Genomic DNA, 57,671 nt, shown 5'->3' with positions numbered 1-57,671 from the left:
TGATGAACGGCCTTTCATCGAAAAAAGCCTGTAAAAAAACAGGCTTTTCTGGTCATTTAGCTACAAAATACAGGTCCTTAGCGTAAATATTGCCCTTCGGATTATTGTCCGGAAACCCTTTCAGATGACTTTTTACCAGCCGTGTGTGGTTGTAATGGTAAATTGGCATGACAGGCGAATATTGATCGAGAATATGTTCTGCCTCGCGGTAAATACCATATCGTTTTGGCTCATCCGTAATATCAGCGGCCTGCTTAAGCAACGCATCAAATTCCTTGTTACAGAACCCGGTTTCGTTACTGACATGCCCGCAAGTGAAGCTGCTGAGAACAGAGGAGGGTTCTGCATAATCACCAAATGCATACGAGCGCGCAACGGCATAATCACCCGCCGCTTTTGCCGCCAGGTAAGCATTCCATTCCATGTTTTCCAGCTTTACGCTCACATCCAGAGACTTCCACATAGAGGCAATCGCCAGTGCCAGCTTTTTATGATTTTCACTGGTGTTGTAGGTCAGAGTGACATTCAACGGATGGCTCTTGCTGTAACCCGCCTTCGCCAGCAGCACTTTCGCTTCACCAATGCGCTCGTCATGAGCCTGCGACTTAAATGCCGGGGTGAAATTCTGATAGTTTGGAATGATATCGGGCACGACAGAGAAAGCCTCTGGCTCGCCCTGCCCCGTCACTTTTTGCACCAACACATCGCGGTCTATCGCCATACTCAGCGCACGGCGTACGTCAGCATTATCAAATGGAGGCTGCTGGGTATTAAAGGCATACACATAAGAGCCCAATAAACGCAGAGATTTAATCTCTTCCGGACTTTCCTTCAGCAATTTCTGATAATACTCAAGCTGAACACGGTTCGTCATATGCACTTCACCAGCCTGGTAGCGCATCAGCTCTGCGCTTTGTGACGACAACGCCAAATAGGTCACATCGTTAATGACCGTAGATGCATCATCCCTGTAATGCTGGTTACGTGTTACTTCGACCCTTTCGTTCGGCACCCATTCTTTCAGAACATAGGCACCATTTGAGACAAAATGATCGGCACGAGTCCATAAATCACCGTGTTGACTCACCACATGAGCCGGTACAGGAAAGAAGGTTTTGATGCTCATCAGGCTAAGGAAATACGGCGTCGGGCGGCTTAATGTCACCTGAAGCTGATGCAGGTTGAGCGCTTTCACTCCCAGCTCGGATGCCGGTTTTTCACCATTCAGTATTTCCTGGGCATAGGTAATGTTAGCGGTGACCAAATTGAATCCGGTATTGTTGCCTGTCGATTTATCAACCGCCCGACGCCACGCAAACACAAAATCCATGGCGGTCAATGGCTGACCATCAGACCATTTCAGGCCCTTACGCAAATTAAAAGTGTAGGTTTTTCCGTCGTCTGACACAGCCCAGCTTTCAGCTTGCCCAGCAGTGATTTCGCCCTGCAGATTTTCAATCAGCAGCCCTTCGAACAAGTCATTCACGATGACATCGCCCGGGCTGCCTGAACCAACAAACCCAGGATCTAATGTACTCGGCTCTGCGCCATTGGCTCGTACCAAGTGCTGCTCTTTGGCTAGAACAACCCCTTCAGGCACATTGGCGGCAATGGAATGTAGTGAAAATGCGGAAATGGCCAGCCCGATGCTGGCAGTGATAAATTTCTGATTCAATGCGAAATCCTTTTGTGGCATTACTATCTGGAACGAAATCTATACTAACAAGGAAATCAGTAAACGCTATGAGCAGCGTCAAGAAGACAAACTCAGTAACAATTTATGGAAAGACCCGCAGCGTATGCGGGTCTTGAATTAACGATTTGGGCAAATAAAAGAAAATCCGTTACTTGGGAATGTTGAAGTTTTTATCATTCATGCAGGTGAACGTATAAAAATCTGAGCGCTCATTAAAATGGCTGAATCCTCGTCCATGGCAATATGCACCGTTAATCTCATTCATAACTGTCAGCGTCTGCTGATTATTGACAGAAAAATAGCTGTCGTTTTCACACACTACGCGGATTTTTCCGTCATCACTCTGAGAAAACGCTTTCACTTTTGCACCGCATAAGGAATAGCTGACATCGACGAAATCATTGGCACGCTCATCGATTGATGCACTGCATCCTGCTAAAGCCAGACCAGATAATCCCACTACTAATGTTGTTAAGGCTTTCACAATCACCTCCTTACTTAATATTATATTTTGATTGTAGTGCGACCAGCATAAAAACGCATTAAAATCCTGCCACTAAATAAAAAATAAATCACATAGAATCATAAATTTAGTCAATCCTAATGTAGCGCTATCGCACTGGCGTTGCAGAGGTGAACTCTGCGATTACTCCATCGACAACAAGAAAACAGTCCATCCCTGCAGCTAATGCCGCCCGCCGTCCTAAATCGGTATCTTCAAAAACCACACACTGATGAGGTGCCAGCCCAATACGGTTAGCCGCTTCAAGGAAAGTATCGGGGTGAGGTTTATGGTTTAGGACATCGTCGGCAGTGACTAAGGCATCAAGTAAAGGCAAAATGTCGGTTATGGTCAGCAAGTTTTCTGCATTAACTTTGCGGCATCCGGTACCGACGGCCACTTTCTTTTGGTCTCGATACTGCAATAAAAGATTAACAGTGGCCGGAATGGTCTCTCCCTTTTGTTCCAGCGCTTCAAAAAAGCGCCATTTGGTATCAGCCACTTCCTGGATATCATGATCCGTCTGATATTTTTCATTCATCATTTGCGCGGTTTTGATTGTGGGTGATCCACCCAGACTCATAAGCCACTGCGGATCAAAGGGAATGTTGAACTGCTCGCAGGCATAGCGCCAGGCTGTTATATGGGCTGGCATTGAGTCTATCAGCGTGCCGTCCATGTCGAAAATTAATCCCTGATACCGTGACAAATCCATATCCACCTCCAAATCAGTACGTTTCACCATAGTGACGCAAGTGGTCAGTACAAATCCAGAGTGGATAACTTATATTCCGACACGGCTCAGACTGCTTACTCAATATCCATGACGGCCAGTCCCCATTTTTCGGCTATCCGGTCAAAAAATCCCTGCGTTTTCTTTAATTCTATCCATTGGTTAATGAAATTAATCCAGACTTGATCATCTCTTGGCATCAACATCGCTAAAGGTGTCGCCCGTCGCATCCCCTGAACGTTGGGAATGGTCAACTGTGGAAATCGGCTGATTAGCATTGCAGCCTCTATATTGGACGTCACAATGACATTGGCACGGTTTGCCAGTAACTCCTGATAAGATTTTCCGCTCTCAATGACCTGCTGCCTGGCCCTGGGAAAGAATTCTTTTACCATGGTTTCCTCAACAGCCCCCCGACGGGAAGCCACCGTTACCGATGAAGAGTTAAAATCGGCCCAATAGCGAAAGCGATTCTGGTTCGTTTTCTGCGTCACCGGCACAAACGCAAGGTAATAATAAGGCTGGCTGTAGCCGACTACCTTTGCCCTACTGATATTGAGCGCCGCACTGCCGGTCAAGTCGTATTTTTCCGTAACAATTCCGCTGACCAAGGCTTTCCAGTCCGTGGCCACGTATTCAACAGTCACACCGAGATCCTTGGCCAGCTCAGTCGTTATATCAATGTCGTATCCCTTGTAGAAATTTGTCGCAGGATCCCTCATGGTCATTGGCCCCCAGTCGCCGGTAGTTCCAACCCGGAGCACTCCCCTGTCCATGACTTTCTGTAATCGGCTCGATGCCGCATGAACCTGGCTGACACACACCAGAAACAGTGCTAAAGACAGCAGCAACCTAAAAGATAAGGTGAATCGCATCGGACACCTCCGGAAACAACAGAACACGCTTACTCAGCATTGAAATAAAGATAGCAGTGTCTGTGTGATCATTTTCATCTGAGGACAGAATAATTGTGTGTCAAAATTGAAAGTTTCTGTATTTTTTTGTGATTAACCAACAATGCCAATACGTTGTCTTATTTATGAGAAATTGTACGTAAAAAAACTGCATTGTTTCGCAATGCAGTAAACACAATGAAGGAATTCATACAGAAGTGTTTATATTTTCAGACACACTAATAAACACGCCAATAACAGGTTAATTGTGATTTAAGTTATGCTTCCTCATTCTGAATTCACCCGGTGAGCATCCCATGTGCTTTTTAAAAACACGGGAGAAATAAGACACATCCTTGAAGCCTGAAGAATTAGCGATCTGAGAAATTTTCTCGCGATCAGAGCTTAATAATCCACACGCCAGATCCAGCCGTTTCTTTATGATGTACTGTTTCAGCGTGACGCCCATAATGCTATGGAATAAACGAGAGAAATAGGTCGGTGAGTAATGGCAAGCACTCGCCAGTTCTTCCTCGCGCAGTGGAGAGCTCAGGTTTTCATCAATAATTTTCAGTGCTGGCCGGATTGAAAGCTCACGACTTTCGAAACCAGGCTCAGATTCATTTTCAATATTATGTGTATGCAGTCTGCTAAAACACTCCTCCAGCTCTTGCCTGCTGGCATTGGCAGCCAGCACATCTTCCCCACCGGCTCTTAATACATTAAGTGCCAGACTCCCATCCAGGTTATGGTATACGACAACAACCTTTGCGGCTGGGAAACGATTTTTCACTGCACGCAGCAGCTCAAATCCTTCCGATGTCGAATCAATCACTTCAAGAAAAATCAGCTCTTGCCCCGTCATTGATGACAATAACTCGTAAGGAGAAATCTCAATGACCTTGTGCGAAAGCTTCAAATTTTCTTTCGCTTCAACCTGCTTGTCATGATGACTGCTGCTAACCCAAATCACATATTCACCTTAAACTGCTAGTGTCATATTCCCATGCCCTTATGATCAAGTGCATGGATGGCGGTTGACACTCCTTGTCGATGAATAAAAATGTACTGATAAGAATTCGTATGAATATCAGGGCAAAAATGTATTTACTTATAATAATTAACGATCAATAAACTAAATAAATCCAGCCATCCATGTTTGTTTCAAATATAAGCAACAATGAATAAAAACTCTGCTACCTATAAGACTTCAATAAGTTGAACAAGTTCCAATGGCGATTTTGTGTGGTTTATTATTACTTAGGATTATATAGGTGCATTTTTTATCACAAAGAAATCTAACTTTTTGACATTCCATCTTTGTCGCAAAAAAAGTCTCTATGACAAAAATGTCTGACATAAAGGTGTATAAACATGGCCTTTTGACATCTAAAATACTGTTATTTCAGCCGTATGTTCTTCACTTTTATAGTATGAGCGACATCAATTACTTCACGGTACCCGATAACTGTTTATAGAGCTCAAAGCTGCTATCTTCCAGCCAGCACTCAACGATCAAGCCATCTTCTAGCCGGAACTGGATCATACCTGTCATTTGTATCGTCTGTTTTTTACCCGGTAAATTGAACCACCCGCCATGATATTGAGCCTGGCAGCGATATCTGACCACTGTCAGTGGCGGCTGGCTAATGACATCTGAGATCGAGAAAGCGACAGACTTAAATTTTTGCCGCCATAACAACAGATATGAAAGGTAGCTTTCATGAGACAGTGGGTGCCGGCGACCGCCCGGCAAGTGAAAAACAAAAGGATCAGAGACATACTCAGCGAGTCTGGAGCTACTCGCATTGGCCCAGATATCCAGGAACCAGGCATCAATCCAATCCTCCCTTGCCATGACAGATATCACCTCACTACTTCAGACACAAACAACCCCTGATACAAGAAAACAAGCCCATCTTCATTGCAAAGATGCAGCAACATTAACTTAACGCCAATTTATCCCAGGCCCTCATCAAATCCTATACCGGAATGTGAAACAAACAAATAACTTCGCTCAATGTCAAATTTATCAATTGCCTTGTATCTTATGAGCAATCATGGATATCTGATCTGCCATTTCTTGCGTTCTACATGGTATTAATCAGGCTAGTGTTTGTTGTCGTGGTATCGGCAGCATCGGATACAAATGGTTCGGCCTGCTTGAGATAGAAGCGAGCTTGCTCGTTGTTCCCAACCAGATAATAGTTATGCGCGATTGCGCCCAGCAACTCAATCAGGGCTGTTTTATCATGATATTTACTGGCCTGCCGCAACATAGACTGGAAAATCACTATGCTTGTTTCTGGCGTATTCGACGCCATGATTTGGGATAAATCAGGCCTTATCGTTTGTAGGGGCGTTGCGCAGAACGTATTACTGCTGGCTGCAAGCACAGTGCCGGAACCACATATCATAGACACAATAAACACAAACTGACGGATGAAAGACATCATAACCACTTGGCTCCCTATGCTGAATCAAAGCCATCATTACCATGTGTTATCACGCCATACGAAGACTTACCTCCCGGCATGGTAATAAACTCTCATCATTGCGTAATATCTTCACCTCGTTACCTGACATTTTGTCTGCCTGGTAACATTCTTCAGTTATCAATTGATGTCGAACTTGGGAAGCACTGCCTGATAAAACGATAAACTGGGAATATAAGTATGGTGACTTAATTTTTTGCCGACAGCGACAAATTCATAACCCAGTTCCTGAGAAGCTCTTTGATTCCACTCACCTTCCGCAAACACTATCCGTCGTTTAAATGTCATTCCCGTATCCTGCTTCGCTCTGAATGCAGCAAGCGCCATAATTTCCGTTCTGCTGGCAGCGTCTGACGACGAGGCAAAGGTCATTCTACTTGCATCTATTCCCGCCGCTTTCAATTTCAGACGGCTTACCGCCGCCCATCCGCCACTGGTGATCGCAACATGCGTATCGTCCCGGACAGCCATTTGCTCAAGAAACTCTCTGGCGCCTTTACTGAGCACAAACTCTTGAGGGACCGCATGCAGCCTGGCAGTAAGATTTTCCAGATACTTTTGCTCCACCTGACGGTGAACAATTGAGCGACTTGAAAGCACAGGATACTGATAAAGGATCTCATCTAACATTGCCGAATCCGTCACCACTCGCTCTTGATAGCGCGATTTATCCAAAGTGATGTGGAGAACGGCTTCGACGGCTTGCTGAAAACACATCATATCCATTTCCCTTGCATTCACCAAAGCACCATCCACATCCACTAACAACAGATTCATCCCTATACCTTCATTAATTTTTATCATCAGTGATAATGCCGTACAGAATGGAGATGTAAACAAAATGTTTCAATAAATGATTTGTTAAAAATGATCATTTTTTGCGTAATCTCAAAATCTTACCGCTCATTCCTATGCATCAAAATCTTTTGTTGTTCAGAAATTGATAACAAAACGCAACTTACCTCAAAAACTTAACACTGTGATTTCTTAGCGAATTTGCCGATTCTTTCCCACAATTACTCAGTTCGCTGAGTAAATCCGGTGAACAGCATGTGAGCATAAATGACTATAAAAGGAAAATGTGATGAAAACCTCAACTGACCGTCGGCGCTTTCTGCGCCTGACTATGGCAGGCATCATAGGCATCACACTGGGTGATCAGATCCTGCAGCGTAAAGCGCTGGCCAGTGAAGAACTGCCACATCTGGCAGAAGATGATGCTCAGGCAACTGCCTTGCAATACACACATAAGTCGCCTCATGAAGAGAATCATTGCGGTAACTGTATGCTGATACAAGGTGATGAAGGTGATGAATGGAGACCCTGCTCAATCTTCCCCGGTAAAGCGGTGAACGTAAATGGCTGGTGCTCTGCCTGGACGGCCAAACCTGCTTAATGGATGACATAGCCCGTAGTCACTGCGGGCTTTTTACCCTCAGAAAAACACGGAAACACTGCTTGCAGGTGATAAAGTTCGATAAGAATGGAGGCGCGTCCCGGAGTCGAACCGAGGTCCACGGATTTGCAATCCGCTGCATAGCCACTCTGCCAACGCGCCTTAATGGATCTTGTCTCAGAAGACGAAGCGCATTATCCAAATCCTGATGAGAAGTACAAGCCTTTTCTGACTGAAATCACTTAACTGATTACTTTTCCGGCCAACTGTCATTTTCAGCTAGAAGTCAGCTAAAAAACAGCCCAATTCTTCCGTTATGATTCACACGCTCAACCTGAGTGGCAAACGTCTGCTCAAGCCGTTCATTCGACATCACCTCTTCAGGTTTTCCCTTTGCAACACAACTTCCCCCTTTCAGCAGGATGACACTGTCTGCAAATTGCAGCGCCCGGTTCAGGTCATGGTTCGCCATAACGACAGCAATACCTTGTCCGGCCATAAAATGCAGCAGTCGGTATAAAGAGACTTCCTGCCCGATATCGAGCGCTGTTGCCGGTTCATCAAGCAATAGCAGACAACCATCCGGGTTCAGTCCCGGCCAGACCTGCAAACACGCAGCCGCTAATCTGACCCGCTGCCATTCGCCTCCGGACAGTTGCTGAATATGGCGATCCAGTTTGTCATCGATTGAAAGCCACTGACTGACAGCCTGAATAGCCTGGTTAACCTTCTCGACGTTTGCTTCCGGAATCGCGGATACCGCTAACTGCAAAAAATGATAAACACCAACGGCAAAACCCGGTTTATCCTGTTGCGACAAATAACTGCGGTAACGGGCCATGTCGCGAAGATCCATCTCCGACAGGCACTGCCCTGCCAGTGTTACCTTGCCTGCACCTTGAAACAGCCCGGACAGGCATTGAATAGCTGTACTTTTCCCGCTACCGTTAGGGCCAATCAGATGCACCACTTCACCTCGCTTTACCGAGAAACTGACCGGCAGTAATCGCCGGGCTAGCGCTATATTTTCAGCCTGTAATACACAAGCCAGATCTGAACGGATCACCATCAGCTTACTCCACTTGCGAACGCAACAGCATCCAGATAAACACAGGGGCGCCCAATGTCGTGGTCACAACGCCCACAGGCAATTCTGCAGCAGGCAAGAGTACCCGCGCCAATACATCCGCAACCGCCAGCAGTAACGCCCCGAAACAGGCAGAAAGCGGTAGCAGGTATCTATTCTCCGCCCCCAACGCCAAACGCAATAAGTGGGGAATCACCAGGCCGATAAAGCCAATCACACCTGCCATAGCGACTGATGTTCCCACTAACAGGGCGATAATCAATATCAATCGCCAACGCAGTGCAGCAACATCCAGCCCCAACTGTCGTGCATGGGTTTCACCCAGCATCAGGATATCCAGTTGCCGGCCACGGGAGCATAGCCAGATTAATGCGGGAAGCAGAATGATCAGCACGCTAAGCTGCGCCCAGGAAACACCGGCAACACTTCCCATCAGCCAGTACATCAGCTGTCTGAGATTCAGATCGTCACTGAAATAAAACGCCCAGGTCACAACCGCCCCGGACAAAATACCCAGTGCAACGCCTATGAGCAGTAAACGCGCGGTTGACACCCTTCGGATACGGGCAAGACCAACGAGCAGTAAAGTAAAGAGCAGTGCGCCCGCCATGGCAACCAACATCGTCAGCCAGGGACTCGGCACCGAGGGAAGAAAAAACAGTAAGAGAACAAGTGCCAGGCTAGCCCCACCCGAAATACCCAGCACACCGGGCTCCGCCAGCGGATTGCCCAATAACACCTGCAACACAGCACCAGAGGCTGCCAGCGCAGCCCCAATTGCCATGGCGGCCACTAACCTTGGCATTCTGAGCTGCCATAACAATTGCTTCTCAAGCTCGCCAAATGGCTGCCAGGGTTTCAGCCAGATTTCGCCCACCGACAATGAAAACAGACCGCAGCTGATGAGCAAAATCGCAACAAGCCAAAAGCTCACTTTCCATTTATGGCGACGCTGTTGAAGGATACGGTCTAAGTGCATGATGTCGTGTGTTTTCGTCAGTGGGAACCAAAGGGGAAACATACAGGGTCTTTGAAAAAATGAAAAGCAAGCCAGATAAATTGGCTTGCTTTCAAAAGTATTTACACTGCAGCTGCTGATTATCTGACTGTTTTCAGTCCGTCTGAGCTTTAGCGCTTAGAACTTAGCAACGACCTGATCAGTCAGATCAACGTCTGATTGCTTGACCAGCAAACAAGCCCGTTGTCCCAACGCCACATTGGGGTTAGGGAAAACGACAGACTCTCCCCCTTTGGCAGCCACGTATTCTTCACCGTTATCGCTCCCCAGCACCGCACCTTCTTCAAAGTAGGTAAAGTTAGCCTGATTTGCCGGAAAGGTGAAAGCGAACTGATCTGTATGCTTAGTAAGAGTACGGGTTACCCGATACACACACACTTGTTTGTCGCCCTGATAGTCTGGCAGTGATTGTTGTGAAACGAGTGCGAGCATCGCCTGATTAAAGGTATCTAGCCGCTCTAAGTCGTTCTCACCCAGCCGTGCTACCTTGCCCAGCTCCATCGTCAGTGCCTGCGCGCCATAGTTCTGAGCACTGTACCAGCTGAATGTTGGTGCCGCGGAACCAGAGAGCATCATTGCCTCGATCTCACCGTGATGCAGAAAATTAAACAGCGCTAAACCACGGGTTTTATGTTCACTAAAAGGGCTGACCGCAAAGGTGTAGTGCTGTGAGTCACGGATGGCACTATGCAGATCCAAATGCCAGCGTTCGGCATTCTTTAAAGGCGAGTTCTGGAAGAATGCATCAACTGAGCACTGAAGTAAGTTGGCGCGACTACAATCAACATTCTTTTCATCATTGATACCGCCAAATAGCCGATTCATATTCTCATCAATAAAGCGGGTATGTGCATTAATGGCTTCTGGGTGACCGATGATCAGCAGTAAACGATGTTCAGGCATTAGATCGCCAAGCAGGATTTTTTTCACTAACTGCTGTAGCAGTTCAATCGGGCCGGTTTCATCACCGTGTACCCCAGATGAAATGACGATGTCTTTACTGGCAGCGGATAATCCAGGCGGAATAACGGTTAAAACACCGCGCGCCGTTAACTGACACAATACACCATTTTCTAACTGCCATTCCCCCGCCTCAAACGGCAAAGATAAATCCAGAGTCGCAGAAAGAAACTCCCCGTTTTGCACTGCCTTTAACAAAGCCATTATACCTCCTCGTCCTTGTAACAGGCATGTTCTTACAGGCGAATTCATGATTGCACAAATAACAACCAATAAAGAACACTAAAAGATGAAAGAAAATCAGTGAAATAAACTGCTTTTACTATACATCCTGGCTACATAGTTTCAACACTATATTGATGACTGCAGGCAAGAATGAGACCAGGGTATGCACTTTTTAATGCTGATAATGAAAAACCCAAGTAAACAATTCGCTTACTTGGGTTTCTTGTAGGCTCAAACCACTTATTTTTCGATTTTGATATTCTCAACGCGTGCTTTAAGCTTCTGACCAGGGCGAAAGGTCACCACTCGCCGTGCCGAGATTGGAATATCTTCACCGGTTTTAGGATTTCGTCCAGGTCGCTCGTTTTTGTCGCGCAGATCAAAATTACCAAAACCGGATAATTTAACCTGTTCACCACACTCAAGTGCCTTTCTGATCTCCTCGAAGAAGACTTCCACCGTATCCTTGGCGTCCCGTTTGCTTAGTCCGACATTCTCAAACAGGTTCTCAGCCAACTCGGCTTTTGTGAGCGCCATAGATAACTCCCTCAAGACTATGTTGAACGAATAGTAAACATATCAGTTATGCTTACTGCGAATACTTCATGCGTAGCCAGGCTGCCCACCCATGCACTAAAGTGCATTAGTGCCTTCACATCAGCGGCTGACCTTAACTAGAGACAAGTTTATGCCAACTAGCTGATTTCCGCCAACTTTTTTAGGTAAACTTACCGTAAAATGATTGATTCTTATATTCCAGACAAGCATGCACACATGCACCTGGTTGTGCTTACGCTTGTCGATCAGCAACAATAAAAACCAAAATTAAAGTCAGTTGCAGTCAATAAAACCACAAAACTGAATTGCACAGAGAATTTTTACTATTTATCAAAATCTTAGCCCTAACTGAAAAAAAATCAAAAAAAAGCAGCCCTATCGGCTGCTTTTTCATCAATTATCAAATAATAACAGTGAGTTAATCGCGAAGCGCTGCACCAAACTGATCGCCCAGAACCGCAACAATCGACTCTACAGCACCATTAATATCCGTTTCTTCCAGTGTTCGGTCAGCAGATTGAAGGTGTAAAGCAATCGCCAGACTCTTCTGGCCATCCTCAACACCTTTACCTCGGTAAACATCGAACAGGTTCACATCAGTAAGTAGCTCGCCACCATGCGCCTGGCAAACCTGCAACACATCACCAGCAGCAACCTCTTCTGAAACCACTACCGCGATGTCACGACGGTTCGCCGGAAACTTAGACACGGCTTTAGCCTGAGGAATCGCACGACTTGCGATAGCATTCCACTCAACTTCAAACACAACGGTACGTCCGTTCAGGTCGAACTTGCGTTCCAGCTCAGGATGAACCGTGCCGATAAAGCCAACTTCCTTACCATCTGCGACGATAACCGCTGACTGTCCCGGATGAAGAGCCGGGTGTTTAGCTGGGGTAAATGTCAACGCAGTACCTTTGCCAGTCAGTTCCAGAACCGCTTCCAAATCACCTTTCAGATCGAAGAAATCAACGGTGTTTGTCGCGATATCCCAATGCTCTTCACTGCGTGCACCGGCAATCACACCAGCCAGCATGGTTTCCTGACGAATACCATTTTCAGCAGCTGCATCAGGAACAAAACGCATGCCAGATTCGAACAGACGCACACGAGGCTGCTGACGCTTCTGGTTGAAGGCAACTGTGTTCAGCAGACCCGGCCACAGGCTCAGGCGCATTGCCGACATTTCAGCAGAAATCGGATGCGGCAGAATGATCGCGTCCGCATCCGGCACGATCAGCTTCTGCTGTTCTGGCTCAACAAAGCTATAAGTAATCGCTTCATGATAACCACGGTCAACCAGCAGATCGCGAACACGTTTCAGTGGCAGGTTGGCTTCCTGGTGCAGGTTCATGCTCAACGCAGCAACCGGCGACTGTGCAGGAATATTGTTATAACCGTAAATACGGCCAACTTCTTCTACCAGATCTTCTTCGATGGCCAGGTCAAAACGCCAGCTTGGTGCAACTGCACGCCAGCCAGTGTCAGTAGGTTCGACCATACAGCCAAGGCGGCTCAGAATCTCAACGACGTCTTCATCAGAGACGAAGTGACCCAGCAGGTTGTCTAACTTACTGCGGCGCAGTACGATGCTGTTTTGCTGAGGCAGGTGTTGTTCAGATTCAGCTTCTACAATTGGCGCAACGTCACCACCGCAAATATCAACCAGCAAGGCAGTAGCACGTTCCATTGCTTTGGTTTGCAGGCCAGCATCCACGCCACGCTCAAAGCGATGAGACGAATCGGTATGCAAACCGTAGCTGCGAGCACGACCACGAATGGCATCCGGCATGAAAAACGCACACTCCAGAAGCACATCTTTGGTGTTTTCGCTGACACCTGAGTGCTCACCACCGAAGATTCCCGCCATAGCCAGTGCTTTTGACTGATCGGCAATCACCAGTGTGTCACTGTTCAGTTCCGCTTCAGTGCCGTCCAGCAGGGTCAGTTTCTCACCCTGCTCTGCCATACGAACAATAATGCCGCCGTCGATCTGGCTCAGATCGAACGCATGCATTGGCTGCCCCAGTTCCAGCATCACATAGTTGGTAATATCAACGATTGGGTCGATAGAGCGAACACCGCAACGACGCAGTTTTTCCTGCAGCCACAACGGAGATTCCGCTTTCACGTTCACATTGCGGACGATACGTCCCTGATAGCGCGGACACGCTTCCGGCGCTTTCACTTCGATAGAGATTTTATCGTCAATGGCCGGAGCAACAGCCTCAAAGGATGGCGGTGTCACTTCAGCACGGTTTAATACGCCAACTTCGCGCGCCAGGCCCGCAATGCTCAGGCAATCAGCACGGTTTGGTGTCAGATCGACATCAATGATGACATCGTTCAGGCTCAGGAATTCGCGGAAATCTGTACCAATCACAGCACTTTCCGGCAGTTCCATAATGCCATCTGAATCCACATCAATGCCTAACTCAGTGAAAGAACACAGCATGCCATGGGAAGGCTGACCACGTAGTTTGGCTTTTTTGATTTTAAAATCGCCAGGCAAAACAGCGCCCACAGTTGCCACAGCAACTTTCAGACCCTGACGACAATTTGGCGCACCGCAGACGATGTCCAGCAGCTCTTCTTCACCCACATCAACTTTGGTCACACGCAGTTTGTCTGCATCCGGGTGCTGACCGCATTCAACAACCTGACCGACTTTAACACCGCTAAAGCTGCCTGCGACAGGTTCAATACCGTCAACTTCCAGGCCCGCCATGGTGATCTGGTGAGCTAGTTCTTCGCTGTTGTTAGCAGGATTGACCCACTCGCGTAGCCAAGATTCAGAAAATTTCATAATTTGCTAGCCCCTAATGCTTACTTGAACTGTTTCAGGAAACGAAGATCGTTTTCGAAGAATGCACGCAGGTCATTCACGCCGTAACGCAGCATGGTCAGACGCTCGACACCCATACCAAATGCGAAACCTGAATATTTCTCAGGATCGATATTAACGGCACGCAGTACATTAGGGTGAACCATTCCGCAACCCAACACTTCCAGCCATTTCCCGCCTTTACGGCGTACATCCACTTCAGCTGAAGGCTCAGTAAACGGGAAGTATGAAGGACGGAAACGAATCTCCAGATCTTCTTCAAAGAAGTTATGCAAGAATTCGTGCAGGATGCCTTTCAGCTGTGCGAAGTTGACGTTTTCATCAACCAGCATACCTTCAACCTGATGGAACATTGGGGTATGGGTCTGATCGTAATCGTTACGGTACACACGGCCTGGCGCAATAAAACGCAGCGGCGGCTGGCTGGCTTCCATGGTACGAATCTGTACACCAGAAGTGTGCGTACGCAGCATCAGCTCAGGATTAAAGAAGAAAGTATCGTGATCGGTACGAGCCGGGTGATCTTTGGCAATGTTCAAAGCATCAAAGTTATGGAAACCGTCTTCGATCTCTGGGCCGGACTCAACGGTAAAGCCAAGTTCACCAAAGAAGCTTTCGATACGCTCAATAGTACGGGTTACCGGGTGCAGACCACCATTTTCAATACGACGGCCAGGCAAGGTCACGTCGATGGTTTCTGCGGCCAGCTTGGTTTCAAGCTCGGCACGTTGCAGTGCGTCTTTACGAGCGGCAATTGCCTGCTGAACAGCTTGCTTTGCCAGGTTAATCTGCTGCCCGGCTTCGCGACGCTCTTCAGGTGGCAACTTACCCAGGCTTTGCAGTTGAAGGGTCAGTTCACCCTTCTTACCCATATAATGGACACGGACTTCGTCCAGAGCAGCGACTGAGTCAGCCTGCTCAATTGCTGCCGTTGCGTTGGCAATAATCTCTTCTAGATGTTGCATCGTTTCCTCATCCACACACTGGTGGCGTCCTTCAGGGAGATAAATTCGCGTAACGATACATATTAAAGAAAGCTGGTGCTAAATCCAAACTCAATCGCCACTTAGCTGTGTATTTGCTAAAAAATTTTCCAGAAAAATAGTCCGGAACAAGGCAAGAAAGCATTTTTGCACCTTTCGGCCAGTAAGAAGGCTCAGGCTTACGCCGCTCACCTTGCAGGACGCTCAGAACACCCGTTACCGTAACTGCAGTCACTTAAGCTTTTGTAACGTACATTTTTTCGCGCAGTAATTGTCATATCACTCTGAAAATCGCTTTTTTCTTCTTTCTCTGATCTGCAAGAACAATATACCTCCATAAAATTATGTTTTTACTCAATATGTTTTCTGCACACTCAAAGGAACCATGATGAAAAAATGCACACCCGCTATATTATCACTACTGGTAATCAGCTCACTTGTTGTTGCTGACACACGTTTTTACCCCGCTACTCAGTCAAGCCCGATTGAAACATCCAAAACGCCCATGTTTATTGCTTTAGGGTTTGATGACAATGTTGAGGCTGAGGGGTTGAACTGGGTTAGTGAACTGCTCAGTCACAGTAAGAACCCACAAGGGCTTGATGCGTATGCCGCGACCACGCTGACGGCCAGTTTTTTCATGCACTGCCAGCCTGCCCGACAGCAACCTGAGATCATCGATCTATGGCGGAAACTGAACACTGACGGTCATGACATCGCAAGCCACACAGAAACCCACCCTGACGATAAGATAAACTACAACCCTTTTGAATCCTGGATGACGGCTGAGCAGTGGCAGCAGGAAGTGGCGCTTTGTAATGAGTTTCTGACGCAACCTGTCGAACAAGGCGGTGTCGGTGCCCCGGCGGTTGCCGGATTTCGGGCGCCCTTTTTAACATTCAACGACAACACGCTGGATGCCCTTACCACAAATGCCATCCAGTATGATGTCAGCTTCCCGGCGGGTATTACCACAGAGGAAAATGGCACCAACAACTACTGGCCACATACGCTCGATCAAGGTAGTCCGTCGCAATCAGTTGCACAGCAAGGCGGTTGGAAGCCGGCCGTGAAAAATATGCCAGGGCTCTGGGAAGTTCCGTTGCAAGCGCTGATAGTTCCAACAGATGAAGAGGCCGCAGAGTACGGACTCACCTATTCGCTCAACGACAAAATTGCCAGCCGTGTCCCTTACTATGACCCGTCAGCACGCAAGGCCGACAACTTCGACTGGAACCTCTATACCACGCCGGCCTGGGGCGGTTACGGACTGAACGCTGCCGATGTACTCACCTTGTACAAATACAATCTCGACCTGCATTTATCCGGCAATCGTGCGCCACTGGTATTGGGTCTACACTCTGCTTTTTACGGCAAAATAAATGGTGAAGAACATTTCGGGATGCCTGAAACCAGCGTCGCCGACCGGCAGGCGGTGCTGAAGCAATTCATTGAATACGCGTTGTCGAAACAGCAGGTGCGTTTTGTTTCGCATCGTCAGCTTGTCGAGTGGATGCAAAACCCTTCACCAGTTCTGACTTGTGAGCAGGCTATCTGGTCAGCACACACAACATACCGGTCAGGTGATATCGTTCAATTCAATGGGAAGTACTGGAAAGCAAAATGGTGGACCGTTCAAGAGATTCCCGGCAACACAGCCGACGGTCCGTGGCAAGCACAAACTGGCTGTAACGGTTAACTGACTCAAGTGATCCTGGGAAGGCTTGTTAATATTGAAACGAAAAAAAGGAGAGCCTAGGCTCTCCTTATTTCATCAAACTGAACTGAAATTACAGTGCAGCTTTCGCTTTTTCAACCAGAACGGTGAAAGTCGCTTTGTCGAAAACAGCGATATCAGCCAGGATCTTACGATCGATTTCGATAGATGCTTTCTTCAGACCATTGATGAAGGTGCTGTAGGTCATGTCGTTTTGACGTGCCGCAGCATTGATACGTGCAATCCACAGTTGACGGAAAGTACGTTTCTTGTTGCGACGGTCACGGTAAGCGTATTGACCGGCTTTAGTAACTGCTTGGAAAGCTACACGATATACACGTGAACGTGCACCGTAGTAACCTTTAGCTTGTTTAAGAACTTTTTTGTGACGTGCACGCGCTTGTACACCACGTTTTACGCGAGGCATAGGAAACTCCTAACTAAATAAATACGATAACTAAAAACGATTAAGCGAACGGAAGCATACGTGCTACTGCTGCTACTTCACATGCAGGAAGCAGAGAGTTTGGACGTAGCTGACGCTTGTTCTTAGTAGTACGCTTAGTCAGAATGTGACGCTTGGTCGCACGCTTGTACTTAAAACCACCAGCAGTTTTCTTGAAACGCTTAGCAGCACCTTTGTTGGATTTCATCTTAGGCATGATGAGACTCCGCATTGTTGATAGTTAATAACATAGTAATCAGGCGAACAAAAAGCGCTGCACTGAGCAGCGCTTTTGCTACTTGAAGGCCTGAATTACTTCTTCTTAGGGGCAAGCATCATGGTCATTTGGCGACCTTCGACACGGCTAGGGAAGCTCTCGACGACAGCGATGTCGACCAGTTCATCCTTAATACGGTTCAGAAGATCGATACCCAGACCTTGGTGGGCCATTTCACGACCGCGGAAACGCAGTGTGACTTTACCCTTGTTGCCCTCTTCTAAAAAGCGAATCAGGTTGCGCAGTTTTACCTGATAGTCGCCTTCATCTGTACCAGGACGGAATTTAACTTCCTTAACCTGGATTTGTTTTTGCTTTTTCTTTTGCTCTTTAGCAGCCTTGCTCTTTTCGAACAGGTACTTGCCATAGTCCATCACTCGACAGACTGGTGGCTCGGCATTAGGGCTGATTTCAACCAGATCGACACCAGCTTCATTCGCTGCACTAATTGCTTCTTCAATAGAAACAACACCGATAGACTCACCATCGATACCAGTTAAACGAACTTCGCGTACGCCACGGATTTCGCCATTGATACGGTGTGCGTTTTGCTTAACTGGTGCTTGAGTTCTTTTTCCGCCTTTAATACCTTATTCCTCCAAAACATTGAGCTTGCGACTGCTAATCTCTTGTTGCATGTACGCAACAAAGTCATCAATCTTAAATTTACCCAAATCGTTACCCTTGCGAGTACGGACCGCAACCTCACCTGCTTCGACTTCTTTGTCACCGCAGACAAGCATATACGGAACTCGCTTTAAAGTATGTTCGCGGATTTTAAAGCCAATTTTCTCATTTCTCAAGTCCGCGTTGACTCGGATTCCACTTTTTTGCAGTTTTTCTACAACTTCGCGAACATATTCTGACTGGCTGTCAGTAATATTCATGACAACTGCTTGTTGTGGCGCCAACCAGGTCGGGAAATAACCCGCGTATTCTTCGATGAGGATACCGATGAAACGTTCGAGGGAGCCAAGAATGGCGCGGTGAATCATAACTGGCGTGTGACGCTCATTATCTTCACCGACATAAGTCGCACCCAGACGCTCAGGCAGAGCAAAGTCTAGCTGAACTGTACCGCACTGCCAAGCACGATCTAAACAATCATGCAAAGTAAATTCAATTTTAGGGCCGTAGAACGCTCCCTCACCTTCCTGAATATCATAAGGAATGTTCATTGATTCCAGTGCGATTTTCAGGTCAGACTCGGCTTTATCCCACATTTCATCGGAACCCACACGCTTCTCAGGGCGTGTCGACAACTTCACCACAATATTGTTGAAGCCGAAGGTTTCATAGGTGTCGTAAACCATCTTAATACAAGAAGTGACTTCTTCCTGCACTTGGTTTTCCGTACAGAAAATGTGCGCATCATCCTGAGTAAAACCACGAACACGCATCAGACCATGCAGTGCGCCTGACGGTTCGTTTCGATGACAACTGCCGAACTCGGCCATACGTAATGGCAAATCACGGTATGATTTCAGACCCTGATTAAAGATCTGAACGTGCCCCGGACAGTTCATAGGCTTAATCGCATACTCACGCTTTTCAGATTCAGTCGTGAACATGTTTTCTGCGTACTTGTCCCAGTGACCAGAGCGTTCCCACAGAACGCGGTCCATCATCAGCGGACCTTTCACTTCCTGGTAATCATACTCAGTCAGCTTGTCACGGACGAAAACTTCCAGCTCACGGAACACAGTCCAGCCGTTGTGATGCCAGAACACCATACCCGGCGCTTCTTGCTGCATATGATACAGATCAAGCTGCTTACCCAGTTTACGGTGGTCACGCTTCGCCGCTTCTTCCAGACGCGTCAGGTGCGCTTTCAGTGCTTTCTTATCATGGAAGGCTGTGCCGTAAATACGCTGCAACATCTTGTTATCGCTGTTACCACGCCAGTAAGCGCCAGCCACATTCAGCAGTTTGAAATGCTGGCAGAAGCCCATGTTCGGCACGTGCGGGCCACGGCACATGTCGATGTATTCTTCGTGATGGTACAAACCCGGACGATCATCGCGAGAGACATTCTCATCCAGGATTTCCATTTTGTACGGTTCGCCGCGAGACTCAAAGGTATCACGTGCTTCCTGCCAGCTGACTTTCTTCTTGATAACGTCGTACTTGGTTTTCGCCAGCTCGACCATGCGCTTTTCGATCTTTTCCAGATCGTCAGCCGTCAATGGTTGCTCCAGATCGACGTCATAATAGAAACCGGAATCAATCGTCGGACCGATCGCCATTTTCACATCCGGGTACAATTGCTTGATCGCATGACCCAAAAGGTGAGCACAAGAGTGACGAACGATCTCCAGACCGTCTTCATCTTTTGCGGTGATGATTTCGAGTTTTGCGTCGTTTTCAATCACATCACAGGCATCAACGCGAACACCGTCAACACGACCGGCAATACAGGCTTTCGCCAGGCCAGGGCCGATAGACAGCGCCACATCGAGAGTTGAAACCGGGTTATCAAACTGACGCTGACTGCCGTCAGGAAGAGTAATTACAGGCATTCATTGATCCTTTGTTCAGTGGTGCCACATACCAAGTAGCACATGCAATTTCGTATTTTACCGCCTGCCAAGGTGCAGTACGGTGATGAGATAGTGTCTGTTTCGGTGTGAATTTTGGTACAAATCAAAATTGCTGACCCCAGACAGAAGGCGAATTGTAATGGATTGACTCACAAAACTAAAGATAGAAAAGCCAGTTACCTGTGAGCCACTTGCAAAATAAGGGAAAAGTTGCTTTCATTTGTATAGGCAATTTATAGTCATTAATGACGCAGAGACAACACCATGGCAAGCGCACCGCGTTATCAGCAAATCAAAGAGTATCTCGACCAGAAAATCCAGAGCCGTGAATGGCCACCCGGATATAAGATCCCCACCGAAATTGAGCTGTCAGAGCAGTTTGAAGTCAGTCGGATGACGGCCAATAAAGCTATCAAAGAACTGGTTAATGAAGGATTTCTGGAACGCACACCCCGTTTAGGCACTTTTGTCTGCAATAAAAAAGCCGAGTCTCCTTTGATGGAAATTCGGAACATTGCAACGGAAGTCACGAGCCGGGGCCATCAGTACTCCAGTAAAGTGATTACACAGCAACAGGTCAAAGCCCGTGATGAAATTGCATTACGCTTAGGCGTACGGCATGACACAACTGTGTATTTCACTCAAATCGTCCATTACGAAAATAAAGTGCCGATTCAACTGGAAGAACGCTGGGTGAATCCTCACTTTGCCCCCGATTATATCCAGCAGGATTTCACGACTCAGACACCCAATGAGTATCTGATGCAGACATGCCCGCTCAGTGATATTGAGCATACTGTCGAAGCCATTCTGCCTCCTTCACATATCAGCGAGTTACTTGAAATGGAGATCGAGTCGCCATGCTTATTGCTCAATCGCCGTACCTGGAGTAACACCAATCTCATCAGTACAGCTTTGCTGTACCACCCCGGCGATAAATACAAACTCAGCTCCAGAACCCGCGTCATTTAACCCTGGTTCGTCTTCAGGCACTTTAAGCCTCGTTGTTTTTTTAGCTATCATATTGATTAGCAAGCCTGATCACTCAGTGGTCAGGCTTTTGTATACTGCATCGTCTGCGCTTGGTACTTCCCTCTCCCGCTGCTAAATACGCTACTGTTAATAGAATCCTTCAACATTGATCACATTTTAATTACATCGCATCTTGAGTTTTATCTGAATTCGGACTTTAATTTGTATATACATATTAAGCAACCAGAGAGAAACTGCTCGCTATGGAACGTATTCTGACCAATCTCAAACTCGTCACCATGGAACCGGAACACGGTTATCAGATCATCGATAACGCCATGGTGATTATCCGTCAGGGTAAGATTAGCTACGCCGGTCCGCAGCAGGCAAACTGGCAGGACACAGTCGACAGCCAGGCAGACATTGTGGATTGCAAGCAGGCTATGGTCACGCCGGGTCTGATCGACTGCCATACTCATCTGGTGTTTGCGGGCAATCGTGCTAACGAATTTGAACAGCGTCTGAACGGTGTGCCTTACGAAGATATCGCCAAGGCCGGTGGTGGCATTTTGTCGACAGTCAGAGCCACGCGCGCAGCCACCGAAGATGAATTGTTTGCATTAGCTTCAGAGCGTCTGGCAGGCCTAAAGCGTGACGGTGTCACGACTATCGAAATAAAATCCGGCTATGGTCTGACTACCGAAGATGAGCTGAAAATGCTGCGGGTTGCCCGCCGTATTGGCGAGCAGGCCGATATCAAAGTTTCTACCACACTGCTGGCCGCACACGCATTGCCTCCTGAATATGCCGGACGCAGCGACGATTACATCACCCTGGTATGTGACGAAATTATCCCGGCAGCTGCAAAAGAGAATCTTGCAGATTCAGTAGACGTTTTCTGTGAAGGCATCGGTTTTTCAACCGCACAAAGTGCACGGGTTTTTGCCGCGGCCAAAGCCCATGGCCTGATGATTAAAGGCCATACAGAGCAGCTTTCAAATTTAGGTGGTAGTGCACTGGCAGCCAGTATGGGTGCAACATCTGTCGACCATATTGAATACCTGGACGAAGCCGGTGTTGAAGCACTGGCCGCCCACAACACAGTCGCGACCCTGTTGCCAGGCGCTTTCTATTTCCTGCGTGAAACCCAGCAGCCACCGATCACTCAGCTTCGTGAAAAAGGTGTGCCGATGGCGATTTCCACCGACTTTAACCCCGGCACCTCGCCGATTGCCTCACTGCGTACCATGATGAACATGGCTTGCACCTTCTTCCGCCTGACACCGGAAGAATGCCTGAGAGGTGTTACCGCGCATGCCGCACAAGCGCTGGGCCTGAGTGAGCAATGTGGTCAGATTCGCACAGGTATGGCCGCGGATCTGGCACTGTGGAACCTCGACTCGCCAGCAGAGCTGTCCTATCGCATGGGTGTGCCGGATTTAATCGCCCGGGTTGTGGATGGCAACGTCTTTTATCAACCTAAAAATCAGTAAACAGGAGGCTGTATGCCTATTGATATGAGTGTCTGGCAAGGACGCAGTGATCCTGAAGACGGTAACAAAGGCCTGCGCTGGCACCAGAAAGTGCAACCAGCCGACAATGCCAATGAAAGCGGCATCATGCTGCTCGGCTTCGCCTGTGATGAAGGTGTCTCTCGTAACAAAGGCCGTACCGGCGCTTATGATGCTCCGATCGCGATACGCCGCGCATTGGCCAATCTGGCCTGGCACCACGAAGAGCCCGTTTATGACGGCGGCAACATCAGCTGCGACGACAGCAATCTGGAACTGGCGCAATACCGGCTGGCAGAAGATGTAAGCCGCGCCCTGCGTCAGCGCCACAAAGTGATCGTATTTGGCGGCGGGCATGAAGTGGCCTGGGGATCGTTTCAGGGCATAGGCAATTATCTGGTGCAAAAGCAGCATGTTGCCGGCAACGAGAATGAAGCACAGCAACCGCCGCGTGTCGGCATCATCAACTTTGATGCTCACTTCGACCTGCGTAATCCGCCGGGTGGCAAGCAGTCGGAGAAAGGCAGCTCAGGCACCCCGTTCCATCAGGCTGCCCGTTTCTGCGAAATGCATAACTGGCCATTCAAATATGCCTGCCTGGGACTGGCGCGTACCAGTAACACCCAGGCGCTGTATGAAAAAGCCGACCGTTTAGGGGTGCTTTACAAAGATGACCATGAACTGGTTCATCACAAGATGGAACCGACACTGACAGAGCTGCAGCGATTTATTGATCAGTGTGATTACCTCTATCTGACCATTGATCTGGACGTTTTCCCGGCCTCCGTGGCACCGGGGGTCAGTGCCCCGGCTGCGCGCGGTGTGCCATTAGACATCGTTGAAATGCTGCTGGAACCGATATTAAAAGCCAGAACGCCGAAAGGAGAATCGAAGATCCTGGTCGCGGATCTGGCTGAGTACAACCCACGTTTTGACATTGATAATCAAACTGCACGGTTAGCTGCACGGCTTGCCTGGACAATCGCCCGCGCTATTCGTTAACCGGAGAGCGGCAAGGAGAGCAAAATGACGCAACAACAGAATTCACGTCTGGACACGACACGCACCATAGAAGCACCGACTGGCACCAAACTGAATGCCAAGTCATGGCTGACAGAAGCACCGCTGCGTATGCTGATGAATAACCTGCACCCTGATGTGGCTGAACACCCTCACTCTCTGGTGGTCTATGGTGGTATTGGCCGTGCAGCCCGTAACTGGGAATGTTATGACAAGATTGTTGAAGTTCTGAAGCGTCTGGAAGATGACGAAACCCTGCTGGTGCAGTCCGGTAAACCTGTCGGGGTGTTCAAAACGCACAGCAACGCGCCTCGCGTACTGATTGCCAACTCCAATATCGTGCCACACTGGGCGAACTGGGAGCACTTCAACGAGCTGGATAAAAAAGGCCTGATGATGTACGGCCAGATGACCGCGGGCAGCTGGATCTATATCGGCTCGCAAGGCATCGTCCAGGGCACCTACGAAACCTTTGTTGCTATGGCGCGCAAGCATTTCAATGGCGATGCCTCCGGTCGCTGGGTATTGACCGGCGGCTTGGGCGGCATGGGCGGTGCTCAGCCTCTGGCGGCCACCATGGCTGGTTTCTCTATGATCGCCGTTGAGTGTGATGAATCACGTATCGATTACCGTCTGCGTACCGGTTATGTGGACTGTAAAGCCACCACGCTGGACGAAGCACTGGCTATCATTGAAGAGTCCAAACAAACCGGCAAGCCGGTTTCTGTTGGCCTGCTGGGTAACGCGGCTGATGTCTTCCCTGAGCTGGTGAAGCGCGGCATCGTACCAGACTGCACCACTGACCAGACATCAGCCCACGATCCGCTGAATGGCTACCTGCCTCAGGGCTGGAGCATGGAACATGCGGCAGAAATGCGTCTGCAAGACGAAGCCGCGGTGGTCAAAGCAGCAAAAGCATCAATGGCAGTTCAGGTACAGGCGATGCTGGATCTGCAAAAAGCGGGTTCTGCAACCGTCGATTACGGCAACAACATTCGCCAGATGGCGCTGGAAGAAGGCGTTGAAAACGCATTCGACTTCCCGGGATTCGTGCCGGCTTATATTCGCCCGCTGTTCTGTGAAGGCGTGGGTCCGTTCCGCTGGGCTGCCCTGTCCGGCGATCCGGAAGACATCTACAAAACCGATCAGAAGGTCAAAGAGCTGATCCCGGATAACCCGCATCTGCACAACTGGCTGGACATGGCACGCGAGCGTATTCAGTTCCAGGGGCTGCCGGCACGTATCTGCTGGGTGGGCCTGAAAGACCGTGCGCGATTGGGTCTGGCATTCAACCAAATGGTGCGTAACGGCGAACTGAAAGCGCCTGTTGTGATTGGCCGTGACCACCTGGATTCAGGCTCTGTCTCCAGCCCTAACCGCGAAACGGAAGGCATGATGGACGGTTCAGACACTGTATCCGACTGGCCACTGCTCAATGCCCTGCTGAACACGGCATCCGGTGCGACCTGGGTTTCTCTGCACCACGGTGGTGGCGTAGGTATGGGCTTCTCTCAGCATTCAGGCATGGTGATCGTGTGTGACGGTACCGATGAAGCCGAAGAGCGCATCCGCCGCGTACTGCGTAACGACCCGGGCACTGGTGTGATGCGTCACGCTGATGCCGGCTACGACATTGCGATCAACTGTGCCAAAGAACAGGGCCTTGATCTGCCAACGATCACTGACAAATAATTCGAGCCGGAACAATGACTATGTTTCAACTAGATATCCTACCGGACAAAATGCGTTTGCCGCTGCTGCTTGAAGCAAGCTATAACGATCTGAAGCCAGAATCTTTACTGCCAAGTCTCTGATTCAAAGCCACCAAATTCAGCGAAACAACCAAGCCGGGTTCTCTCCCGGCTTTTTTTATCTGATTCTGTTATTAAAAACTGCTTTGATATGAATTTTGCTGCCCTGCACTTTTCAATTGACTGTTTTTGTTATTTAAGTCAGCTAATCGGCAAACATATAGTCTATGCTGTGATGAGGTAAAGCGCGGGGCGACTGACAAAAAATCACTATAATCACGTCAGTCAGGGATAGCGGTGAGCATGGCTCGTTCAGGTTCACAGAACCAGAATCTACTTGCATCCATAGAATTGCCCCAACAGATTTGGCGTCACTGTCTTTATATAATCCAGCCCAGGCGCTGTATTATTGTTTATTATGATTTGTACCCAAACTGGTTTGTGCCCGGAGGATGCTATGTGGCAAGCGATTTCCCATCAGCTATCAGACGTACTTGATCAACCTTTTACCATTCGTGAGCGGAATACGCTCACTGGGGGGGACGTCAACGAATGCTATTGTATCAGCGATGGCGATCAAAGGTACTTCATCAAGCTTAATGAGAAAGAGCAGCTTCCCGTTTTTGAAGCAGAAGCGGAAAATCTGCGCGTCCTGCAGGAAACAAACTCAGTATCAGTGCCTACAAGCCGGCATATGGGCATAAGCCGGGATAAAGCCTTCCTCGTCCTCGATTTCATGCCCATGAAAAGTCTGGACACCGAATCGGCCCACACACTTGGCCAGCAACTGGCGCACCTTCATAAATGGGGCGAACAGCCTGAATACGGCTTCGACATAGACAATTTCATTGGCCTGACTCCTCAGCCCAATCAGTGGCGACGAAAATGGTGTCGCTTTTTCGCAGAACAGCGGATTGCCTGGCAATTGCAAATCTGTGAGGAGAAAGGCATCGATTTTGGCAGTATTGATGTCATCACAGGCAATGTGATTGACATCTTGTCGGCACATCAGCCAAAACCTTCCCTGCTGCATGGCGATTTATGGCATGGAAATACAGCACTCAGTGTAGATGGCCCGGTCATTTATGACCCCGCCTGCTACTGGGGTGACAGGGAATGCGACATTGCTATGACAGAGCTGTTCGGCGGATTTCCCGACAGTTTCTACAATGGCTATCAGTCTGTATTTCCGCTGGATGACGGCTACAAACAACGTCGCGACCTGTACAACCTTTACCACCTGCTGAACCACTGCAATCTCTTTGGTGGCGAATATCTGGATCAGGCTGAACGCTGTATTCGCAGGCTTAATCTGAGTAGCAATTAAAGGGTAATCCAGGCTACCGTCTGCAGAGTTGAAGTGATAAAGTTCACATTCTTTATCCTTTCAGCTCAAGACAGGAACAGTATGTTAAAAGCCGCAATCTTTGATATGGATGGCCTTCTGGTCGACTCAGAACCTTTCTGGCAACGTGCTCAGGTCGAGGTATTCTCTTCACTGGGTGTCACGATTTCACAGCAGGAAACGCTGGAAACCATGGGGTTGCGAATCGATCACATTGTTGATCTCTGGTTCGAGCGCCAGCCATGGCAAGGCCCGACTTGCCAGGACGTCAACACCCTGATCACCAAACGTGTGGAAGAACTGGTTCAAGAGCACAAACCTATGCTGCCTGGTGTGCGCGAAGCCATACAGACGTGCCAGGATATGGGCATAACCATTGCTCTGGCCTCGTCTTCACCTATGAGCCTGATTCATGCCACCTTAGATGCCCTGTCACTGACAGATCATTTCAGTGCCTTGTTCTCTGCCGAGCACCTTCGTTTTGGTAAGCCTCACCCGGAAGTGTACCTGAATGCCGCCGATGAACTGGGTGTTGAACCTCACCACTGTGTGGCCTTTGAAGATTCACTTAACGGCTTGCTGGCCGTCAAAGCTGCCCGCATGAAAAGTATCGTAGTGCCAGAACAGCAACACCGTTCCGATCTGCGTTGGTCGATCGCAGACAGAAAACTTAACTCGCTGCTCGAAGTAAACAAAGAATTAATAGCCAGCCTTTAATCAGCTTGAAGAATGATTGGTCTGTTTGTCGCGAATCACAAATAGGCTGATCATTCTATTTCACAAAACATTCATCCATTCTGACATCAAAAGCGTCACTATAGACCCATTTTCTGTCAGTCAGCTTCACATTACCCTTAGCTTGTCTACTTTGTTCTTATCAACTTTCTAAGCGACAAAGCCCCCTCCGTTAAAACTTCTCAGCAATTCAAAGTTTGCAGTTAATTCACGGCAAAAACTAATCCATATCGCTAGGATTAACTTAACGGTTAGCAAACCTATACCCATCGTTATTGGTGCGATTGTCCGGTAAGAAACAACGTCTGATTTCCAACCCGTCAATGGCTTCTAAGGCGAAAGAGTCAAGACTCTCCAGTATGGACACTGGCAGCGGTATGAATGTGCCAATCAGTATCAGGTACATAATGTAAGGAGCAGAAAATGAAGAACTATAGTGAACAGAGTGTGACTTGTCCGCATTGTGGCCACCATATCCGAATTACCCTGGACAGCAGTGCCGGCAGTCAGGAATTTTACGATGATTGCCCCGCGTGTTGCCATGCGATCCACTTGAACATGCAGGTGGATGAATTACACAAAACCATTCACCTGTTTGTAGACGCTGACGACGAGCAGATTTTTTAACGTTCGAATCCACACGCCCCTCTGATGAGAGGGCGTGTGGATTGATGCAAATGATTTCCTTTAGCCTCTCGCTACCATCACCCTTTCCACCGTATCCACCACAGCCTGCGTCTGAGGATCAATCTCTATATTGATCACATCGCCTTTTTGGCGCGCTGACAGGTTTGTCCTGTTCAGGGTTTCCGGGATCAGGTTGACGTTAAATCGCTGGCCTTCCACATCGCCAATAGTCAGGCTGGCCCCGTCGATGCCGATATACCCCTTAGTAAACACATATTTCATCAGGGCGGCAGGCAGAGAAAACCAAATCTGATGATTGTTTTCTGTTTCAATGACCTCATCAACCACCGCTGTGGTCATGATATGTCCCGACATACTATGGCCACCAATCTCATCGCCAAACTTAGCCGCTCGTTCAATGTTCACTGCATCACCGGGACTGAGCAAACCCAGGTTGGTGACACGAAGTGTTTCCTGCATCAGATCGAAAGAAACATGATTTCCATTGATCTGCGTTACCGTCAGACAACAGCCGTTATGGGCTACAGAGGCGCCAATTTCCAATCCTGGCAGCAGATCATCCGGCATTTGAATAACGTGAGTCTGAAAATCTTTTTTCTTTTTAATTTCAATAATTTCAGCCGTACACTGAATAATACCTGTAAACATTTCCCCTCCAGAGAACTGAACCTGAAAGCGATGGTCACTCGCCTAATCGGATTGCAACAACATGCTGCGCTGCACAATGAATCTCTGCCCAGCATCCTAACATTGACCCGTTTTACTTAGCCAGTCCTGCAGTCCCGCTGCATTGTGATAACCTCAAACAGTGCGGCAACACAAAAAAAAGCAGAGAAGTGCTGAATTGTGATACAGATTGAATAAATCATTGTCAGTATCAGTGAAGCCGATATAATCCACTGTGAAGATTATTCCAATAATAGATTACCTGCCCTCTGGAGCATTTCGTGCATCTTTATCGTCTAGAAACTAAGCGACTGTTAAAACTCGCTATTCCTGTTTTGATCGCCTCTGTCGCACAGACGGCAATGAGTTTTATTGATACTGTGATGGCTGGTGGAGTCAGTGCCACCGATATGGCCGCTGTCTCGGTCGCCTCCAGTGTCTGGATGCCTGCCATTCTGTTTGGCATTGGTGTGCTATTTGCGATGGTGCCCATTGTGGCCCAGCTCAACGGTTCTGGCCAGAAAGACAAAATTCCGTTTCAGGTTCAACAAAGCTTTGTATTGTCTTTACTCTTGTCAGTCCCAATCATACTGGTGCTCTATAATGCGGGCATCTTAATTGATTACATGGCCGTCGAACCTGTACTGGCAGAGAAAACCATTGGTTACTTACACGCCGTTCTTTATGCTGTTCCGGCCCTGCTGCTGTTTCAGGCATTGCGCAGCTTTTCTGAAGGCCTGTCGCTGACCGTTCCCGGTATGGTGATTGGTTTCATCGGGTTGTTAGCCAACATTCCGCTTAACTGGATCTTTGTTTACGGTAAATTCGGCGCTCCGGCGCTTGGCGGAATCGGCTGCGGTGTTGCCACTGCCATTGTGTACTGGCTGATGTACTTCTCGATGCTGGTTTATGTACTGATGAACCGAAAACTCAACCGCGTTGGGCTATTCCGCACCTGGTATCGCCCAGAGTTGAAAGCTATTGTGCGTCAGTTCAAGCTTGGTTTTCCGATTGCAGCCGCATTATTTTTTGAAGTTTCAATCTTTGCGGCAATTGCACTGCTGATTGCGCCTCTGGGTTCGATTGTTGTCGCCGCCCACCAGATTGCCATCAACTTCTCTTCGCTGGTCTTCATGTTACCAATGAGTTTAGGTGCTGCAGTCAGCATCCGTGTCGGACACCAGTTAGGTGAGCAAAACTTTGATGGTGCGAAAATTTCCAGCCACTGCGGTATCTGGGTTGGCGTGGCTATTTCGGTTGCGACGGCTGTTTTGACGATCATTTTCCGCGAACAGATAGGCTTGTTATATACCGACAACTCCGACGTTATTATGCTGGCAACTCAGCTCTTGTTCCTTGCGGCCGTTTACCAGTGCAGTGATGCCGTTCAAGTGGTTGCTGCAGGGGCACTGCGTGGTTACAAAGATATGCGTGCCATTTTTATCCGCACCTTTATCGCCTATTGGGTTTTTGGTCTGCCAATCGGGTATGTACTCGGTATGACAAACCTGTTCGCCGCACCAATGGGGCCACACGGCTTCTGGATTGGTACGATTGTTGGCTTAACCGCTGCAGCATTAATGCTGACAGTGCGGCTGCTTTGGCTGCAACGTCAAGACCATGATTTCCAACTGGCAATGTCGGTACAATAATCGAACTCCCACCCTTCCTAAGGCAGCAAGCGCTGCCTTTTCTTTATCTGAAAACTCAATCTGTTAGCTTATACTGTTATAAAAATCCCAGAATAACGATCATGCGCCGACGCTTTCTTTTAAATCCGCTTAACATAAACAAGCTGCTGATTCAGCTCGCATTGCTCAGCCTGCTCATTATACTGGCCGGTTGTGACCGTCAGTCCTCAGATAACCAGTTTGCGGACTATGCTGATCGTCTGGCCTCTGTGCTGGATGTGAGCTCCCCGAAAGAGCCGGATACCCGGCTCCCGCCACTACCCGACGTCAGTGATTTGCTACAGCGCACTGAAGATGTACGAATGGGACTGATTGATGCCTATGAACTCAGAAAATGCGGCTTGTTTCATCTCATCGCAGAGCGCAACTCTGTACTGGGAAAAGTGCAGGACAGAACCCGTCAGCTACGCTACGAACTGCTGTTATTAGACGGTATCGGCCACTGTATCGCGACTTTGCCCGAAGACAATGATCTCAAAGTGCAGTTGATAGAAGTTCAGACCACGAAAAAAGATGACCTGCCTAAATACCTGTGGAACATGCTGCTCACTGGTGAAGAATGGCAAAAACAATTCAAGCCGGCACACTTCGCTTTTTCGCTGAACACAATTCCAGATGCCACCGCTACCCTGCAGGCGATAAGTGGTTTAGCGCACATTGCCAGCCAGATTTCGGCCCAGCATAGCGTATCGGCCCAGTCCGCTGAACGCCTGATCAGCTACGAAGAGAACATCCACAGATCACGTTTTCTTGGTCAGCTTTTTTACTCTATGGCCCGTGCCACTGACTGGCTGAACACCACAACCTCCCTGCTGAGCCAAAACGACGCCACAGTCGTGTGCGGCCCTAACCGAAACCAGCAGAAAGCCAACTTTCTGGAGAACGTTTTCTATAAATTTTTCATTACGGATATTCAGCCATACCTTGCCTCGCTTGATGCCCGCTACCAGGATATTCAGCCGGATCTGCAAACCTTGTTTGCTATCCCCAACCGCCCTGCTGCGCTCGCCGATTATCACAGCTTCTATATTGACGGTGACATACACCGCCAATTTCGTGACGCTACTCTCAACCACGTCTCATACTGGCAGACCTTGTTCAAGCGTTGTGGGATAAACGTCGGACAGCCATAGGGTAGCTGGTCTTTGCCGTTCATTTTCATCGCCTTGCCGAAACACCGTTAACTGCCTTACAGATGAATGACCATGAGCTCAAAAAATCAACGCCACTACTATGCTTTACATACAGGCCACAATCAGGGAACGAGATCGAATGAAAAAAATCAAAAACGAACAAAAACTGATTAAGAAAGCCATGGAAATAGGCATCGCCTTTGCCAAAAAGCAGGGTTACGAAGAGTTCGACAAAGGCATTTCAGATAAAGAAAAAGTGGAATGTATCTACCGGTTACTGGTTGATGTTAAGCAAATTACCCCGCTTTCTCCCGATCAGGAAGACGGCCCCAATATGAAGCATAAACTGGCTATCTGGATCTCCCGCTTACTGCCGCCGGATCATGAGCTTTTGCAATAATTTTTACTCTGAAAACAACCACTCAGTGCCTGATTCAGCGTCAGGCAGTACAAGTAACAATCAAACAGTCACGAAAAATAAAAAAAGCCAACTCAAACACTTGCGCCAGTGGGTGTGAATCGCTAATATTCACCCCGTTCTCAAGCAGGACGATTTAGTGATACGACCGTAGCTCAGCTGGTTAGAGCACCACCTTGACATGGTGGGGGTCGGTGGTTCGAGTCCACTCGGTCGTACCAAATCCTGCATTAGAATAACTTAAAATATGCGTCTGTAGCTCAGCTGGTTAGAGTATCGCCTTGACATGGCGGGGGTCGGTGGTTCGAGTCCACTCAGACGCACCAAATTTTTTCAATATGCCAAAGCGTGTTGAAGCAAAAACTGAATAAAGCGTCTGTAGCTCAGCTGGTTAGAGTATCGCCTTGACATGGCGGGGGTCGGTGGTTCGAGTCCACTCAGACGCACCATACAGAGAAGCCCGTTCGAAAGAACGGGCTTTTTGTTTGCCTGCAGATTAGTTTTACGCGTTGTTCCAGTTCACTGTAAAAGTGAAATCCCACAGATCATTTGAAGGTAATATGCCGGGATAGGCAGCATAAAACGTATTGTTTAATGCTGCTAAGGCAGGGCCGCACTGAGATCCCGCTCCATTGGCTTCTGTAAAATCAATCTGATTGGTACTCCAGGTGGTGCCATTAAAAGCACAACCATATAGCTGTGCGGTGTGGGCACCGTGGTAGAGCGCGAATAAAGTATCACTGGTTGCCGCCAGCGACACACCGTCATAGCCTTCTGCCCCGTTTGCATCTTCCAGGTTGGTTTGCGGCCCCCACTCTAGCCCGTCAGAAGAAGAGCACACGTAAATGGCCGAACCATTAATTGCCGTTCCGCCCGCCCCTTCCCAGCCTAAAAACAGTTTCCCGTTGAAAGGCGCTAACGATGGGCCGGCTGTTGTTGTGGTTGCCGCGCCATTCTGGTCGCTGACATTCACCTGTGAATCCCAGTCGGTACCGTTTGCCGATGAACAAACATAAAGGCTATTCGATAAATCCTCTCCCCGGTATGCCAAATAAAGCCGACCGTTAAATGCGGCAAGTGCTGGCTGGGAATCGGTTTCAGCATCATTCTGTGAGGTGATTTTTGTTTGATCACCAAAATTGACGCCATCTGCACTTGAGCAGATATAAATGCTATCGGAACCTGAGCCCTGATAGGCCAGATACAGTCTGCCATTGAATGCCGCCAGCGCAGGGCTATTCTGGGTTTTCGCGCCATTATCGTCGGTAATATCCGTTTGCTGAGACCAGCTAACCCCGTCGGCAGTGGAGCATATATACAGGCTTTTAGAGCTCCCCCAGCCACGATAAGCCATGTATGCCCTGCCGTTGAATGCCGCCAGAGCGACTTGACTGCTGGACTCAGCATCATTCTTAAGCGTGATTTCTGTTTGATTCGATGTGTTTACACTAATGGTAGCCATGCGTATTTTTCTCCTGAACTGAGATAATTGTGGCAGAGCGATGCCACTGCCTGTCCTTGTTCCATAACGCTTATTCCATAGCCCTTGATCCATACATTGTCCAAACAGCTTTAACCACTAAGCAGACACCCTGAGCCTGGAAAAACTCTTTCCAGCTTAGACCAGAAAAACACACCAGCAGGACAAGAAATGCAGACATGTGGTTAATGTCATCCTTCATTGATAAATTGCACATTGATTTCAATCTCAGTTGCCATTCCCAACTTGGTTTGCAGAATGCGAATTTCACCCTATTCGCAGCCTGCCCCGGACACTAACAGGCGCCTCCAGCCGCATTATTACTGGTATAACTCTTGCTTCATCCTATACAGGCAGGTGTTGTAAGGCGGTCGCTATGAATGCTGTTATTCAGGTTGTAAAGCACTTAACACCGGGAATGGTGGGCATTACAGCAGTGAACATTCAGCAATTCTCTGCCTTGCGGCAAAGACGCTTTATCGTCTGTCTGGAAGGGACGATGAGTGAATCACTTGAAAGGTGGCCTTACCTGAAAAATGTCATCGATAAACTGATCTTCCTTGATGCAGAATCTGAAACGGCTGCAAACGTTATTCGCACTCTGGTAAAACTGTTTCGTGCATACAACGCAGGTGTTGTGCATACCCATCAAAGCACTGCTTTATATCAGGCAGGTATTGCAGCCAGGCTGGCCGGCGTCAAAACCTTAATACACAGCGAGCACGACAACTGGCTGGAAGAAGAACCTAAACACCCGCGCTTGCTGAAAATGGCTCTGAGTTGTATGCAACCTGTGGTGGTTACCAGCGGCGGCAGAATGAATGACAGGTTACAAACATCTCTTAGCTGCCGGGATATCACCACGATTCCGCACGGTGTTGATACTCAGCGATTCCAGCCTGGCAATCAGGGCCTAGCCCGGCTCAGGCTGGGCTTACCCACAGGGGCGAAAATCATAGGCACAGCAGGCAGACTGATCCCGGAAAAGCGGCATCATTTATTGATACATGCCCTGAGTCATTTACCGGAGAATGTGCATCTGACCCTGGCAGGGGAAGGTGGTCTGGCGCGATCGCTGCATATGCTGGCAATAAAGCTATCGCTGAGCCACCGTGTTCATTTCATGGGCCATGTCGAAAACATGTCGGAATTTTATCAGGCGCTGGATCTGTTCTGTATTACCTCTGAAGAGGAGGACTACTCTGTTTCTCCCCTTGAAGCACAATCCTGTGGAATACCTGCGGCACTGACCGATATGGGAGCCTGCAGCGATGTCCTTTGTCCGTTAAATGGTATCCCGCTCAATACTGACGATGAACGGACGCTTATTTACCAAATCCATACTGCGCTGCTTAAGAAACCAGGCATCAGCCCTCGCCGCTATATTTTGCAACACCACAATGTTCGCACCATGGCCGAGGCTTACGATGCGCTGTGTTATCAGGAAAACCCACCTTATATTGATAACCATCAGCATGCTACCAACCCTGCCCGTCAATCAAAATATCGCTATACTTTGCCGAATAAACCCTGATAAAAGCAGAGGATAACAATGATTCTGATCACAGGCGCCAGCAGTGGACTGGGTGCAGCTCTGGCTGCCTCTTATGCTGCCGATGGCCACACGCTGACACTGACAGGCCGAAACGACGAGCGCTTACATAACATCGCCCGTCAATGTCAGCCTGCCAATATCTGCACCCTTACTGCCGATCTTTCAGATGCCAGCTCGGTGTCATCTCTGTTCGATAAACTGCCATCAGCACCTGAGACCATTATTTTCTGTGCGGGCAGTGGCTATTTCGGCTCGCTGGAGAAACAAGAGCCCGACGCCATAGCGCAGTTGATCAGCAATAACCTGCTGTCTGCAACCTATTTCCTGCGGGAAGCGATTCAACGCTACCGTAATACTCCCCTGACCTGCGCTATTGTTATGTCGACAGCGGCTCAGGTGGCGAAAGCCGGCGAGTCAACCTATTGCGCTGCCAAATGGGGAGTAAAGGGATTGGTGGAATCAGCCCGGCTGGAACTGGCAGGTAAACCAATGAAACTGGTTGGGGTGTACCCTGGCGGCATGGCAACCGAATTCTGGGCCAGCAGTGGTAAAGAGATGGATATCAGCAGTTTCATGCCACCTGAAGAAACCGCCGCCATGTTAAAAAAAGCGCTGCAACATGCTGAACACGGTTATATTTCTGATATTACTATCAATCGTTATTGATCCAACCAGCACTCTTTATCCGCACTCTCTTTCGCAGGCTGACCAGACTGGCGGCTTGCGATAGATTCCGGCCGCTTTTTCCGGCATGTAAGTAAACGGTTACACTAAATAAATACTATTTTATTCATTAAGTTGTGCCATGGTCACAATTGGTTGATATTCTTTGATTGAAACCATTACACCCGCGTTGTTTAATAGACTGGAATATTGAATGAGGTCACCATGGCAACTATCAAAGATGTCGCAAAACACGCGGGTGTGTCTGTTGCGACCGTTTCCCGTGTTATCAATAAATCACCTAAAGCCAGTCAGACAGCCGTTGATGCTGTCAGTCAGGCCATGCGCACACTGGGTTACCGGCCCAACGCCAACGCCAGAGCGCTCGTTAACCAAAGCACCAACACCTTGGGCGTACTCGCTGGTGATGTCTCGGATCCCTTCTTTGGCGCTATGGTCAAAGCGATTGATGGTATTACCCGACAGGAAAAGAAACATCTGCTGATCGGTAACGGATACCACAATGCTGAACAAGAGCGCGAAGCCATAGAACTGCTGCTCAACAGCCGGTGTGAATCCTACGTCATCCACAGTAAAGCACTCAGCAATGACGAGTTAATCGAATTTGCGCGTGAGATTCCCAGCATGGTGCTCATCAACCGATTTATTCCTGAGATTGCCAACCGTTGCATCGCCCTTGATAACGAACGCGGCACGTATCTGGCCACCAAATTTCTCATTTCGCACGGCCACCAGCAGATTGGCTATGTCAGTTCAAACCATGATATCGAAGACAGAGAACAGCGCAGAAACGGATACGAAAAAGCACTGGAAGAACACGGCATTCCATTTCGTGAAAGTTATATTGAGTTTGGTTCACCGGATGGTGAAGGCGGTGAAAGCGCAGCCATTAACCTGCTCGCGAAAAATCTGCCAATTACAGCGATTGTCACCTATAACGACTTCATGGCCGCGGGCGTGCTCTCAGTGCTGGATGAAAATGGCATCCGAACACCAGAGGAGATGTCGCTTGTTGGTTTTGACGATGGCGCGCTAGCACGATACCTGCATCCGAAATTGACAACCGTTCGCTATCCCATTCAGATCATGGCCGAGCAAGCTGCCATTTTGTCGATGAAATTAGCCAGAAATGAAGCCATCAGCCCTGACAGCCGTTTATATGCCCCAACTCTTGTGCGTCGCTTATCCGTACGCGCATTAACGGAATGAACGAATTAACGGATTGAAAAAAGCGAGTGGCAACCCGCACACTCGCTGATATGATTTCATCCCCCCCCCAGAGAAATCACCAACCGGCTGCAAAGCCGGACATACCTTTACTCAAAATCAAACTGATAACAGGTCGTGTGCTGATAGCGGTCCCCCGCAATCAGCCAGGAATCACTGAAGTGCCATTCCGGGTGATTGGGAGAGTCCGGTAAATATTGGGTTTCAATCGCAATGCCCTGATACTGTTGATAGCACCCATCACGTCCGGGAGTGCCTGCCAGTGCATTGCCGGTATAAATCTGAACCGCGGGCTTAGTGGTCATCACTGTCATTGATACCCGTTTATCTCCCGAGATCAGTTCAACGGCTGTTCCCGTACCAATGGCTTCATCATTGAGTACAAAGGCATGGTCATAACCGCCGGCCAGTTGCTGATCCGCATCCAGCAGCAAATCCTGGCGAACTGGCTTTCCCTTGCCAAAATCGAATCCGGTTCCGGCTACCGCGCGCAGTTCACCGGTCGGAATCATATCCGCATCTGTCACGGCATAGTGCTGCGCCTTGACGGTGAGACAATGATCCAGACAATCGGAACCTGACTCAGCCCCTGACAGATTAAAATAGGCATGATTGGTGAGATTCACTGGCGTGTCTTCATCCGCTTGTGCCTGGTAGTCAAAGATCACCTGGTTAGACTCACTGAGTGACACCGTCACGGATAACGTCAAATGGCCGGGGAAGCCCTGATCGCCAGCCGGTGATGGCAAACTGAAGCGTATCGAGGAATCAGAACATTGATCCGCCTGCCAGCGCTGCTTATCAAATCCGTGCGGGCCGCCGTGCAGGCAATGTGCATTTTGATTCGCCAGCAGACTGAAAACTTTGCCATTGCGGCTGAACTGACTGTTGCTGATCCGGTTAGCAAAACGTCCCACCGTGGCGCCGAGATACGCTGTCTGACGCTGGTAATCGGCCAGAGTGCGGCAGCCCAGCAACACTTCACGCCGACCGCAACGCAGCGGCAAGGTGCAACTTAACCAGGTTGCCCCCATGTCCATGAAAGTCGCTGTCATGCCACTGCGATTGGATAAAGTGAACACCCGAGCCGGTTGCCCATCGTCGGTGACCTCTGAGGTCAGGCTGGCAGCCAGTTGCTGTACATAGTCATCACTGAGCATTGAGTAGAACCTGCTGCAGCGAAACGTTTTTCAGGACACCAGCACCAGCCATTGGCTGGCAGACATAGATGCTGGCCCTAAGCCCGGTTGCGTTTTGGTACTGGGTCTCAACCGCCTGCTGTACTGGGGCGACCAGTTCCGCAGGCACCAGCGCGACCACGCATCCGCCAAAACCGCCGCCTGTCATACGCACGCCGCCCCGCTCGCCGATTGCTGCTTTCACAATATCAACCAGGGTGTCGATTTCCGGTACTGTGATTTCAAAATCATCCCGCATAGATTGATGAGATTCCGCCATCAGTTGGCCTAGCGTTGCCAGATCTCCCTGCTCTAAGGCTTCAGCCGCACGCAGGGTACGCACATTCTCAGTAATAATATGTCTGGCACGACGGGCAACCTTTTCTTCGAGTTGATCCACCTTGCTGAGAAATGTTGCTATGTCCACATCCCGTAATGCTTTAGCACCAAAGGCATGGGCAGCCGCTTCGCATTGCTGACGTCGGGTATTGTATTCACTGCCGACTAATCCACGCTTTTTGTTACTGTTGATAATCACCACCGCCAACTCAGGCGGCAGAGACACGGCTTTGGTGTCTAAAGAACGGCAGTCGATTAACAGCGCATGCCCCGCTTCACCTTCGGCAGAAATCAGCTGATCCATGATGCCGCAATTGCATCCGACAAACTGGTTCTCAGCCTGCTGACCAATTAACGCGATCTCCTGCTGTGTCAGTGACAAACCGAACAAGGTGTTAAAGGTCTGCCCTATGACCACTTCCAGCGCCGCGGATGAGCTCAGCCCTGCCCCCTGAGGGACATTACCGCTGACCGCAATATCAATACCACCCAGTTGACAGCCTCGTGACTGCAAGCAGTCAATCACGCCACGAATGTAGTTGACCCACAGGCAATCTTTGTCAAACACCAATGGTTGAGAAAGATCGAACGTATTCAGCTCGCCCTGGTAGTCGATTGCCATCACCCTGACACACTGATCGTCACGTCGGGCGGCAGCCACCATGGTCTGATAATCAATGGCACACGGCAGGACAAAGCCATCATTGTAATCTGTGTGCTCACCAATCAAATTAACGCGTCCCGGCGCCTGAATCAGGTGTGACGGCGCATAACCAAACCCCTCAGCAAAGGCGATGACAAGGCTACTGGCTAGCTGTTCTTCCCGGCTGTTTGTCGTCATTACTGCTTTTCCTTACTGGTGTTTTGTTCGCGATAGTGGACATCGCTGACAGCCCGCAGTCTTTCTGCGGCCTGTTCGGGTGTTAAGTCACGCTGGCTTTCTGCCAGCATTTCGTAGCCAACCATGAATTTCTTCACACTCGCTGAGCGCAACAATGGCGGGTAAAACAAGGCGTGCAATTGCCAGTGGTCCAGAACATTACTGTCAGTGTCGCTGTGCTCAAAGAAAGGGGCGAAATGCCATCCCATCGAATATGGGAATGGACACCGGAACAGGTTGTCATAGCGACTGGTGAGCTTTTTCAGCGCCAGTGCCAGATCTTCCCGCTGTTCAGCAGAAAGTTCACTCATGCGACGAATGTGGGTTTTCGGCAGCAGCAGGGTTTCAAACGGCCAGGCGGCCCAATAAGGGACGACTGCCAGCCAGTGCCCGGTCTCCACCACCGTCCTGCTGCCATCTGCCAGTTCCGAGTTGACGTAATCCACCAGCAACGGCCTGCCGTGTCGGTGGAAATAGTCGCGCTGATACTGATCTTTCACCGCCACTTCGTTGGGCAGAAAACTGTTGGCCCATATCTGCCCGTGCGGGTGAGGCTGCGAACAACCCATAATAGCGCCTTTGTTTTCAAAAGCCTGTACCCAGAGAAAGCGCTGACCTAGCTCTTCGATCTGACTGTTCCAGGTATTCACTAGCCCGGTAATTGCCGACAAGGGCAATTCAGGCAGCGTTTTACTGTGGTCCGGCGAGAAACACACCACCCGGCTCAGACCCTGAACGGATTCAAACTGAAACAGGCTACTTTCTTCGCTGCTGGCAACCGGGCTGTCTGGCATTAACGCAGCGTGATCATTATTGAAGACATAAGTCCCGGTATAGGCCGGGTTTACATCGCCCGACACCCGGGTATTGCCTGCGCACAAGAAGCACTCGCTGTCGTAAGCCTGATCCGGTGCCGCCGCTGGCGCCTCATCTGCGCCCTGCCAAGGCCTTTTCGCACGGTGGGGTGACACCAGAACCCACTGACCGGTCAGCGGGTTCAAACGCCGGTGAGGATGTTCGCTTGCATCAAATACGTCTGTAAACATAGTGACTGAATGCCTTACTTATCGTGATTACCTACAATGAGCAGCAGTGTAGCAATCCGCTGCTCAGGGAGACTGTTACCTTTCTCACACAGTGGAAACGTTTACAAAAATTAATTGAAAATCACAGTTCATGTTCAGATTAAAGCTTATAAATACACGTAATATCCGAAGTGAACTCTATGTAAACGTCTATCATAAAGTTCCCCTAACAGGACTGATCTCCCTGAGAAGAAAAACTAAGCTGGTAGCGGTATTCTGGCTGTGTGAGCAGATAATCCGGCTTCACACTCGGGCTCCAGGAGACGTCGCCCCCACGCCCATGTGCTGATGATCAAGCTGTACATACCACTGACCATCGGCTTTGAGGTGGTGATCATGCTTAGCATGAGCCAGCATATGAGCCGGATAACGGCTGACGCTGAAGTAATCGCCCAGTCACCATTGAGAGTGCGGCGATTACTGCCGCCTTGGTGCAAAGCGTCGGTTTCAGACGCATAACTGAATAATGGGCTGTGCGCCTGAATACGGTTTCTCTGAACCGAATGTGGGTTTTCCCAATCACGGCGCGCCAGAATCTCAGAAAAAGACAGCATGGAGTGTCCTCAGTATTTTCCGATTCGTTAACAATGCACACAGACAGCAACACCAGGATAAAAAGACTGATGGGCTGTCTGCATAAGGTTCGCTTATTTCTTGTTCGCGTACTTCATTGAGTCGAGGGCAACCGCAAAGATGATGATGCCGCCTTTAATGATGTACTGCCAGTAAGGGCTGACACCAATATAGGTCATACCATAATTGATGATGGTAAAAATCAGCACCCCGGTTACCACACCGATCACACTGCCGACGCCACCGGCGAAGGACACCCCACCAACCACACAGGCGGCAATGGCATCCAGCTCATACATAAAGCCCAGGTTGTTGGTTGCAGAGCCGATACGCCCCGCTTCCAGCATGCCGCCAAAGGCGTAAAACACACCAGACAGCGCGTAAATCTTCAGCAGTGTAACCGGCACATTCACACCCGAGACTTTCGCCGCTTCCGGGTTACCGCCAATAGCGAAAATATTCTTGCCAAACACCGTTTTGTTCCACAGTACCCACACCAGGCCAATGGCAATAATGGCGTAGAAAGTCAGGTAAGAAAGCCTGAAACTACCCAGCCTGATGAAACCCTGAGCGAACTCTGAAAAGCGCGGGTCAAAACCGGCAATTGGCGAGGCACCCACTGAGTCAAAATACAGCGAGTTAACCCCGTATACGATGATCATGGTACCCAGCGTGGCAATAAACGGCGTTACCCGCATGTAGGCCACAATAAAACCGTTCACCAAACCTATCAGTGCGCCGACGGCACAAACCGCAATAATGACAGCAACGATTGGGATCTGGCCCAGATCCGGGAAAACTTTGTTTACGTTATCTGATGCCTGCAGCAAAGTCGCAGACAGCACCGCAGCCAGTCCCACCTGACGGCCGGCTGACAAGTCTGTGCCCTGAGTAATAATCAGGCCAGCCACACCCAGTGCAATAATGATACGAACAGAAGACTGCGTAAGAATATTACTTAAGTTTCTCAAACTTAAAAAAGACGGTTCCTGAATCACTATGATAGCGAGCAGAATAAAAAGTACTGCATAAATACCGCCGGCTTTAAGGTAGCGCATCATGCTTAATTTTTTTAATGTATCCATGTTAATAACCCTTACAGATAGCGGGAAGCAAGGCTGAGAATTTCATTTTGTGTCGTATTTCTGGTCTCGACAATACCTGCTGCACGACCATTACTCATCACCAAAATACGATCTGTTATCCCTAACAACTCAGGCATTTCAGATGAAATAATAATGATACCTTTATCTTTTTTCGCCAGATCTAAAATCAGCTGATAAATTTCAAACTTGGCGCCAACATCAATACCACGAGTGGGTTCATCCAGCATCAGTATTTCGGGTCCGGTTAATAACCAGCGCCCGATAATGACTTTTTGCTGATTACCCCCAGATAAAGAACCTATGGTGGTTTTATGTGAAGGCGTTTTTACCCGCATAGAGTCAATGACCCATTGAGTATCACTCGACATCTTTTTATTGCTGAGTAAACCTGTACTTTGCTTATAATCGTCCAGGTTGGCAATCAAAGCATTAAAACGGATATCGAGGTTGGCATATATCCCGGTTGAACGACGCTCTTCTGTCACCAGGGCAAACCCGTTTTTAATGGCTTCATGGGCGTCACGGTTAGCCATTGGCTTACCGTGTAACAGGATTTGCCCTTCACTGCGCTCACGAATTCCAAACAAGGTTTCAACAACATCTGTACGTTTGGATCCCACAAGACCCGCAATGCCAAGCACTTCGCCTTTACGTAACTCAAAACTGACGTCTTTAATCGACGGTTGATTGCGTGCTGTCAGGTTATTCACTTCCAGAATAGGCTCTTTCGGTGTGTTATCTTTTTCAGGAAAACGCTGCGTCAGTTCACGGCCGACCATCATACTGATAATGTCATCCATGCTCAGCCCTTCCAGCGCTCGGGTATCAATCCACTGTCCGTCTCGTAATATCGTAATTTCGTCACATATCGAAAAGATCTCTTCCATCTTATGCGATATATAAATAATGCCGCAGCCTTTTTCTTTTAGTTTATTAATGATCGTAAAAAGATGGTTCACTTCCTTTTCTGTCAAAGAAGAAGTTGGCTCATCCATAATCACGATTTTGGCGTTATACGAAAACGCTTTGGCTATCTCTACCATTTGCATTTGAGAGACAGAAAGTGTCGAAACCTTTACTTTTGGATCGATATTAATATCTAATTCTTCAAAAACACGTTTGGTTTCTTCATACATTTTTCTCTGGTCAACAAACAGCCCTTTCTTGGGATATCTGCCTAGCCAGATGTTATCCATGACGGTACGTTGCAGTACCTGGTTTAATTCCTGATGAACCATAGAAACGCCAGATTCCAGCGCTTGTTTCGATGAGTGGAAATTGACCGATTTACCCAGAAAAACAATTTCACCTTCATCTTTCTCGTAAATACCAAACAGGCACTTCAATAAAGTCGATTTCCCAGCCCCGTTCTCCCCCATCAAGGCATGTATAGAATGTGGACGGACTTTGAGATTCACATTATCCAGCGCTTTTACGCCGGGGAATTCCTTGCTGATCCCTGACATTTCTAGCAGGAATTCATCATTTTGTATTGTCATACAGTCTTACCAATGTGCGGCTGGCAACCTGGAGAGGCGGTAGCATGCCTCCCCAGACTTGGATGGAACAAGACGTCGTTATTTCAGCGTGCTGGCATCAACGCCCACGTATGGAACACGAACAATTTTATTCTCCACTTTCCAATTGGTACCTTCAGTCGCCGAACGGCCATTGGCAAGGTTACGTGCCAGTTCAAAAGTCGCTTTCGCCTGATTCTGCGCATCATTCAGTACGGTACCAGCCAGTTCACCTTTTTTGATCATACTCAGCGCTTCGTCCAGTGCGTCGACACCAAATACGGGGAGCTGGCTTTTGCCCACCGCTTTCAGGGATTCCACGGCACCCATCGCCATACCATCATTATTCGCAATCACGACTTCAATGTTGTTACCGTCTGGGCCAGAGATCCAGGCGTCCATTTTGTCTTTCGCCATCGCGGTATCCCACATGCCTGTATCCAGGTGCAGTTGCTGTGTTTCGATACCGTTATCGTTAATCGTCTTCACCGAATAGCTGGTACGGGCTTCAGCGTCAGGATGACCCGGTTCGCCTTTCAGCATCACAAACTGCAGCTTGCCGTCTTTGTTCAGATCCCATTCCGGATGCGCTTTCCATTGCTTAGCAATCAGGTTGCCCTGAATGACGCCCGACTCTTTTGAATCTGTTCCGACATAGTACGCTTTATCATAGCTTGCCAGAACGGCGGCACTCGGTTCTTTGTTGTAGAATACAACCGGCACATCATCCATTTTCGCTTTACTGATCACAACCGGTGCTGCCGCCGGGTCAACCAGATTAATCGCCAGCGCCTGAACGCCCCTTGCCAGCATGATGTCGATCTGATCGTTCTGCATTGACTGACTGTTTTGTGAGTCATTCATCATGACACGGGTATCGCCGTCCTGATTGGCTTCTTTTTCAATTGCCTGGCGCACAACCGACATAAAGTTGTCGTCATACTTATACACAGTCACGCCAACTGTGGTGCCTGCTGTAGCTGATGAAGCGAGTGTAACGCCCGCGCAAAGGGTTGCTAGCAAGGTTAATTTTTTCATCAAACTCATCCTGTATTCATTATTGGTATACGACTGGGTGTAGGGTTGAGGCCATGCGATTCACTTCGCTTATCCGACCTAACAGCAACGAGTCTAACCTGACAAACGTTAATAAAAAGTGATCAACAACAAAAATGTAAACGTTTCCCCAATTCAAATAAAACCTCATTTATGTAACAAACCTCTCTGACAGGTATCTAAACAGCATATTGGGACTATTGGTATGACACAAAGACAACTACAAGATAAAAGCATTTAAAATCAGTAGTTAAAACAAATTAACTATCGAATACAGAGAATTTCAATAGGTTAAAACGGACTGTCTCTGTCGTTTCTTCTCCATTTTTGTAACAAAAACCACCCTGATGAACCTCACAAAACGCGCTGAAACATCATGAAGGCCTAAGGTTAACCAAGAGAGGACTGAGCGATCTGATGAAAGGTTAGCGGGGATTTATAGTTTATGTGTAAACGATACCAATACATTTCTATCACTATATACAACCAAACACAGCCGGCGGGAATCGCCTTTGAATCAACGCTGATTGACAGCTCGACTATAATAAGCTCGTAATCGGCACTATGGATCGGCATTGGTTTTCCGGACGTTATGTTCTAAGAATTAACAATACGACTCATATACCACCCAATTCACGGACGAATCACACACCCTTTTTGTGCGGAGGCCGCGATGTCGTCCACCAAATTCAATGACATCATAGATAAACCTACCTTTTTCGGTTCCCTCTTCCTGCTATTTGCTGTGACCTTGCCTTTAGTCTTCTTTCCCGAAGCGGGAGCAGCCTGGGTGCTGAGCGCCAAAGATTTTGTGACCGATCAGCTTGGCGTGCTCTACCTGATTCTCGGCCTTGGTGCGTTTCTTTTTATGGTGTACATCACCTTCAGTGATATCGGCCAGATCAAACTGGGCACCCCTGAGGAAAACCCGGAATTTTCCACTTTTTCCTGGGCTGCGATGCTGTTTTGCTCTGGTATTGGCGCGTCGATTCTTTACTGGTCAATGATTGAATGGGCTTACTATTATCAGACCCCGCCTTTCGACATTCCCGGCGGTACGCACGAAGCCGCCAAATGGGCAGTCACCTATGGCATTTTTCACTGGGGACCGCTGGCCTGGTCTATTTATTTGATCCCTGCGTTACCTATTGCCTATTTCTACTATGTTCGTAACCACAGTGTTCTGAAAATCAGTGAAGCGTTAATGCCGGTTCTGGGGGAAGAACGGGCGCGCGGATGGCTGGGCAAACTCATTGATGTGTTCTTTATCTTCGGTATGCTGGGAGGCGGGGCAACCACCCTCGGCCTTGCCGCCCCTTTAATTAATCAGGGCGTCCACGAGCTTCTTGGCGTGCCAAATAACCTCTATACCCGCATAATGGTGCTGATTGTCTGTACCGCCATTTTCGGTTACAGCGCTTATGCCGGTCTGAAAAAAGGCATACAGTTACTGTCTAATATCAACATGTGGCTGGCCGTCAGCATCTTGCTGTTCATTTTCATTACCGGGCCCACTCTCTTCATGCTGAACACCGGGCTGGATTCACTGGGCCGAATGATCAACAACCTGTTCGAGATGGCAACCTGGACAGAGCCATTTGCCCAGTTCCGACAATTTCCCGACACCCATTTCCCTCAGGACTGGACCATATTCTATTGGGCATGGTGGCTGGTTTTCGCGCCCAGCGTGGGACTGTTTATAGCCCGTATTTCCAAGGGGCGAACCATAAAAGCCATGGTTGTCGGCTCGATTTTTTTCGGCACCCTGGGCTGTTTCCTGTTTTTCATGATCATGGGTAATTACGGTATTTATCTGCAACTTTCCGGGCAGTTAGATGTTATTTCCATACTGAACAATCAGGGGGCCACTGCCGCTATTTTTGCCATGCTGCACACTCTGGCCCTCAGTAAACTGGTGATTCTCGCCTTTACAATCCTGGCGGTGATCTTCACCGCCACCACCTTTGATTCTATTTCCTATATTCTGGCCGCTGTCGTGCAGAAAGAGATAGATGAAGAGCCGGCACGTTGGAATCGTCTGTTCTGGGCATTTGCCCTGTCTGTCATGCCCATTACCCTGATGTTCATCGGGGGATTGGATACCCTGCAAACAGCCAGTGTGATCGGGGGCGTCCCTTTGCTTCTCGTCGCATTGCTGCTGTGTATTTCCATTATTCGTGCGGCGCACTTTGATCTTCGCTATCAACCTGATTATGAGGACAAAGAGATTTATATCGAAGAATTGCCAGATGACGACCCATGGACTGAAGAGGGTTCCTGGGATCAGGAAGGACCGGAAGAGCACGGTGTATCACATGATGATAAACCTCATATTGAGGGGGATCCGGACAGCCACCCGTCAAGGCTGTAAAACCTTGTCTCTGGGCCGGAAAGGCCATAGACCCTTGCTGACTTTTCTCCCATGACAGGAGAGCGGATATGAGATTGCTGATTGGCCTGATAGGCGTAGCTGTTGCGTTTTTAGGTTTGGTCATTGCCGCTGAGCCCAGGCTGATTCTGGACTTTATCGACAGACACAAAAAACAGCTCTGGCTGCATTTTGTGGCGGTTGCCGTGCGCCTGCTCATCGGCTATCTGTTAATAGAATATGCAGATAATACCGATATACCCTTTGTGGTTGCCGCCATCGGCTGGATATCCATTATTGCGGCGATTTTTCTGTTAATTCTTGGCAGGGGAAACTTTAAAAAGCTCATCAGCTGGGCCGTTGATCTGAACGACATCCAGGGACGGTTCGCAGGTATATTTGCAGCGCTGTTCGGCGCTTTTATGGTGTACATCATTTTGTAAACGTGAACCCGATATTGACTGCGGGAAGCATGTTTTATCACGCTCATGTTTTATCACGCTCATGTTTTATCACGCTCATGTTTTATCAGGCTACAGCTTTATTACGCTACGGCTTCATCGCGCTAGGGCTTCACTTTGCAGTTCAGCTCTGGCGCACCGTATCCCCAGATGACGGTTGCTTCGCCCTGATGCTCCCACAGGCTTTCATTGCGTCCGACATATTTAGTACCGCTGGCGCTTTCCTGCTGATACATCAACGAGACACTGTCACCGCGTTCGGCAATCAGCGCTGGCGGGTCAGTAGGAAAGTAAGTCGCAATCACTTCACTTCCCGGCTGATCCGTACACAGATAAGTGACGGTGGCTGTTGCCTGAATCAAGCCATACCTGGCCTGCAGCTCAGCAATGCGCAGTTGATATCCAGACTCAACACATAGCTTTTTATCACTGGCTTTCCAGCACTCGTTGCGACCTTTCACCCAGCCTCTTTGCTCTGCTTTCAAGGTGGGGGGATGCTCATTGGTGGCTTTGGCAACCGCCCGTTTGTAGACCTCAGACAGCTGGTTATCTAACGCAGCTAATTCTTCGTCCTGACAAATCATCGCCTCAATGCTGCCATCTGCCACTCCGGTGCAATCAAACGATGGTTCCGCTGCTTTTACCTGGTGATACACCAGCACAGCAGCAGCACCAAGGCTGAAAACTACCCAGCCAACTCTGAATTTTCTGATTTTCATCCGGACTCCTGAACGGATCAGCCTTCTCCCCATCAACTATAGGCAATCAGAGGCTGTCCGTCAGGTATAACGGGAAGAAGCAAGAAAGCCGGGGCATACACAGATCCCGGCTTTGTCTCTACCTTACAGGTAAGGTTGTCCTGCCGGCTTACCCTCTCCGGCAAGACAGGTTCAGTGCTTCTGTGTACGGGTTTGATGCTACTGGTTTTGGTGTTATGGCTTAGAATGTATTGACCTGACAGATTCTGCAACTCTGCACATCAGGTTACTGCGGTGAGCTTTTTGAACGCCGCCTGATCCCAGCGATCGTTCGCCATGATGTCGACCAGCGCATCAACACAATCCCAGAGATCGACGTAACGAACGTACAGCGGTGTGAAGCCGAAGCGAAGAATATCCGGTGCACGGAAATCGCCTATGATGTTACGTGCAATCAAAGCCTGCATGATGGCAAAGCCCTGCTCATGGGTCAGAGAAACCTGACTGCCCCGCACCGCCGGATCTTTTGACGATGCCAGCCCGAAGCCGTACTGACTGCAGCGCTGTTCAATCAGCTCAATAAACAACTGCCCCATGCGAAGGGATTTTTCTCGGATCTGGTGCATGTCAGCCGAGGCCATGATATCTACCCCCACTTCCAGCAGGCTGGCACCGACGACTGACGTTGTGCCACACAAAGTGCGCGCAATACCCGGTGCCGCTTCATAGTCATCCCGCATCGCAAAAGGATTCGCATGACCAAACCAGCCACTGAGCGGTTGCTGCAACTGTGCCTGATGGCGCTTGGCAACAAACAGGAAACCTGGAGCGCCCGGACCACCATTGAGATATTTGTACCCGCAGCCAATGGCAAAGTCGGCGCCCACCTGATTTAACTGCACAGGCACTGCACCTGTGCTGTGGCTGAGATCCCAGATCACCAAGGCGCCTTTTTCATGAGCGCGGGCTGTAATCGCTGCCATATCAAACATGGCACCACTTTTGTAATGCACATGGGTCAGCACCACGACAGCCGTGTCTTCATCGATGGCTTCCAGAATGTTATCGCGATGCTCAGTCACCAGACGCACTTTGCCGTCCAGAAACTGTTCCAGTCCTTGCAAGATATAAAGATCCGTCGGGAAGTTACCCGGTTCAGACAATATATTTTGACGTCCTGCATTCAGTTTTACCGCTGCCGCTGCCATCTTGAACAGGTTGACAGAGGTTGAATCCGCCACAATCACTTCGCCGTCGTCTGCCCCGATCAGACCGGCTATTTTATCTCCCACCCGGTGCGGTATGCGGATCCAATCGTGGGTGTTCCAGCTGCGGATCAACCCCTGGCCCCACTGCTCTTCCACCACTTGCCGTGCTTTTTCTTTTGCCGCCTTAGGCAACACGCCCAGGGAATTGCCGTTGAGATAGATATGCCCGGCGGGTAAATCAAACTGATCTCGATACGCTGCCAGGGGATCATCGCGATCCAGTGCTTCAAAATAGGCTCTGTTCAGTGTTTGCATGTTCAATTACTCCTGACTTATCCAATGGCTAGGCAACACTGCGCAACAGTGCCCGAACGGGGGAAGCATCCAGTGAGTCGAGTTTTAACGGCGGGGCGATCAGCTCATACGCTCCGGCAGGCACGTCATCCAATACCAGGCCTTCTAAAATCGCCATGCGATGACGCTTAATAGCTTGATGCGCACTCATGGTTTTCGAGCTCTGGGGATCCAGTGACGGGCTGTCGATGCCAATCAGACAGGCGCCACGCTCTGCAAGTAAGTCGATGGTCTCTGAGGCTACCGCCGTAAAATCAGACTGCCACTCATGGTGCGGAAACTGCAGATAGGTTTTGAAAATCACCCGCTCAACCTGATCCGGCAGCTGATCAATAATGTCCTGCGGTTTTATCCAGCCAACTGCCTGAGTAGCATCAATCACCACACACGGACCAATGTAATATTCCAGGCTGACCGCTTCCATGCTTTTACCCTGTGCATCGTAATGCACAGGCGCATCGGCATGAGTACCTGAGTGGCACGACAGGGAAAACTGACCAACGTTGACCGGGCATTGCTCGCTCATTTCCCAGTGGAAATACGAAGAGAATGCCGTGTCTCCCGGCCAGACCGGTAACCCCTGTCGCAGCGTTTGCGAAATATCCCAGATTTTAGTCATGCTTCGGCCCTTCAATAGAGGTACGCACCGACCACAATTCCGGGAAAAATTGCAGCTCCAGTGCTTTGTTGAGGTATTTCACCCCCGAAGTGCCACCCGTGCCGCGACGATAGCCAATGATGCGCTCAACCGTTTTCATGTGGCTGAAACGCCATTTCTGGAAATTGAATTCCATGTCGACCAGCTTTTCGGCCAGCTCATAGAGATCCCAGTATTCGTTGCTGTTGTTGTAGATTTCCGCCCAGATGCGTTCAATGTCTTCGCTGGGCTGATACGGCTGGGAGAAGTCCCGGTTGAGGTGAGACTCAGGCACATCAAATCCGCGGGCTTTCAGCAACTGCAGCGTGATGTCATAAATGCTTGGCGCATGGAGAACGGACTTCAGGTGATCGTAATATTTCGGGTGTGCGCGGTGCGCCTGAATCATGGCCTCATTTTTATTACCCAGCAGAAATTCCAGTTCGCGGTACTGATAAGACTGAAAACCAGAACTCTGGCCCAGTTCATCGCGGAAGCTGGCATAATCGGCTGGCGTCATGGTTGCCAGCACTTCCCAGGCGTTCAGCATCTGAGACTGAATGCGTGCCATGCGGCTCATCATTTTAAATGCCGGGCGCAGTTTGTCCTTGCGAATATTCTCCACCGCTCCATAGGCTTCGTGCAGACAAAGCTTCATCCATAGTTCAGACACCTGATGAATGACCACAAATAGCATTTCGTCGTGCTGCTGGGTAACCGGGTGCTGGCAGGAGAGTAATGGTCCCAGGGCGAGATACTGCCCGTAGCTCATGTCCTGATCCCAATGCACTTTTTCATTGTCCAGGTCCACTTTCAGCGCGGGTGCAGTCTGATTTTTATCCATTTTATTCATCCACTATTTCCTTGCCTGTCAGAGGCTATTGACCATTCATTTATTAGTTTACGAGACGGCTTTTTAACTGTAAATTTCATAAAATATTCAAAAACCATTAACTTTATTCATACATTATGGCCACAAAAATCAGTACAAGACACTTGCAAATGATAATGGCTGTGGCAAAGGCAGGTAGTGTGTCTGAAGCAGCCAGTCAGATTGGGCTGACGCAATCTGCGCTCAGTCATCGCATTCGTGAAGCAGAACGATTGTTAAATACCGAACTGTTTTACCGCCAGCATAAGAAGCTCATTCCGACCAGCGCAGGGAAACGGCTGCTGTTATCTGCCACTGTGGTACTCAGTGAGCTGGAAAGGGCTGAAAACGACATCGACAAACTGTCGGTGGGGATAGAGCACGTCATTCGGGTAGGTAATGAAGCCTACGGCGGTTACCATTGGCTGCCGCCCTTTATTAAGCTGTTTAATGAGGACTTCCCCAGCTATTCGGTCGAAATCATTCCCGATGTCTCTCTCGACCCGTTTACGGCGTTACGCAACGGTACGATAGACATTTCTATTGTCTCTGGCACGGTAACTCAGACTGGCTTCCGGGTGCTGAAACTGTTTCGGGATGAAATGATCGCTGTGATGCATAAAGACCACCCGAATGCCGGTAAAGCCTGGCTGACACCGCAGGAAATCGCCGCTGACACTTACATTACTTACCACACCACACCCGGTCCCGGACGTGAATACGAACAACTGTTCAGTCCGAATCACCTGTTGCCGCCGAAAGTCATCCGGGCTGGTGTGACCGAAGCGGTCGTGGAATTTGTCAGAGCAGGTATGGGGATTACGATCATGCCAGGCTGGGTGATAAAGCCGTACCTGAAAAGCGGCGAGCTGCGGACAGCCCGAGTGACAGAGCAAGGGCTCTACCTGAACTGGCAAGCCCTGATTCGGAAGGATGAACGCTCAGATTCGCCCATAGTGACTTTTGCTAAAGCACTGAAGCGGACGGATCTGCCGGCGCTGTAACTGTGCTGGTCATTGTCAGTGACATGGGCTGGTATCGCAGGCCGGCAAGCTCTGCCGCCGCCCCCGTTTTCTGAAATCCCTGCGCCTGATAAAAAGAGACTGAATTCAGTGAAGCACGCACGGTGAGCTCAGCATGACGAACCTGTTGAAGTAAAACCTGCAGCAACTGAGTCGCAATGCCTTTTCCCTGCCAATCCGGCAGCACAAATAACATCGCCAGATGTGCCCCTTGTTTGAGTTCTGCCATACCAATAATTTTGCCCTGCTGCTCATACACCAATATCAGGTTGTCTTCCTGCAGGCGAAGCAAGAGCGCTTCTTTTGAGGCCACTTTAAAGAAAGTATGGATACCGGCCGGCGCGAGTTGCTTTGCCGCACTTGCCAGAAACGCACTTTTCACTAATGCCTCGACCTCTTCAGCATCGTCTGCCGTCATCACTCTGATTGCCATGCGCTTCCCCTTGCTGCCAAAATCCAATCAATGTGTTTACTGTCGCTCTTTCTGCACCGTTATATCAGCGCCGTTCTTTCAACAAAGGTAAAATCACACGTCTGTACTCCGCCAGCGCAATGTTATCCGCCTCGACGGTAGCAGCGTTCGGTTCATGGAGAGATGTCCAGATCACCGCTTCCGCTTCCTGTGCCGACAGCTCACCCGTCCAGTCTGTCACTACATAATAATGCAGCCGTTGTAACTCTGTGGTGGGATGATACAAGGTACACAGCGGAAAATAGGCAATCGGCGTCACCGTCAGCTCTTCGGCAACCTCACGGATCAGCGCCTGCTCAAGGCTTTCTCCTGCTTCGACATGCCCACCGGGAATGGCCATCAGGCCAGGATCAACCACTTTGCTCAGCTTGCGCTGTTCAAGCAATACCTCTTCACCGCGTATCAGCAAAAATGACACGCAATCATGTACTTCTCTTTGCATTATTCTGCTCTTCCTCTTCTCGCCATGGGATGATCCGGGTGCAATTGCAGCAAATCCCACAAGTTGCCGTACAAGTCTTCAAACACAGCGACTGTGCCGTAGTCCTGCTCCTGAGGCGGACGTACAAACCGGATGCCGTCGGACACCATACGCTCATAATCTCGCCAGAAATCATCTGTGCTCAGAAACAGAAATACCCTGCCTCCGGCTTGATTGCCAATGAAATTACGCTGCTCAGGGGTGGACGCTCGTGCCAGCAACACAGTGACGCCGTTGGAACCCGGTGGCGAAACCACCACCCAGCGCTTATCCTGTTCGGGTTGATAGCTGTCTTCGATTAAGTCAAATTTAAGCTTATTGACGTAAAAGTCGATCGCTTCATCGTAGTCACCGACAACCAGGGCAATATGCACTATGGCCTGTTTCATATGGAGGTATCCTGCTTATACTGCTGAATAATAAAGCCTTCACTGCTTTGCGGCGGCTCAAAAAAACGGGTAATTGCATCAAACGCTTCATCCGTGGTAAACGGGCTGCCTGCAGGCAAATCCTGACTGCGAATTTTCAACTGCGCTTTGCATACCTCGTCTGGTTTATCGACATAATGCAGGCAGTGCTCAACACCTGTCGCGGCAATCAGGCCGGTAAACCACTGACGCTGCGACACCGTATTGGCCGGGAAATCCAGCACAACAGATATCCCTTTGGCGAGCAAATCCTGAACATGCGGCTGTATGGTTTTCTTTAACCGCTCTGAATACTGGATGTAATCAGCCAGACTGCGAACCTCTTGCGGGTATAAGGTGCTGAGCCACTCATCTTCTACCAGCAACACGGCCTGATGGGTTTTGGCAATCTGTGCCGCTAATGTGGATTTTCCCGCTGCCATTTTACCGCACATAAAATGCAGTGTAGGAATCGCAGTCATTCGCATCTCCTTGTGGTTAGCCTGCTCTTCAGGCATTCAGACCGCTCCGCTCGGTTCAAACCGATACACCTTACCGCCAACCCATAGTTGCCCTTCGGTTGCCTCCAGATGGATCAGATTAGGGTATTCCGGATAGCCCATGTGAACGAAAGCCGGTTGTTCCAAAGGCAAAGGCAGCGCCGCACAGCACACCGCGCAAGCCGGATCCTCCGGAATGTTATATAAGGGGTTAGATGCTCTTGCATGCCAGCCGTCGCCCGTAGACACATACAACACATAGCCACTGAAGTTTTTCCCCTGATTCCATGCAGCCAGTGTATCCAGATCAAAACGGACGGCGTTCAGGGCGGAGATGTCTTTCAGTTCGATACACCATTTGGGTTTACCGGCACTGTAGAGTCCGGCCTTGAGGATCTGGCTGGCATCCAGGCCAAACCAGCCAGGTTCAGGCTGACCGGTAAAATCGGGAGTGACTGCCGTCGACAAGGCCATACTAACGCTGACCACATCTCCGGATTTTCGTACGTCGCTGATACCCGCCCCGGTTTCGACACGAAACGCAGCCTGGGCAATATGGCTTGCCGCACCCAGTAGTGCGTGACCGCAAATCGGCGCTTCTTTTGAGTCCGGGTAAAAGAAACGAAACCGGACATCAGCTTGCTCGCTGGGCGAAATCACAACAGTGACAGGAATACCAGAATTCATCGGATTTTCCGGTACTTCAGATATCGCCATCAGATTACCGCCCACATCCTTGCGCTTACCAAATACGTTATAAATATGCATCTTTCAGTCCAGATAGGGTTCAACAACAGACAAACAACGATTTACCGTGTCTTCTTTCTCTCCGACCGGAGCCACATAGTGGATTGCGTTTTTAGCAGCCTCCACACTCGCTAATTTCGCGATGAGCCAGGTTGCAAGATACTGAGATGCCAGACAGCCTCCGGCTGTTGCGACCGACTGGGATGCATGAAAAGGCTGCTCAAGCACCACTAATCCGGCGTCCATCGCCCAGGGCTGAGTCGTCAGGTCGGTACAGACAGATGCGTTATCCAAAATGCCCAGTGCCGGCAACAGCAGCACACCAGAACACTGAGTAGCAATCAGCTGTTTTTGCGGGCTCAGCGTTAAAGTGCTCATTAGTGATTGGTCGGCAACGATCTGTCGGGTCAGCGACCCGCTGCCGATGATGACTGCATCGGCCTGATTGGCGTAGGCCAGAGGTTGGTGGGCGGAGATGGTCAGTCCGTTCATTGAGGTTACTGTCGGCGTGGGACTGGTGATCTGCACCTGCCAGTTCTCGCTTTTGACCCGATTCAGTATTGAGTAAGCAACCAGCGAATCCAGTTCATTGAATCCTTCGAAAGTCAGTATGGCTATTTTCATTGCAGCATCCTTTGCAAAGCGGAGTGATACGCTAGATTAACGAAAGACAGATTACCCTGATTTAACAGCCAGTTGCCAGCCCGAATTCACCCGGTTCATTGTCCTGGACGCGGCACATTTTCATCGCTGACATTCTGCTCCTGAATAATCTCTTCCGCCCACTCCTCATCTTCCGTCTCAGCTTGCAGGCCGTTCTCCTTTTGTGCGGCAGACGGTTCAAGATACAGCTCAGTAAATAATGCGAAATGATCCGATCCAATAGACGGCAGACGCTGAATCTGGCTAAGTCTGAAATGGTGGCTGTGGAATATATGATCCAAAGGCCAGCGCAGAAACGGATAGTCGGCATGGAAGGTATTAAACATGCCCCGCCCCACGCGCGGGTCCAGTAAGCCGCTGATCTTTCGAAATAACCGCGTGGTCGACGACCAGGCAACATCGTTCAAATCACCGGTCACAATAATCGGCTGTGTGCTGCCGGATACACTGCGTGCCACCAGTATCAACTCGGCATCCCGTTCTGCCGAGGCCGGATTTTCAGTCGGGCTTGGCGGGGCTGGATGCAGAAAATGCATTCTGATTTTTTCGCCACAGGGAAGCACCAGCAACGTATGCATGGAAGGCACATCGTCTTCGATCAAAAACTCAACACTGGTATCCTCTAAAGGAAACCGGGCATAAACATGCATGCCGTAGAGATTATCCAGCGGGCACTTCATGGTATAAGGTAGCTGAGTTTCAAGTGTATCCAACTGAGACTGCCACCAGTCATCCGATTCCAGCGTCACCAGCACATCAGCCTGATACTGATGCACCAATGTGATTAACTTATCCGCCTGATGGTTCGGTGTCAGCACATTGGCTGTGATGATTCGCAGCCGCCTATGGCTGTTTTCACCGTTCGCCGTCTTCACCTCCTGACGCCAGAGCCGCGTATAAGGCAAAATCCACCACAACTGCCAGCCCAGACACACAAAGCACACCACAATAACCAGCCAGTGTACGTGAACAAAAGCATTAGCAATCAGCAGAAACAAAGCAAACACTGCCAGTTGCAGACGAGGAAAATCCCAGCCGCGCACCAGCCAGTGCGGATGCCGCCATAAGGGAAGCAGCGTGACAATAACAAGTAACAACGTCAGAATCGTTAGCGCATCAACCATAACATTTGCTCTGAAACCCAACATTCACCATTCGGCCCATGCAGAAAGGTATTGCTTCCTGCCCTAAGTATTGAGTTTAGAAGGTGTTTTCACACTGGGGATATTTCAGCTAGATCCGCTTCACAATGACTCATCATTCATCCGCTTTTTTACTCACAATCTCTGGCTGGCTAATGGGTTGAGCTTGGCGATCAAAAAAGGGATTCGGGCGTCCTTTTCCGGTCAGTTTCCAGCCCAGGATTTTCAGCATTACGCGAATCATCATTGGCCAGACGCGATTATTCCGCAGTATGTCTTCAGGCAATGGCGGGTTGGCATGTTGCGGGTAGGCATGCGCACGCACCGGGCCAAGGTGCTCTTCGGTTCTGTCTTGTGCTGATATCACTTTTTCGATTAAGCCAACAAAAGGAAAACCAGGTTTGAGGGTGTTCGCAATGGGCGTATTGCAACATCCGGCATACCAGCGAAATAAGCCTTCCGGTGTCAACCGTAAACAGCGAATGTGCTCACTGCCATTTGTCCATTGCACGCTGGCCGGACTGAGCTGAAAAATCGCCGTACCACGATGCGCCGTGAGTATCCGTTCAGGCGACAACGGTAGTGTTCAAAGTTTTGTGTCTTTTCCTACACTTCCTAAAAAAGGGGGGAGACACATCATGGCTGATAAATACGAAATTGATATCCAGGCATTCGCCAAAGCGCTGCAGTCCGGGCAAAA

57 protein-coding genes and 4 tRNA genes are annotated in these 57,671 nt (G+C 49.1%); 21 read left to right on the top strand and 40 right to left on the bottom strand.

Annotated elements, in window-relative coordinates; translation table 11 throughout:
- Positions 1-52: 52 nt before the first annotated feature.
- The 8 genes from Q4491_RS13420 to Q4491_RS13385 all read right to left on the bottom strand — a co-directional run bounded on the left by Q4491_RS13420 (position 53) and on the right by Q4491_RS13385 (position 7,096).
- Positions 53-1,642, bottom strand: a complete 1,590-nt coding sequence (locus tag Q4491_RS13420; protein WP_303458193.1) for a peptide ABC transporter substrate-binding protein — start codon at positions 1,640-1,642, stop codon at positions 53-55.
- A 202-nt stretch (positions 1,643-1,844) separates the two neighbouring features.
- On the bottom strand, positions 1,845-2,180 hold the full coding sequence (locus Q4491_RS13415) for a hypothetical protein (protein WP_046221276.1): 336 nt from the start codon (positions 2,178-2,180) through the stop codon (positions 1,845-1,847).
- Positions 2,181-2,307: 127 nt separating this feature from the next.
- Positions 2,308-2,919: an HAD family phosphatase gene (locus Q4491_RS13410; RefSeq protein ID WP_192016799.1), complete on the bottom strand. Its 612-nt coding sequence runs from the start codon at positions 2,917-2,919 to the stop codon at positions 2,308-2,310.
- An 89-nt stretch (positions 2,920-3,008) separates the two neighbouring features.
- The gene (locus Q4491_RS13405; RefSeq protein ID WP_303458116.1) at positions 3,009-3,806 is read right to left on the bottom strand and encodes a transporter substrate-binding domain-containing protein; all 798 of its coding nucleotides are present in this window, start codon (positions 3,804-3,806) and stop codon (positions 3,009-3,011) included.
- Positions 3,807-4,086: 280 nt separating this feature from the next.
- Positions 4,087-4,797, bottom strand: coding sequence for a helix-turn-helix transcriptional regulator (locus tag Q4491_RS13400; RefSeq protein ID WP_192016701.1), 711 nt, complete (start codon positions 4,795-4,797; stop codon positions 4,087-4,089).
- Positions 4,798-5,271: 474 nt separating this feature from the next.
- Positions 5,272-5,682 (bottom strand): ester cyclase, encoded by a 411-nt coding sequence (locus tag Q4491_RS13395; RefSeq protein ID WP_192016702.1) that lies wholly within the window; start codon positions 5,680-5,682, stop codon positions 5,272-5,274.
- A gap of 232 nt (positions 5,683-5,914) precedes the next feature.
- Positions 5,915-6,280, bottom strand: a complete 366-nt coding sequence (locus Q4491_RS13390; protein WP_303458113.1) for a hypothetical protein — start codon at positions 6,278-6,280, stop codon at positions 5,915-5,917.
- Between the two features lie 159 nt (positions 6,281-6,439).
- Positions 6,440-7,096 (bottom strand): haloacid dehalogenase-like hydrolase, encoded by a 657-nt coding sequence (locus tag Q4491_RS13385; protein ID WP_192016704.1) that lies wholly within the window; start codon positions 7,094-7,096, stop codon positions 6,440-6,442.
- A gap of 307 nt (positions 7,097-7,403) precedes the next feature.
- Between Q4491_RS13385 and Q4491_RS13380 the strand changes: the two genes are divergently transcribed.
- The gene (locus Q4491_RS13380) at positions 7,404-7,715 is read left to right on the top strand and encodes a high-potential iron-sulfur protein (RefSeq protein WP_303458111.1); all 312 of its coding nucleotides are present in this window, start codon (positions 7,404-7,406) and stop codon (positions 7,713-7,715) included.
- Between the two features lie 88 nt (positions 7,716-7,803).
- On the opposite strand, the gene Q4491_RS13375 is transcribed toward Q4491_RS13380, so the two are convergent.
- The 7 genes from Q4491_RS13375 to pheS all read right to left on the bottom strand — a co-directional run bounded on the left by Q4491_RS13375 (position 7,804) and on the right by pheS (position 15,373).
- Positions 7,804-7,877: transfer RNA gene (locus Q4491_RS13375), tRNA-Cys, on the bottom strand.
- A gap of 124 nt (positions 7,878-8,001) precedes the next feature.
- Positions 8,002-8,784 carry a vitamin B12 ABC transporter ATP-binding protein BtuD gene (btuD, locus tag Q4491_RS13370; protein WP_303458109.1) on the bottom strand — a complete coding sequence of 261 codons (783 nt, stop codon included), beginning with the start codon at positions 8,782-8,784 and terminating at the stop codon, positions 8,002-8,004.
- A gap of 4 nt (positions 8,785-8,788) precedes the next feature.
- Positions 8,789-9,781, bottom strand: coding sequence for a vitamin B12 ABC transporter permease BtuC (gene btuC / locus Q4491_RS13365; RefSeq protein ID WP_192016800.1), 993 nt, complete (start codon positions 9,779-9,781; stop codon positions 8,789-8,791).
- 156 nt (positions 9,782-9,937) lie between these two features.
- Positions 9,938-10,984 (bottom strand): succinylglutamate desuccinylase, encoded by a 1,047-nt coding sequence (locus tag Q4491_RS13360; protein ID WP_303458107.1) that lies wholly within the window; start codon positions 10,982-10,984, stop codon positions 9,938-9,940.
- Positions 10,985-11,245: 261 nt separating this feature from the next.
- Complete coding sequence (gene ihfA, locus Q4491_RS13355) at positions 11,246-11,542, bottom strand: integration host factor subunit alpha (RefSeq protein WP_027252117.1); 297 nt, start codon at positions 11,540-11,542, stop codon at positions 11,246-11,248.
- 439 nt (positions 11,543-11,981) lie between these two features.
- The gene (gene pheT / locus Q4491_RS13350; protein ID WP_303458104.1) at positions 11,982-14,369 is read right to left on the bottom strand and encodes a phenylalanine--tRNA ligase subunit beta; all 2,388 of its coding nucleotides are present in this window, start codon (positions 14,367-14,369) and stop codon (positions 11,982-11,984) included.
- A 20-nt stretch (positions 14,370-14,389) separates the two neighbouring features.
- Positions 14,390-15,373 carry a phenylalanine--tRNA ligase subunit alpha gene (gene pheS / locus Q4491_RS13345; protein WP_303458102.1) on the bottom strand — a complete coding sequence of 328 codons (984 nt, stop codon included), beginning with the start codon at positions 15,371-15,373 and terminating at the stop codon, positions 14,390-14,392.
- A 403-nt stretch (positions 15,374-15,776) separates the two neighbouring features.
- Between pheS and Q4491_RS13340 the strand changes: the two genes are divergently transcribed.
- Complete coding sequence (locus Q4491_RS13340; protein ID WP_368393515.1) at positions 15,777-17,090, top strand: polysaccharide deacetylase family protein; 1,314 nt, start codon at positions 15,777-15,779, stop codon at positions 17,088-17,090.
- A gap of 91 nt (positions 17,091-17,181) precedes the next feature.
- On the opposite strand, the gene rplT is transcribed toward Q4491_RS13340, so the two are convergent.
- From rplT to thrS, 4 genes are all read right to left on the bottom strand, one after another.
- A complete protein-coding gene (rplT, locus tag Q4491_RS13335) occupies positions 17,182-17,535 on the bottom strand; it encodes a 50S ribosomal protein L20 (RefSeq protein WP_027252114.1) in 354 nt (117 codons plus the stop codon).
- Positions 17,536-17,575: 40 nt separating this feature from the next.
- On the bottom strand, positions 17,576-17,770 hold the full coding sequence (gene rpmI / locus Q4491_RS13330; RefSeq protein WP_027252113.1) for a 50S ribosomal protein L35: 195 nt from the start codon (positions 17,768-17,770) through the stop codon (positions 17,576-17,578).
- 95 nt (positions 17,771-17,865) lie between these two features.
- Positions 17,866-18,417: a translation initiation factor IF-3 gene (gene infC / locus Q4491_RS13325; protein ID WP_192016802.1), complete on the bottom strand. Its 552-nt coding sequence runs from the start codon at positions 18,415-18,417 to the stop codon at positions 17,866-17,868.
- A gap of 3 nt (positions 18,418-18,420) precedes the next feature.
- Positions 18,421-20,349: a threonine--tRNA ligase gene (thrS, locus tag Q4491_RS13320; RefSeq protein ID WP_192016716.1), complete on the bottom strand. Its 1,929-nt coding sequence runs from the start codon at positions 20,347-20,349 to the stop codon at positions 18,421-18,423.
- 285 nt (positions 20,350-20,634) lie between these two features.
- Between thrS and hutC the strand changes: the two genes are divergently transcribed.
- The 7 genes from hutC (at position 20,635) to Q4491_RS13285 (ending at position 28,331) form a co-directional block, all read left to right on the top strand.
- The gene (gene hutC / locus Q4491_RS13315) at positions 20,635-21,342 is read left to right on the top strand and encodes a histidine utilization repressor (protein ID WP_192016717.1); all 708 of its coding nucleotides are present in this window, start codon (positions 20,635-20,637) and stop codon (positions 21,340-21,342) included.
- Positions 21,343-21,605: 263 nt separating this feature from the next.
- Entirely contained in the window at positions 21,606-22,835 is a 1,230-nt protein-coding gene (gene hutI / locus Q4491_RS13310; protein ID WP_303458095.1) for an imidazolonepropionase, read from the top strand.
- Positions 22,836-22,847: 12 nt separating this feature from the next.
- On the top strand, positions 22,848-23,855 hold the full coding sequence (gene hutG, locus Q4491_RS13305) for a formimidoylglutamase (protein WP_303458092.1): 1,008 nt from the start codon (positions 22,848-22,850) through the stop codon (positions 23,853-23,855).
- A 24-nt stretch (positions 23,856-23,879) separates the two neighbouring features.
- Complete coding sequence (gene hutU / locus Q4491_RS13300) at positions 23,880-25,565, top strand: urocanate hydratase (protein WP_303458090.1); 1,686 nt, start codon at positions 23,880-23,882, stop codon at positions 25,563-25,565.
- 516 nt (positions 25,566-26,081) lie between these two features.
- The gene (locus Q4491_RS13295) at positions 26,082-26,951 is read left to right on the top strand and encodes a fructosamine kinase family protein (RefSeq protein WP_303458088.1); all 870 of its coding nucleotides are present in this window, start codon (positions 26,082-26,084) and stop codon (positions 26,949-26,951) included.
- Positions 26,952-27,032: 81 nt separating this feature from the next.
- Entirely contained in the window at positions 27,033-27,686 is a 654-nt protein-coding gene (hxpB, locus tag Q4491_RS13290; RefSeq protein ID WP_192016722.1) for a hexitol phosphatase HxpB, read from the top strand.
- A 441-nt stretch (positions 27,687-28,127) separates the two neighbouring features.
- The gene (locus Q4491_RS13285) at positions 28,128-28,331 is read left to right on the top strand and encodes a CPXCG motif-containing cysteine-rich protein (protein WP_027252104.1); all 204 of its coding nucleotides are present in this window, start codon (positions 28,128-28,130) and stop codon (positions 28,329-28,331) included.
- Positions 28,332-28,391: 60 nt separating this feature from the next.
- Here the strand turns inward: Q4491_RS13285 and Q4491_RS13280 are convergent, their stop codons facing one another.
- Complete coding sequence (locus tag Q4491_RS13280; RefSeq protein ID WP_218386003.1) at positions 28,392-29,000, bottom strand: riboflavin synthase subunit alpha; 609 nt, start codon at positions 28,998-29,000, stop codon at positions 28,392-28,394.
- Between the two features lie 299 nt (positions 29,001-29,299).
- Here Q4491_RS13280 and Q4491_RS13275 point away from each other — a divergent pair, with 299 nt between their 5' ends.
- From Q4491_RS13275 to Q4491_RS13250, 6 genes are all read left to right on the top strand, one after another.
- A complete protein-coding gene (locus tag Q4491_RS13275) occupies positions 29,300-30,670 on the top strand; it encodes an MATE family efflux transporter (RefSeq protein ID WP_303458082.1) in 1,371 nt (456 codons plus the stop codon).
- Between the two features lie 101 nt (positions 30,671-30,771).
- Positions 30,772-31,842, top strand: a complete 1,071-nt coding sequence (locus Q4491_RS13270; protein ID WP_303458080.1) for a DUF3080 domain-containing protein — start codon at positions 30,772-30,774, stop codon at positions 31,840-31,842.
- A 139-nt stretch (positions 31,843-31,981) separates the two neighbouring features.
- Positions 31,982-32,242 carry a DUF5062 family protein gene (locus Q4491_RS13265; RefSeq protein ID WP_303458079.1) on the top strand — a complete coding sequence of 87 codons (261 nt, stop codon included), beginning with the start codon at positions 31,982-31,984 and terminating at the stop codon, positions 32,240-32,242.
- 162 nt (positions 32,243-32,404) lie between these two features.
- A tRNA-Val gene (locus Q4491_RS13260) sits at positions 32,405-32,481 on the top strand.
- A 28-nt stretch (positions 32,482-32,509) separates the two neighbouring features.
- Positions 32,510-32,586: transfer RNA gene (locus Q4491_RS13255), tRNA-Val, on the top strand.
- A 46-nt stretch (positions 32,587-32,632) separates the two neighbouring features.
- A tRNA-Val gene (locus Q4491_RS13250) sits at positions 32,633-32,709 on the top strand.
- A 53-nt stretch (positions 32,710-32,762) separates the two neighbouring features.
- On the opposite strand, the gene Q4491_RS13245 is transcribed toward Q4491_RS13250, so the two are convergent.
- Positions 32,763-33,722 (bottom strand): hypothetical protein, encoded by a 960-nt coding sequence (locus Q4491_RS13245; protein WP_303458077.1) that lies wholly within the window; start codon positions 33,720-33,722, stop codon positions 32,763-32,765.
- A 394-nt stretch (positions 33,723-34,116) separates the two neighbouring features.
- Here Q4491_RS13245 and Q4491_RS13240 point away from each other — a divergent pair, with 394 nt between their 5' ends.
- The 3 genes from Q4491_RS13240 to Q4491_RS13230 all read left to right on the top strand — a co-directional run bounded on the left by Q4491_RS13240 (position 34,117) and on the right by Q4491_RS13230 (position 37,188).
- A complete protein-coding gene (locus Q4491_RS13240) occupies positions 34,117-35,274 on the top strand; it encodes a glycosyltransferase (protein ID WP_303458075.1) in 1,158 nt (385 codons plus the stop codon).
- Between the two features lie 18 nt (positions 35,275-35,292).
- Positions 35,293-35,961, top strand: coding sequence for an SDR family NAD(P)-dependent oxidoreductase (locus Q4491_RS13235; protein WP_303458073.1), 669 nt, complete (start codon positions 35,293-35,295; stop codon positions 35,959-35,961).
- A 222-nt stretch (positions 35,962-36,183) separates the two neighbouring features.
- Positions 36,184-37,188: a substrate-binding domain-containing protein gene (locus Q4491_RS13230; protein WP_303458071.1), complete on the top strand. Its 1,005-nt coding sequence runs from the start codon at positions 36,184-36,186 to the stop codon at positions 37,186-37,188.
- Positions 37,189-37,295: 107 nt separating this feature from the next.
- Here the strand turns inward: Q4491_RS13230 and galM are convergent, their stop codons facing one another.
- The 7 genes from galM to mglB all read right to left on the bottom strand — a co-directional run bounded on the left by galM (position 37,296) and on the right by mglB (position 44,922).
- The gene (gene galM / locus Q4491_RS13225; protein WP_303458069.1) at positions 37,296-38,366 is read right to left on the bottom strand and encodes a galactose-1-epimerase; all 1,071 of its coding nucleotides are present in this window, start codon (positions 38,364-38,366) and stop codon (positions 37,296-37,298) included.
- Complete coding sequence (gene galK, locus Q4491_RS13220) at positions 38,356-39,564, bottom strand: galactokinase (RefSeq protein ID WP_303458068.1); 1,209 nt, start codon at positions 39,562-39,564, stop codon at positions 38,356-38,358. The genes galM and galK overlap by 11 nt, the downstream gene beginning before the upstream one ends.
- The gene (locus tag Q4491_RS13215) at positions 39,564-40,649 is read right to left on the bottom strand and encodes a UDP-glucose--hexose-1-phosphate uridylyltransferase (RefSeq protein WP_303458065.1); all 1,086 of its coding nucleotides are present in this window, start codon (positions 40,647-40,649) and stop codon (positions 39,564-39,566) included. The genes galK and Q4491_RS13215 overlap by 1 nt, the downstream gene beginning before the upstream one ends.
- Before the next feature lie 282 nt (positions 40,650-40,931).
- Positions 40,932-41,045: a hypothetical protein gene (locus Q4491_RS13210; protein WP_303458063.1), complete on the bottom strand. Its 114-nt coding sequence runs from the start codon at positions 41,043-41,045 to the stop codon at positions 40,932-40,934.
- A 290-nt stretch (positions 41,046-41,335) separates the two neighbouring features.
- Positions 41,336-42,346, bottom strand: coding sequence for a galactose/methyl galactoside ABC transporter permease MglC (gene mglC / locus Q4491_RS13205; RefSeq protein WP_303458061.1), 1,011 nt, complete (start codon positions 42,344-42,346; stop codon positions 41,336-41,338).
- An 11-nt stretch (positions 42,347-42,357) separates the two neighbouring features.
- Entirely contained in the window at positions 42,358-43,866 is a 1,509-nt protein-coding gene (mglA, locus tag Q4491_RS13200) for a galactose/methyl galactoside ABC transporter ATP-binding protein MglA (protein WP_303458059.1), read from the bottom strand.
- A gap of 78 nt (positions 43,867-43,944) precedes the next feature.
- On the bottom strand, positions 43,945-44,922 hold the full coding sequence (mglB, locus tag Q4491_RS13195; RefSeq protein ID WP_303458057.1) for a galactose/glucose ABC transporter substrate-binding protein MglB: 978 nt from the start codon (positions 44,920-44,922) through the stop codon (positions 43,945-43,947).
- A 691-nt stretch (positions 44,923-45,613) separates the two neighbouring features.
- Between mglB and Q4491_RS13190 the strand changes: the two genes are divergently transcribed.
- Together Q4491_RS13190 and Q4491_RS13185 are read left to right on the top strand one after the other, a co-directional pair.
- A complete protein-coding gene (locus tag Q4491_RS13190) occupies positions 45,614-47,311 on the top strand; it encodes a BCCT family transporter (protein ID WP_303458055.1) in 1,698 nt (565 codons plus the stop codon).
- A 68-nt stretch (positions 47,312-47,379) separates the two neighbouring features.
- Entirely contained in the window at positions 47,380-47,751 is a 372-nt protein-coding gene (locus tag Q4491_RS13185; protein WP_237795187.1) for a hypothetical protein, read from the top strand.
- A 122-nt stretch (positions 47,752-47,873) separates the two neighbouring features.
- Here Q4491_RS13185 and Q4491_RS13180 read toward each other — a convergent pair whose 3' ends face one another.
- The 4 genes from Q4491_RS13180 to kynA all read right to left on the bottom strand — a co-directional run bounded on the left by Q4491_RS13180 (position 47,874) and on the right by kynA (position 51,519).
- Entirely contained in the window at positions 47,874-48,488 is a 615-nt protein-coding gene (locus Q4491_RS13180; protein ID WP_303458052.1) for an MliC family protein, read from the bottom strand.
- A 260-nt stretch (positions 48,489-48,748) separates the two neighbouring features.
- Positions 48,749-49,990: a kynureninase gene (gene kynU / locus Q4491_RS13175; protein ID WP_303458050.1), complete on the bottom strand. Its 1,242-nt coding sequence runs from the start codon at positions 49,988-49,990 to the stop codon at positions 48,749-48,751.
- Between the two features lie 28 nt (positions 49,991-50,018).
- Positions 50,019-50,648, bottom strand: coding sequence for an arylformamidase (kynB, locus tag Q4491_RS13170; RefSeq protein WP_303458048.1), 630 nt, complete (start codon positions 50,646-50,648; stop codon positions 50,019-50,021).
- The gene (kynA, locus tag Q4491_RS13165) at positions 50,641-51,519 is read right to left on the bottom strand and encodes a tryptophan 2,3-dioxygenase (RefSeq protein WP_303458046.1); all 879 of its coding nucleotides are present in this window, start codon (positions 51,517-51,519) and stop codon (positions 50,641-50,643) included. The genes kynB and kynA overlap by 8 nt, the downstream gene beginning before the upstream one ends.
- Positions 51,520-51,635: 116 nt before the next feature.
- Between kynA and Q4491_RS13160 the strand changes: the two genes are divergently transcribed.
- On the top strand, positions 51,636-52,541 hold the full coding sequence (locus tag Q4491_RS13160) for a LysR family transcriptional regulator (protein WP_330872794.1): 906 nt from the start codon (positions 51,636-51,638) through the stop codon (positions 52,539-52,541).
- On the opposite strand, the gene Q4491_RS13155 is transcribed toward Q4491_RS13160, so the two are convergent.
- The 8 genes from Q4491_RS13155 to Q4491_RS13120 form a co-directional block, all read right to left on the bottom strand.
- The gene (locus Q4491_RS13155) at positions 52,504-52,992 is read right to left on the bottom strand and encodes a GNAT family N-acetyltransferase (protein ID WP_218387317.1); all 489 of its coding nucleotides are present in this window, start codon (positions 52,990-52,992) and stop codon (positions 52,504-52,506) included. The genes Q4491_RS13160 and Q4491_RS13155 overlap by 38 nt on opposite strands.
- A 64-nt stretch (positions 52,993-53,056) precedes the next feature.
- Positions 53,057-53,473 carry an NUDIX hydrolase gene (locus tag Q4491_RS13150; RefSeq protein WP_192016736.1) on the bottom strand — a complete coding sequence of 139 codons (417 nt, stop codon included), beginning with the start codon at positions 53,471-53,473 and terminating at the stop codon, positions 53,057-53,059.
- Complete coding sequence (locus Q4491_RS13145; protein WP_192016737.1) at positions 53,473-53,901, bottom strand: VOC family protein; 429 nt, start codon at positions 53,899-53,901, stop codon at positions 53,473-53,475. The genes Q4491_RS13150 and Q4491_RS13145 overlap by 1 nt, the downstream gene beginning before the upstream one ends.
- Positions 53,898-54,401 (bottom strand): ATP-binding protein, encoded by a 504-nt coding sequence (locus tag Q4491_RS13140; RefSeq protein WP_303458041.1) that lies wholly within the window; start codon positions 54,399-54,401, stop codon positions 53,898-53,900. The genes Q4491_RS13145 and Q4491_RS13140 overlap by 4 nt, the downstream gene beginning before the upstream one ends.
- Before the next feature lie 36 nt (positions 54,402-54,437).
- A complete protein-coding gene (locus Q4491_RS13135) occupies positions 54,438-55,187 on the bottom strand; it encodes a PhzF family phenazine biosynthesis protein (RefSeq protein ID WP_303458040.1) in 750 nt (249 codons plus the stop codon).
- 3 nt (positions 55,188-55,190) lie between these two features.
- The gene (locus Q4491_RS13130) at positions 55,191-55,790 is read right to left on the bottom strand and encodes a DJ-1/PfpI family protein (RefSeq protein WP_237795194.1); all 600 of its coding nucleotides are present in this window, start codon (positions 55,788-55,790) and stop codon (positions 55,191-55,193) included.
- Between the two features lie 95 nt (positions 55,791-55,885).
- Positions 55,886-56,953: an endonuclease/exonuclease/phosphatase family protein gene (locus Q4491_RS13125; protein ID WP_303458037.1), complete on the bottom strand. Its 1,068-nt coding sequence runs from the start codon at positions 56,951-56,953 to the stop codon at positions 55,886-55,888.
- A gap of 133 nt (positions 56,954-57,086) precedes the next feature.
- Positions 57,087-57,548: a DUF6151 family protein gene (locus Q4491_RS13120; protein ID WP_303458034.1), complete on the bottom strand. Its 462-nt coding sequence runs from the start codon at positions 57,546-57,548 to the stop codon at positions 57,087-57,089.
- Positions 57,549-57,671: the final 123 nt, after the last annotated feature.

Source organism: Photobacterium sp. 2_MG-2023 (assembly GCF_030547675.1).
GTDB classification, from domain to species: Bacteria; Pseudomonadota; Gammaproteobacteria; order Enterobacterales; family Vibrionaceae; genus Photobacterium; species Photobacterium arenosum.
Note: the sequence above shows the minus strand (reverse complement) of the source record. Positions and strands in the feature narration are given on the sequence as shown.

Excerpts from the sequence above, each read along its gene's own strand:
- Q4491_RS13405 (WP_303458116.1), bottom strand. The coding sequence starts at position 3,806 with ATGCGATTCACCTTATCTTTTAGGTTGCTGCTGTCTTTAGCACTGTTT.
- Q4491_RS13395 (WP_192016702.1), bottom strand. The coding sequence starts at position 5,682 with ATGGCAAGGGAGGATTGGATTGATGCCTGGTTCCTGGATATCTGGGCC.
- Q4491_RS13390 (WP_303458113.1), bottom strand. The coding sequence starts at position 6,280 with ATGATGTCTTTCATCCGTCAGTTTGTGTTTATTGTGTCTATGATATGT.
- Q4491_RS13385 (WP_192016704.1), bottom strand. The coding sequence starts at position 7,096 with ATGAATCTGTTGTTAGTGGATGTGGATGGTGCTTTGGTGAATGCAAGG.
- Q4491_RS13380 (WP_303458111.1), top strand. The coding sequence starts at position 7,404 with ATGAAAACCTCAACTGACCGTCGGCGCTTTCTGCGCCTGACTATGGCA.
- btuD (WP_303458109.1), bottom strand. The coding sequence starts at position 8,784 with ATGGTGATCCGTTCAGATCTGGCTTGTGTATTACAGGCTGAAAATATA.
- btuC (WP_192016800.1), bottom strand. The coding sequence starts at position 9,781 with ATGCACTTAGACCGTATCCTTCAACAGCGTCGCCATAAATGGAAAGTG.
- Q4491_RS13360 (WP_303458107.1), bottom strand. The coding sequence starts at position 10,984 with ATGGCTTTGTTAAAGGCAGTGCAAAACGGGGAGTTTCTTTCTGCGACT.
- ihfA (WP_027252117.1), bottom strand. The coding sequence starts at position 11,542 with ATGGCGCTCACAAAAGCCGAGTTGGCTGAGAACCTGTTTGAGAATGTC.
- pheT (WP_303458104.1), bottom strand. The coding sequence starts at position 14,369 with ATGAAATTTTCTGAATCTTGGCTACGCGAGTGGGTCAATCCTGCTAAC.
- pheS (WP_303458102.1), bottom strand. The coding sequence starts at position 15,373 with ATGCAACATCTAGAAGAGATTATTGCCAACGCAACGGCAGCAATTGAG.
- Q4491_RS13340 (WP_368393515.1), top strand. The coding sequence starts at position 15,777 with ATGATGAAAAAATGCACACCCGCTATATTATCACTACTGGTAATCAGC.
- rplT (WP_027252114.1), bottom strand. The coding sequence starts at position 17,535 with ATGCCTCGCGTAAAACGTGGTGTACAAGCGCGTGCACGTCACAAAAAA.
- rpmI (WP_027252113.1), bottom strand. The coding sequence starts at position 17,770 with ATGCCTAAGATGAAATCCAACAAAGGTGCTGCTAAGCGTTTCAAGAAA.
- thrS (WP_192016716.1), bottom strand. The coding sequence starts at position 20,349 with ATGCCTGTAATTACTCTTCCTGACGGCAGTCAGCGTCAGTTTGATAAC.
- hutC (WP_192016717.1), top strand. The coding sequence starts at position 20,635 with ATGGCAAGCGCACCGCGTTATCAGCAAATCAAAGAGTATCTCGACCAG.
- hutI (WP_303458095.1), top strand. The coding sequence starts at position 21,606 with ATGGAACGTATTCTGACCAATCTCAAACTCGTCACCATGGAACCGGAA.
- hutG (WP_303458092.1), top strand. The coding sequence starts at position 22,848 with ATGCCTATTGATATGAGTGTCTGGCAAGGACGCAGTGATCCTGAAGAC.
- hutU (WP_303458090.1), top strand. The coding sequence starts at position 23,880 with ATGACGCAACAACAGAATTCACGTCTGGACACGACACGCACCATAGAA.
- Q4491_RS13295 (WP_303458088.1), top strand. The coding sequence starts at position 26,082 with ATGTGGCAAGCGATTTCCCATCAGCTATCAGACGTACTTGATCAACCT.
- hxpB (WP_192016722.1), top strand. The coding sequence starts at position 27,033 with ATGTTAAAAGCCGCAATCTTTGATATGGATGGCCTTCTGGTCGACTCA.
- Q4491_RS13285 (WP_027252104.1), top strand. The coding sequence starts at position 28,128 with ATGAAGAACTATAGTGAACAGAGTGTGACTTGTCCGCATTGTGGCCAC.
- Q4491_RS13280 (WP_218386003.1), bottom strand. The coding sequence starts at position 29,000 with ATGTTTACAGGTATTATTCAGTGTACGGCTGAAATTATTGAAATTAAA.
- Q4491_RS13270 (WP_303458080.1), top strand. The coding sequence starts at position 30,772 with ATGCGCCGACGCTTTCTTTTAAATCCGCTTAACATAAACAAGCTGCTG.
- Q4491_RS13265 (WP_303458079.1), top strand. The coding sequence starts at position 31,982 with ATGAAAAAAATCAAAAACGAACAAAAACTGATTAAGAAAGCCATGGAA.
- Q4491_RS13245 (WP_303458077.1), bottom strand. The coding sequence starts at position 33,722 with ATGGCTACCATTAGTGTAAACACATCGAATCAAACAGAAATCACGCTT.
- Q4491_RS13240 (WP_303458075.1), top strand. The coding sequence starts at position 34,117 with ATGAATGCTGTTATTCAGGTTGTAAAGCACTTAACACCGGGAATGGTG.
- Q4491_RS13235 (WP_303458073.1), top strand. The coding sequence starts at position 35,293 with ATGATTCTGATCACAGGCGCCAGCAGTGGACTGGGTGCAGCTCTGGCT.
- Q4491_RS13230 (WP_303458071.1), top strand. The coding sequence starts at position 36,184 with ATGGCAACTATCAAAGATGTCGCAAAACACGCGGGTGTGTCTGTTGCG.
- galM (WP_303458069.1), bottom strand. The coding sequence starts at position 38,366 with ATGCTCAGTGATGACTATGTACAGCAACTGGCTGCCAGCCTGACCTCA.
- galK (WP_303458068.1), bottom strand. The coding sequence starts at position 39,564 with ATGACGACAAACAGCCGGGAAGAACAGCTAGCCAGTAGCCTTGTCATC.
- Q4491_RS13215 (WP_303458065.1), bottom strand. The coding sequence starts at position 40,649 with ATGTTTACAGACGTATTTGATGCAAGCGAACATCCTCACCGGCGTTTG.
- Q4491_RS13210 (WP_303458063.1), bottom strand. The coding sequence starts at position 41,045 with ATGCTGGCTCATGCTAAGCATGATCACCACCTCAAAGCCGATGGTCAG.
- mglC (WP_303458061.1), bottom strand. The coding sequence starts at position 42,346 with ATGGATACATTAAAAAAATTAAGCATGATGCGCTACCTTAAAGCCGGC.
- mglA (WP_303458059.1), bottom strand. The coding sequence starts at position 43,866 with ATGACAATACAAAATGATGAATTCCTGCTAGAAATGTCAGGGATCAGC.
- mglB (WP_303458057.1), bottom strand. The coding sequence starts at position 44,922 with ATGAAAAAATTAACCTTGCTAGCAACCCTTTGCGCGGGCGTTACACTC.
- Q4491_RS13190 (WP_303458055.1), top strand. The coding sequence starts at position 45,614 with ATGTCGTCCACCAAATTCAATGACATCATAGATAAACCTACCTTTTTC.
- Q4491_RS13185 (WP_237795187.1), top strand. The coding sequence starts at position 47,380 with ATGAGATTGCTGATTGGCCTGATAGGCGTAGCTGTTGCGTTTTTAGGT.
- Q4491_RS13180 (WP_303458052.1), bottom strand. The coding sequence starts at position 48,488 with ATGAAAATCAGAAAATTCAGAGTTGGCTGGGTAGTTTTCAGCCTTGGT.
- kynU (WP_303458050.1), bottom strand. The coding sequence starts at position 49,990 with ATGCAAACACTGAACAGAGCCTATTTTGAAGCACTGGATCGCGATGAT.
- kynB (WP_303458048.1), bottom strand. The coding sequence starts at position 50,648 with ATGACTAAAATCTGGGATATTTCGCAAACGCTGCGACAGGGGTTACCG.
- kynA (WP_303458046.1), bottom strand. The coding sequence starts at position 51,519 with ATGAATAAAATGGATAAAAATCAGACTGCACCCGCGCTGAAAGTGGAC.
- Q4491_RS13160 (WP_330872794.1), top strand. The coding sequence starts at position 51,636 with ATGGCCACAAAAATCAGTACAAGACACTTGCAAATGATAATGGCTGTG.
- Q4491_RS13155 (WP_218387317.1), bottom strand. The coding sequence starts at position 52,992 with ATGGCAATCAGAGTGATGACGGCAGACGATGCTGAAGAGGTCGAGGCA.
- Q4491_RS13150 (WP_192016736.1), bottom strand. The coding sequence starts at position 53,473 with ATGCAAAGAGAAGTACATGATTGCGTGTCATTTTTGCTGATACGCGGT.
- Q4491_RS13145 (WP_192016737.1), bottom strand. The coding sequence starts at position 53,901 with ATGAAACAGGCCATAGTGCATATTGCCCTGGTTGTCGGTGACTACGAT.
- Q4491_RS13140 (WP_303458041.1), bottom strand. The coding sequence starts at position 54,401 with ATGACTGCGATTCCTACACTGCATTTTATGTGCGGTAAAATGGCAGCG.
- Q4491_RS13135 (WP_303458040.1), bottom strand. The coding sequence starts at position 55,187 with ATGCATATTTATAACGTATTTGGTAAGCGCAAGGATGTGGGCGGTAAT.
- Q4491_RS13130 (WP_237795194.1), bottom strand. The coding sequence starts at position 55,790 with ATGAAAATAGCCATACTGACTTTCGAAGGATTCAATGAACTGGATTCG.
- Q4491_RS13125 (WP_303458037.1), bottom strand. The coding sequence starts at position 56,953 with ATGGTTGATGCGCTAACGATTCTGACGTTGTTACTTGTTATTGTCACG.